General features: G+C 67.1%; 57 protein-coding genes (1 of these 57 cut by a window edge). 33 read left to right on the forward strand and 24 right to left on the reverse strand.

Annotated features, from left to right (window positions below):
- Positions 1-148 precede the first annotated feature (148 nt).
- A complete protein-coding gene (locus G3T36_RS15525; protein WP_240148608.1) occupies positions 149-646 on the reverse strand; it encodes a SixA phosphatase family protein in 498 nt (165 codons plus the stop codon).
- A 429-nt stretch (positions 647-1075) separates the two neighbouring features.
- On the opposite strand from G3T36_RS15525, the gene G3T36_RS15530 reads away from it, so the two are divergent.
- The 12 genes from G3T36_RS15530 (at position 1076) to G3T36_RS15585 (ending at position 14684) form a co-directional block, all read left to right on the forward strand.
- On the forward strand, positions 1076-1879 hold the full coding sequence (locus tag G3T36_RS15530; protein ID WP_163290750.1) for a BtpA/SgcQ family protein: 804 nt from the start codon (positions 1076-1078) through the stop codon (positions 1877-1879).
- An 86-nt stretch (positions 1880-1965) separates the two neighbouring features.
- The gene (locus G3T36_RS15535) at positions 1966-3153 is read left to right on the forward strand and encodes an SIS domain-containing protein (protein ID WP_163290751.1); all 1188 of its coding nucleotides are present in this window, start codon (positions 1966-1968) and stop codon (positions 3151-3153) included.
- Positions 3146-4051 (forward strand): carbohydrate kinase family protein, encoded by a 906-nt coding sequence (locus G3T36_RS15540; protein WP_163290752.1) that lies wholly within the window; start codon positions 3146-3148, stop codon positions 4049-4051. The genes G3T36_RS15535 and G3T36_RS15540 overlap by 8 nt, the downstream gene beginning before the upstream one ends.
- Positions 4048-4782, forward strand: a complete 735-nt coding sequence (locus tag G3T36_RS15545) for an aspartate/glutamate racemase family protein (protein WP_205245075.1) — start codon at positions 4048-4050, stop codon at positions 4780-4782. The genes G3T36_RS15540 and G3T36_RS15545 overlap by 4 nt, the downstream gene beginning before the upstream one ends.
- Positions 4779-6320, forward strand: a complete 1542-nt coding sequence (locus tag G3T36_RS15550; protein WP_205245076.1) for an amidohydrolase family protein — start codon at positions 4779-4781, stop codon at positions 6318-6320. The genes G3T36_RS15545 and G3T36_RS15550 overlap by 4 nt, the downstream gene beginning before the upstream one ends.
- Positions 6317-7282 carry a polysaccharide deacetylase family protein gene (locus G3T36_RS15555; protein WP_163290753.1) on the forward strand — a complete coding sequence of 322 codons (966 nt, stop codon included), beginning with the start codon at positions 6317-6319 and terminating at the stop codon, positions 7280-7282. Before G3T36_RS15550 ends, G3T36_RS15555 begins: the two co-directional genes overlap by 4 nt.
- On the forward strand, positions 7266-9119 hold the full coding sequence (locus G3T36_RS15560) for an oligopeptide/dipeptide ABC transporter ATP-binding protein (protein WP_163290754.1): 1854 nt from the start codon (positions 7266-7268) through the stop codon (positions 9117-9119). The genes G3T36_RS15555 and G3T36_RS15560 overlap by 17 nt, the downstream gene beginning before the upstream one ends.
- Positions 9116-9982, forward strand: a complete 867-nt coding sequence (locus tag G3T36_RS15565) for an ABC transporter permease (RefSeq protein WP_163290755.1) — start codon at positions 9116-9118, stop codon at positions 9980-9982. The genes G3T36_RS15560 and G3T36_RS15565 overlap by 4 nt, the downstream gene beginning before the upstream one ends.
- Positions 9983-9993: 11 nt before the next feature.
- The gene (locus G3T36_RS15570; protein WP_163290756.1) at positions 9994-10980 is read left to right on the forward strand and encodes an ABC transporter permease; all 987 of its coding nucleotides are present in this window, start codon (positions 9994-9996) and stop codon (positions 10978-10980) included.
- Positions 10981-11026: 46 nt separating this feature from the next.
- Positions 11027-12619 carry an ABC transporter substrate-binding protein gene (locus G3T36_RS15575; RefSeq protein ID WP_163290757.1) on the forward strand — a complete coding sequence of 531 codons (1593 nt, stop codon included), beginning with the start codon at positions 11027-11029 and terminating at the stop codon, positions 12617-12619.
- A gap of 122 nt (positions 12620-12741) precedes the next feature.
- Complete coding sequence (locus G3T36_RS15580) at positions 12742-13437, forward strand: GntR family transcriptional regulator (RefSeq protein ID WP_163290758.1); 696 nt, start codon at positions 12742-12744, stop codon at positions 13435-13437.
- Positions 13434-14684 carry an MFS transporter gene (locus G3T36_RS15585; RefSeq protein ID WP_163290759.1) on the forward strand — a complete coding sequence of 417 codons (1251 nt, stop codon included), beginning with the start codon at positions 13434-13436 and terminating at the stop codon, positions 14682-14684. Before G3T36_RS15580 ends, G3T36_RS15585 begins: the two co-directional genes overlap by 4 nt.
- Before the next feature lie 19 nt (positions 14685-14703).
- Here G3T36_RS15585 and dinB read toward each other — a convergent pair whose 3' ends face one another.
- Positions 14704-15900: a DNA polymerase IV gene (gene dinB / locus G3T36_RS15590; protein WP_163291097.1), complete on the reverse strand. Its 1197-nt coding sequence runs from the start codon at positions 15898-15900 to the stop codon at positions 14704-14706.
- A gap of 155 nt (positions 15901-16055) precedes the next feature.
- On the opposite strand from dinB, the gene G3T36_RS15595 reads away from it, so the two are divergent.
- Together G3T36_RS15595 and G3T36_RS15600 are read left to right on the forward strand one after the other, a co-directional pair.
- Entirely contained in the window at positions 16056-16409 is a 354-nt protein-coding gene (locus tag G3T36_RS15595) for an SPW repeat protein (protein WP_163290760.1), read from the forward strand.
- Positions 16410-16473: 64 nt separating this feature from the next.
- Positions 16474-17067, forward strand: coding sequence for a TetR family transcriptional regulator (locus tag G3T36_RS15600; protein WP_163290761.1), 594 nt, complete (start codon positions 16474-16476; stop codon positions 17065-17067).
- Between the two features lie 21 nt (positions 17068-17088).
- Here the strand turns inward: G3T36_RS15600 and G3T36_RS15605 are convergent, their stop codons facing one another.
- The 3 genes from G3T36_RS15605 to G3T36_RS15615 are packed head-to-tail and all read right to left on the reverse strand — an operon-like array spanning position 17089 to position 19355.
- Positions 17089-17847 carry a methyltransferase domain-containing protein gene (locus G3T36_RS15605; RefSeq protein ID WP_163290762.1) on the reverse strand — a complete coding sequence of 253 codons (759 nt, stop codon included), beginning with the start codon at positions 17845-17847 and terminating at the stop codon, positions 17089-17091.
- A gap of 41 nt (positions 17848-17888) precedes the next feature.
- Positions 17889-18443 (reverse strand): putative immunity protein, encoded by a 555-nt coding sequence (locus G3T36_RS15610; RefSeq protein ID WP_163290763.1) that lies wholly within the window; start codon positions 18441-18443, stop codon positions 17889-17891.
- Between the two features lie 42 nt (positions 18444-18485).
- Complete coding sequence (locus G3T36_RS15615) at positions 18486-19355, reverse strand: alpha/beta fold hydrolase (RefSeq protein ID WP_163290764.1); 870 nt, start codon at positions 19353-19355, stop codon at positions 18486-18488.
- A 92-nt stretch (positions 19356-19447) separates the two neighbouring features.
- Here G3T36_RS15615 and G3T36_RS15620 point away from each other — a divergent pair, with 92 nt between their 5' ends.
- Entirely contained in the window at positions 19448-19873 is a 426-nt protein-coding gene (locus tag G3T36_RS15620) for a nitroreductase/quinone reductase family protein (RefSeq protein WP_163290765.1), read from the forward strand.
- 21 nt (positions 19874-19894) lie between these two features.
- Here G3T36_RS15620 and G3T36_RS15625 read toward each other — a convergent pair whose 3' ends face one another.
- Positions 19895-20149 carry a Smr/MutS family protein gene (locus G3T36_RS15625; RefSeq protein ID WP_163290766.1) on the reverse strand — a complete coding sequence of 85 codons (255 nt, stop codon included), beginning with the start codon at positions 20147-20149 and terminating at the stop codon, positions 19895-19897.
- A gap of 153 nt (positions 20150-20302) precedes the next feature.
- Between G3T36_RS15625 and G3T36_RS15630 the strand changes: the two genes are divergently transcribed.
- Positions 20303-20698: a hypothetical protein gene (locus tag G3T36_RS15630; protein ID WP_193571293.1), complete on the forward strand. Its 396-nt coding sequence runs from the start codon at positions 20303-20305 to the stop codon at positions 20696-20698.
- A gap of 67 nt (positions 20699-20765) precedes the next feature.
- On the opposite strand, the gene G3T36_RS15635 is transcribed toward G3T36_RS15630, so the two are convergent.
- Positions 20766-22874 carry a hypothetical protein gene (locus tag G3T36_RS15635; protein ID WP_163290767.1) on the reverse strand — a complete coding sequence of 703 codons (2109 nt, stop codon included), beginning with the start codon at positions 22872-22874 and terminating at the stop codon, positions 20766-20768.
- Positions 22875-23001: 127 nt separating this feature from the next.
- Between G3T36_RS15635 and G3T36_RS15640 the strand changes: the two genes are divergently transcribed.
- Positions 23002-23457 (forward strand): group II truncated hemoglobin, encoded by a 456-nt coding sequence (locus tag G3T36_RS15640; RefSeq protein WP_163290768.1) that lies wholly within the window; start codon positions 23002-23004, stop codon positions 23455-23457.
- Here G3T36_RS15640 and G3T36_RS15645 read toward each other — a convergent pair.
- Both G3T36_RS15645 and G3T36_RS15650 read right to left on the reverse strand, forming a co-directional pair.
- A complete protein-coding gene (locus G3T36_RS15645) occupies positions 23454-23882 on the reverse strand; it encodes a hypothetical protein (protein WP_163290769.1) in 429 nt (142 codons plus the stop codon). The genes G3T36_RS15640 and G3T36_RS15645 overlap by 4 nt on opposite strands.
- Before the next feature lie 22 nt (positions 23883-23904).
- Positions 23905-24492, reverse strand: a complete 588-nt coding sequence (locus G3T36_RS15650) for a TetR/AcrR family transcriptional regulator (RefSeq protein WP_205245077.1) — start codon at positions 24490-24492, stop codon at positions 23905-23907.
- 97 nt (positions 24493-24589) lie between these two features.
- Here G3T36_RS15650 and G3T36_RS15655 point away from each other — a divergent pair, with 97 nt between their 5' ends.
- The gene (locus tag G3T36_RS15655; protein ID WP_163290771.1) at positions 24590-25288 is read left to right on the forward strand and encodes a hypothetical protein; all 699 of its coding nucleotides are present in this window, start codon (positions 24590-24592) and stop codon (positions 25286-25288) included.
- Between the two features lie 34 nt (positions 25289-25322).
- Here G3T36_RS15655 and G3T36_RS15660 read toward each other — a convergent pair whose 3' ends face one another.
- On the reverse strand, positions 25323-26435 hold the full coding sequence (locus tag G3T36_RS15660; protein ID WP_163290772.1) for an acyltransferase: 1113 nt from the start codon (positions 26433-26435) through the stop codon (positions 25323-25325).
- Positions 26436-26478: 43 nt separating this feature from the next.
- On the opposite strand from G3T36_RS15660, the gene G3T36_RS15665 reads away from it, so the two are divergent.
- Positions 26479-26919: a helix-turn-helix transcriptional regulator gene (locus G3T36_RS15665; protein ID WP_163290773.1), complete on the forward strand. Its 441-nt coding sequence runs from the start codon at positions 26479-26481 to the stop codon at positions 26917-26919.
- Positions 26920-26929: 10 nt separating this feature from the next.
- Positions 26930-27337 (forward strand): VOC family protein, encoded by a 408-nt coding sequence (locus G3T36_RS15670; protein WP_163290774.1) that lies wholly within the window; start codon positions 26930-26932, stop codon positions 27335-27337.
- A 32-nt stretch (positions 27338-27369) separates the two neighbouring features.
- Here the strand turns inward: G3T36_RS15670 and G3T36_RS15675 are convergent, their stop codons facing one another.
- From G3T36_RS15675 to G3T36_RS15695, 5 genes are all read right to left on the reverse strand, one after another.
- Positions 27370-27666, reverse strand: coding sequence for a hypothetical protein (locus tag G3T36_RS15675; protein WP_193571294.1), 297 nt, complete (start codon positions 27664-27666; stop codon positions 27370-27372).
- 62 nt (positions 27667-27728) lie between these two features.
- The gene (locus G3T36_RS15680) at positions 27729-28637 is read right to left on the reverse strand and encodes a DsbA family protein (RefSeq protein WP_240148597.1); all 909 of its coding nucleotides are present in this window, start codon (positions 28635-28637) and stop codon (positions 27729-27731) included.
- Positions 28638-28741: 104 nt separating this feature from the next.
- The gene (locus G3T36_RS15685; RefSeq protein ID WP_163290775.1) at positions 28742-29974 is read right to left on the reverse strand and encodes a DUF6596 domain-containing protein; all 1233 of its coding nucleotides are present in this window, start codon (positions 29972-29974) and stop codon (positions 28742-28744) included.
- A gap of 22 nt (positions 29975-29996) precedes the next feature.
- A complete protein-coding gene (locus G3T36_RS15690) occupies positions 29997-30356 on the reverse strand; it encodes a YciI family protein (RefSeq protein ID WP_163290776.1) in 360 nt (119 codons plus the stop codon).
- Positions 30357-30446: 90 nt separating this feature from the next.
- Entirely contained in the window at positions 30447-31385 is a 939-nt protein-coding gene (locus G3T36_RS15695; RefSeq protein WP_163290777.1) for an alpha/beta fold hydrolase, read from the reverse strand.
- Positions 31386-31485: 100 nt separating this feature from the next.
- Here G3T36_RS15695 and G3T36_RS15700 point away from each other — a divergent pair, with 100 nt between their 5' ends.
- Entirely contained in the window at positions 31486-33294 is a 1809-nt protein-coding gene (locus tag G3T36_RS15700; protein WP_163290778.1) for a gamma-glutamyltransferase family protein, read from the forward strand.
- Positions 33295-33382: 88 nt separating this feature from the next.
- The gene (locus G3T36_RS15705) at positions 33383-34354 is read left to right on the forward strand and encodes a Dyp-type peroxidase (RefSeq protein ID WP_163290779.1); all 972 of its coding nucleotides are present in this window, start codon (positions 33383-33385) and stop codon (positions 34352-34354) included.
- Between the two features lie 334 nt (positions 34355-34688).
- Here G3T36_RS15705 and G3T36_RS15710 read toward each other — a convergent pair whose 3' ends face one another.
- Positions 34689-36368: an HNH endonuclease signature motif containing protein gene (locus G3T36_RS15710; protein ID WP_163290780.1), complete on the reverse strand. Its 1680-nt coding sequence runs from the start codon at positions 36366-36368 to the stop codon at positions 34689-34691.
- 349 nt (positions 36369-36717) lie between these two features.
- Here G3T36_RS15710 and G3T36_RS15715 point away from each other — a divergent pair, with 349 nt between their 5' ends.
- Positions 36718-38043, forward strand: coding sequence for a hemolysin family protein (locus G3T36_RS15715; RefSeq protein WP_240148611.1), 1326 nt, complete (start codon positions 36718-36720; stop codon positions 38041-38043).
- Complete coding sequence (locus G3T36_RS15720) at positions 38036-39073, forward strand: hemolysin family protein (RefSeq protein ID WP_163290782.1); 1038 nt, start codon at positions 38036-38038, stop codon at positions 39071-39073. The genes G3T36_RS15715 and G3T36_RS15720 overlap by 8 nt, the downstream gene beginning before the upstream one ends.
- A 121-nt stretch (positions 39074-39194) precedes the next feature.
- Here the strand turns inward: G3T36_RS15720 and G3T36_RS15725 are convergent, their stop codons facing one another.
- Together G3T36_RS15725 and G3T36_RS15730 are read right to left on the reverse strand one after the other, a co-directional pair.
- Complete coding sequence (locus tag G3T36_RS15725) at positions 39195-40283, reverse strand: NADH:flavin oxidoreductase/NADH oxidase (RefSeq protein ID WP_163290783.1); 1089 nt, start codon at positions 40281-40283, stop codon at positions 39195-39197.
- Between the two features lie 37 nt (positions 40284-40320).
- Positions 40321-40968 (reverse strand): HAD family hydrolase, encoded by a 648-nt coding sequence (locus tag G3T36_RS15730; RefSeq protein ID WP_163290784.1) that lies wholly within the window; start codon positions 40966-40968, stop codon positions 40321-40323.
- Between the two features lie 93 nt (positions 40969-41061).
- Here G3T36_RS15730 and G3T36_RS15735 point away from each other — a divergent pair, with 93 nt between their 5' ends.
- From G3T36_RS15735 to G3T36_RS15750, 4 genes are all read left to right on the forward strand, one after another.
- On the forward strand, positions 41062-41907 hold the full coding sequence (locus tag G3T36_RS15735; protein ID WP_163291099.1) for an ADP-dependent NAD(P)H-hydrate dehydratase: 846 nt from the start codon (positions 41062-41064) through the stop codon (positions 41905-41907).
- A 58-nt stretch (positions 41908-41965) separates the two neighbouring features.
- Complete coding sequence (locus G3T36_RS15740) at positions 41966-43387, forward strand: glycosyltransferase 87 family protein (RefSeq protein ID WP_193571295.1); 1422 nt, start codon at positions 41966-41968, stop codon at positions 43385-43387.
- Between the two features lie 5 nt (positions 43388-43392).
- Positions 43393-43707, forward strand: coding sequence for a thiamine-binding protein (locus G3T36_RS15745; protein ID WP_163290785.1), 315 nt, complete (start codon positions 43393-43395; stop codon positions 43705-43707).
- A gap of 75 nt (positions 43708-43782) precedes the next feature.
- On the forward strand, positions 43783-45069 hold the full coding sequence (locus tag G3T36_RS15750; protein ID WP_163290786.1) for an MFS transporter: 1287 nt from the start codon (positions 43783-43785) through the stop codon (positions 45067-45069).
- A gap of 8 nt (positions 45070-45077) precedes the next feature.
- On the opposite strand, the gene G3T36_RS15755 is transcribed toward G3T36_RS15750, so the two are convergent.
- The 5 genes from G3T36_RS15755 to G3T36_RS15775 form a co-directional block, all read right to left on the reverse strand.
- Positions 45078-45728 (reverse strand): response regulator, encoded by a 651-nt coding sequence (locus G3T36_RS15755; protein ID WP_163290787.1) that lies wholly within the window; start codon positions 45726-45728, stop codon positions 45078-45080.
- A gap of 38 nt (positions 45729-45766) precedes the next feature.
- Positions 45767-46957 (reverse strand): hypothetical protein, encoded by a 1191-nt coding sequence (locus tag G3T36_RS15760; RefSeq protein ID WP_163290788.1) that lies wholly within the window; start codon positions 46955-46957, stop codon positions 45767-45769.
- Positions 46954-48117, reverse strand: coding sequence for a sensor histidine kinase (locus G3T36_RS15765; protein ID WP_163290789.1), 1164 nt, complete (start codon positions 48115-48117; stop codon positions 46954-46956). Before G3T36_RS15765 ends, G3T36_RS15760 begins: the two co-directional genes overlap by 4 nt.
- Positions 48118-48186: 69 nt before the next feature.
- Complete coding sequence (gene metX, locus G3T36_RS15770) at positions 48187-49392, reverse strand: homoserine O-acetyltransferase MetX (RefSeq protein WP_163290790.1); 1206 nt, start codon at positions 49390-49392, stop codon at positions 48187-48189.
- A 283-nt stretch (positions 49393-49675) separates the two neighbouring features.
- Complete coding sequence (locus G3T36_RS15775; RefSeq protein ID WP_163290791.1) at positions 49676-50998, reverse strand: bifunctional o-acetylhomoserine/o-acetylserine sulfhydrylase; 1323 nt, start codon at positions 50996-50998, stop codon at positions 49676-49678.
- Positions 50999-51130: 132 nt separating this feature from the next.
- Here G3T36_RS15775 and G3T36_RS15780 point away from each other — a divergent pair, with 132 nt between their 5' ends.
- Complete coding sequence (locus G3T36_RS15780; protein WP_193571296.1) at positions 51131-51913, forward strand: SDR family NAD(P)-dependent oxidoreductase; 783 nt, start codon at positions 51131-51133, stop codon at positions 51911-51913.
- Positions 51913-52638: a potassium channel family protein gene (locus tag G3T36_RS15785; protein ID WP_163290792.1), complete on the forward strand. Its 726-nt coding sequence runs from the start codon at positions 51913-51915 to the stop codon at positions 52636-52638. The genes G3T36_RS15780 and G3T36_RS15785 overlap by 1 nt, the downstream gene beginning before the upstream one ends.
- Before the next feature lie 29 nt (positions 52639-52667).
- Here the strand turns inward: G3T36_RS15785 and G3T36_RS15790 are convergent, their stop codons facing one another.
- A complete protein-coding gene (locus G3T36_RS15790; protein ID WP_163290793.1) occupies positions 52668-54158 on the reverse strand; it encodes an MFS transporter in 1491 nt (496 codons plus the stop codon).
- 47 nt (positions 54159-54205) lie between these two features.
- Here G3T36_RS15790 and G3T36_RS15795 point away from each other — a divergent pair, with 47 nt between their 5' ends.
- The 3 genes in view from G3T36_RS15795 to G3T36_RS15805 are tightly spaced (at most 47 nt apart) and all read left to right on the forward strand, a layout consistent with a single transcriptional unit that may run on beyond the window.
- Positions 54206-54730 (forward strand): phosphoribosyltransferase, encoded by a 525-nt coding sequence (locus G3T36_RS15795; protein ID WP_163290794.1) that lies wholly within the window; start codon positions 54206-54208, stop codon positions 54728-54730.
- Positions 54731-54739: 9 nt separating this feature from the next.
- The gene (locus G3T36_RS15800; RefSeq protein ID WP_338031606.1) at positions 54740-55432 is read left to right on the forward strand and encodes a uracil-DNA glycosylase; all 693 of its coding nucleotides are present in this window, start codon (positions 54740-54742) and stop codon (positions 55430-55432) included.
- A 47-nt stretch (positions 55433-55479) separates the two neighbouring features.
- Positions 55480-55822 carry the 5' portion of a GNAT family N-acetyltransferase gene (locus G3T36_RS15805; RefSeq protein WP_338031607.1) on the forward strand. It continues 236 nt past the right edge of the window, so 343 of the gene's 579 nt are visible here — the first part of the coding sequence; its start codon is at positions 55480-55482; the stop codon falls past the right edge of the window.

Genomic DNA, 55822 nt, shown 5'->3' on the forward strand with positions numbered 1-55822 from the left:
ACGGTCAGCTGCTTGGACACGATCTTCAACACGGCGACACGAGCACGAGACATAAACCCGACTGTGACGGATGTCCCGACTCATCAGGGACCTATCAACTGTGACCTATCTCCTGAACCCAGACACCTCCAGGGGCACTTTGTGCGAGTCAGGTCAACTCCTGGCCGGACGAGCGTCCTGTAACCCGGAGCACCGCCGACGCGGCGTCGAGCTCGTGCCACGGTCCTGTGACGCCGATTTCGGCGATGCCCGAGGTGGGCAGGGTCACATCCTCGTCAGCGAGAAGCGACGCCAGCTGTTCTATGCCGGGATTGTGGCCGACCAGCAGGATGGTGTGGACATCGTCTGGCACGTCACGCACGATGTCGAGGAGTTGCTGTGCGGATGCGGCATACATGCGGTCGTCGAATCGCGTGGGAGGCGCAGAGGCGAACTGGGCGGACGCGAGGTGCCAGGTCTCGCGGGCGCGACGGGCGGGCGACACGATAGCCACGTCGATCCGGCCCGCACGGCTTGCGAGCCATAGTCCCGCAAGTGGCGCCTGAGCCAAGCCGCGCTCGGCCAGCGGCCGGTCAAAGTCCGGGCCGGACTCCGACCAGTCCGACTTGGCGTGGCGCAGCAAGATCAGCGTGCGCTCGATCTTCATCACGCCTCTATTCTGAGCGCATTCATTCGAAGTCGGTGATGCGATGCTGCGCCTGCTCGGCGACGGCTCCGCAATTCTGTATACCCTTTCGTGGGTTGTATACCGTCTGAGTGCTCTTTTGTGAGATCGGAATGCAAGTATTCTGTCAAGAAGCCGAGAATAACGAACTGATCGCTACGTCATCCCGTTGGCCTGATTCCGCGCATCCATAACGTTCTTTTGTTTCATAAATGCGCTCTTATCAGGGAATCAATGACAAATCAATGTACCATTTTGTTGAGCCGACGCCCTCGGGCGAGCCGGATCGGCTCGGACCGGAACGGTTGGCTGTCAGTATTCCTGATAGTCCGGTCGTTCAAGCTGGTTTGACAGTCGGATTCGTTTTGTATACCGTATCCGTAATTCCCGATTGAATGGACTGACTCGACGATGAGCACATTTCGGCTTGTAGGTGTAATTCACCTTCCACCGCTCCCTTGCGCGGTCAACTACCGCGGTGACTCCGTGGGTGCGATGGCCGATGCCGCTGCCGAGGATGCGCGGATCCTTGCCGCTGCGGGCTTCACGGACGTGATGATCCAGGACGCGAGCGACGAGCCGCAGCCGGTCACAGTCGATTCGCCCGCTGTCGCCGCTCTGAGTGCAATCGGCGCTGTCGTCCGCCGGGCGACCGACGTTTCCCTCGGAGTCGTCATCGGCCACAATGACGGCGCAGCCTCTGTGGCTGTCGCCCACGCCATCGAGGCGCAGTTCGTCCGCGTCAAGGTGCTGACTGGCGTCTCGACCGGACCCACCGGGTGGATCGAGGGCTGCTCGATGCAGGTGGGCATGATGAAGCGGCTTCTCGGTTCGAGTGTCGAGGTCTGGGCAGACGCCCATGAAGCCACCAGCCGGGCGATCACGGGTGACGTGCGCTGGGCTGCCGCCGAGGCGACGTCGTTCGGCGGCGCAGACAAGGTGATCGTCACCCGCGACAGCGGTGTCGCCGACGCCATCGACGACATCGCGTCTATCAGGAGCGCGCTCGGCCGTGATATCGACATCCTGATCGGCGGACGCGTGAACGCGCTGACCCTCGAAGCCGCGATGCGCGGATCCGACGGAGCGATCCTCGGCAGTGCCCTCAAAGATGGCGACAGCTACGACGCGCGGATCGATCCCGTCGCAGCACGCCTTTTCGGTGACGGACTCCGCAATTTCGCGACCGTCGGCGATCCGCGCCTTTTCGCGTAAGACCCACCTCCCAACCCGCCGGGCACGCGCTCGGTGTCGTGAGCCCTGCCCTGAAACCAGCTGAAGAACAACAAGGAAGATCCAGAATGAGCGTCAGCACCCTCCTCGACAGCCCCCTTCTCGCCGTGGACAGCCCTCTCGACGATCGACAGAAGGAGGTCGTCGAACGCGTCTCGAAGGCTGAGCGCGCGGGCATCCTGGCTCTGCCGACCGATGATGCGCTCGACCCGAAGCGCCGTGCGCGGGTCGAAGCGACGCGTGGTGAGATGTTCGGCCAGCCGCACGCGATCCGGGCCACCTGGCAGCGCAACGAGGAAGAGCTCACCAGGATCGCCGACCGCATCGCCGGAGCGACCTTCGACCGGGTCTTCCTGGTGGGCGCAGGCGACTCGCTCGCCGTCATGATCGCTACCCGGCGAGCACTCGAACTGATGCTCGGTGTACCGTGCGAGCCCGTTCAGAGTCTCGAGTTCGCGTACTACCAGCAGCACCTGGTGACAGAGCGGTCCCTCGTCATCGCGCTGTCCAGTTCCGGCGAGACCACCCGCACCGTGGAGGCGGTGCTCGTCGCCCAGCACGCCAAGGCACTCACCATCGCACTGACCAACACCGTCGGTTCGTCGCTCGACCAGGAGAGCGAGAACACGCTGCTGATCCAGGCAACCCGCGTCGGATGGCCGACTCAGTCGTCGACCGCGGCGATGGCGCTCCTCCTCCGTCTCGCGACGGACGTCGGCGTGATCCGCGATGTCGCGGGCGCGACGGAACTTTCGCGCGAAGTGTCCACCCTGCCAGCGCTGCTCGAGCAGGTGCTCGCCGACAACGATGCCCCAATCGCCGAGATCGCTCGTACCGAAGCACACCGGACGATGTTCCTGTTCTCGGCGGGCGGCCCGAACTGGGCTGCCGCGATCGTCGGTGCTGCGAAGGTCAAGGAGACGACTCCCGACCACGCTGTCGAGATCCAGGTCGAGGAGTTCCACCACTACAACTCCCAGAAGCCGGGCGAACCGATGTTCATCTTCGCTCCCAGCGGCCCTTCGGTGCCGCGCGCTGTCGACACCGGTCGTGATTCGCGCCGGTTCGGCGGACAGCTCTACGTCTTCACAACCGTCGGCGAGACCGCGTTCGACGAGCACGCCAACCGTGTGCTCGAGCTGCCCGTCGTCAGTGAGACCCTGAGCCCGATCCTGTACGTCGTGCCGGCCCAGATGGTCGGCTACCACCTCGGAATGGCCAAATTCCACGCTGCGGAGGCTGCCCTCGATGCCTGAGCAGGTCATGACGGGCGTCTCGCTCGTCTGCGTCGGAAACCTCACGATCGATGAGGCCGTCCACGGTGGAACTCGAAGCGAGCCGGCGATCGGCGGCGATGCGGCATACGCGGCGCTGGCCGCTCGTCTCGTCATCGACGATGTCCGGATGCTGGCACCGGTGGGCAACGACTTTCCGGCGCCTATCCTCGACTCGCTCCGTGCCCGCGGTGTGCACGCGGACGAGCTGCCCGCCCGCGACATCGCCACCGTCCGCAACATCGTCACCTACCACGCTGACGGCTCCCGTACGTGGAAGATGCTGACCAGCGAGGAGGAATTCGACGCCCTGTCGGTCTACCCATCCGACGTTCCCGCCGGTCTTCTTTCGTGCGACGGCATGATGCTGTCGGCGATGAGCCTGGACTCCCAGCTCGCCCTCACCCCGTGGCTTCGCGCCAACACCACTGCGACGCTCTACCTCGACCTCCAGGAGGACTACCTGGAGGGCAACAGGGAGGCGCTGTTCGGGATCATCGCCGCGTGCGACGTCTTCCTGCCCAGCGAGATCGAGGCGGTCACCCTTGCGGGCACAACCGACCTGGCGGCTGCCGCGCGACTGTTCCAGGCGCTCGGCCCCAGCATCGTGGTGATCAAGCGGGCCGAGAACGGCAGCATCGTCCTCGACGGCGAGACGCTCACCGAGGTCCCCGCCGAGACCGTCGTCCCGGTCGACAGCACGGGAGCCGGCGACGCGTATTGCGGCGCCTTCGCCGCGACCCACCTGCTGACGGATGACGCCGTCGAGGCGGCACGCGCAGCTTCCCGGGCGGCCAGGGTCGCCATCGGGGCGTTCGGAATCACCGGCCTGCTGGATGCTGCGGCTCGCGAACCGCAGGTCTCGGAGAGCCGCGCATGACCCGCCGCGCGATGCGCATCGCCATCGTCAACCCCAACACGACACAGTCGATGACCCAGGCGGCGGCGGCCTCGGCCGGCTCGGCTGCGCGGAGCGACACCGTGCTCATCGAGGTCACCGCGTCGACCGGCGTGGCCAGCGTCGAAAGTCATGTCGATGAGGCGTGGGGGGCGTTGAGCGTCGTGACGGAGATCGAACGGTGCGAGGCCTCGGCCGAGCGCCCGGACGCCTACGTCGTCGCGTGTTTCGGCGACACCGGTGTCTCCGCGGCGCGCGAGGCAGCTGCCGGCCCCGTCGTGGGGATGACCGAGGCCGCACTGATGACCGCCTCGCTCGTCGCGCACCGGTTCGCCGTGATCACGATGCCGAAGCGCACGCTGAGGCAGTCCGAGCAGGTTGTGCGTAACCTCGGGCTCGAGCACCGGTGCACGGTGCTTGCCGTCGACGAAACCGTGGCCGAGCTCGCGGAGGGTTCCCTCCACCTCCTCGACCTCTTCACCGCCGAGGGCCGGCTCGCACTCGACGCATACGACGCGGAGGCGATCGTGCTCGGATGCGCGGGCCTCGCCGACCTCGTCGGCCCGCTTCAGGCGGCGCTCGGCGTTCCCGTGATCGAGGGTGTCGCCGCGGCCGTGACGATCGCAGAAGGCCTGGTCGCGCAGTCGCTCACGACCTCCCGTGCGCTCACCTGGGCGCGCTCGAGCAGCCCGTCCGAGGCGGTCAGCGCGTGAACGGCACCGAGAACACGACCCTCTTCGCCGACGTCTTCGTCTACGACGCCGAGAGCGCAGCGGGCATGATCGGACCGGTCGATGTGCTGGTTCGCGGAAACCGAATCGCGTCCATCGGAGCCGAGGCGCGCGCAGGCGCGGGAGCACCGACTCGCGTCATCGAAGGCCACGGCCGGCACCTGCTCGTCCCGGGTCTGATCAACGCGCATTTCCATTCGCCGGCGAATCACCTCAAGGGGTCACTGCCGAGCCTGCCGCTGGAACTCTTCATGCTCTTCGAGTCGCCCGCCGACGCAGCGCTCACACCGTCTCCGCGCGAGGCGTACCTGCGAACCATGCTGGCCGCCCTCGAGATGCTGCGCACCGGCACGACGACCGTGCAGGACGACGCGTTCATCATGCCCCACCCCACCCCCGAGATCATCGACGCCGTGATGCAGGCGTATGCCGACTGCGGCATCCGGGCGAGCGTCGCCCTCGACCAGCCGGAACTGGCCGACGTCGAGAAGCTTCCGTTTCTCGACGAGCTCGCTGCAGCCGGCGGCGAAGACCTGGCTCCGCTTCGCGCCCCGGCGCCCCTCGACCGTGAGGGCTTGCTCGAGATGTACGACTACCTCCTCGCCACCTGGCACCAGGCGGAGGGCGGCCGGCTGACGGCAGCCGTCTCGATCTCGGCTCCCCAGCGTGCGAGCGTCGAATACTTCGAAGCGCTGGATGCGCTCAGTCGCGCGCACCGCATCCCCCTCTTCGCGCACATGCTGGAAACGAAGGTGCAGCGCGCGCTCAGCCGCGAAGGCGAGCGTTTCGGCGGCAGATCCCTCGTGCAGTACACGTCCGACCTCGGCCTGCTCAGCGACAGGCTGAACGTCATCCACGCCGTGTGGGTGGACGACCACGACCTGGAGCTCATCGCGCAGGCCGGCTCGGTGATCGCACACAACCCGGTCAGCAACCTTCGGCTGGGCAGCGGGGTGGCCCCATTCCGTCGGATGAAAGATTTCGGCATCACGGTGGCACTGGGGATCGACGAGGCGATCTGCGACGACTCGGCCAATCTCTGGGGCGTCGTCAAGACGGCGGGGCTGATCCACAACGTCTCGGGTCTCGACAGCGACGACTGGCCGACGGCGGCCGAAGTGCTCGACAGCCTGTGGCACGGTGGAGCATCCGCATTGCTGCAGGATCACCAGCTCGGCGCCATCCGCGAGGGATATCTCGCTGACCTTGCCCTCCTCGACCTGCACACTCTGCCCTTCACACCGCTCAACGATGTGCGAGGCCAGCTCGTCTACTGCGAATCGGGCTCGAGCATCCGCCTGACCATGGTCGACGGCCGGGTCGTCTTCGAGCATGGCCGCATCACCATGGTGGACGAGACCGCGCTGCTCGATGAAGCGCGCGAGCTCTTCGCGCGCAAGCAGCCCGTGATCGCGGCCGCCCGGGTCGCGGCCGGGGGAGTCCGGCCGCTCTATCAGTCGATCGTGCGCCGGGCCGCGAACGCTGACCTCGGAATGAACAGATGGATCGGAATCGCATGACCACGCACGAGCGCAGCGCCGCGCACCTTGGCCCCATCGGGGCACACGAACGCTACGACTACCTGCCGATCCACGACCGCATCCATGCGCCTTGGCCAGGCGGAAAGAAGCTTGCCGTCTATGTTGCGATCGGCCTCGAAGAGTACGACTTCGGCGCAGGTCACACGGAGAACCTTCTCGCCGGGGTGCCCGCACCCGACCTGGTGAACGCCAGCTGGCGCGACTACGGGAACCGTGTCGGCGCCTTCCGCCTTCTCAAGCGGCTCGAGAGCTTCGGCATGCCGCCGACCATCCTGCTGAACACCGCAGTGTACGACTCCGCGCCGGAACTCATCGATGAGGCGCGGCGTCTGGGAGCCGAGTTCGTCGGTCACGGCATCACCAACTCGGATTCACTGGCCGGACTCACCTCGGATGAAGAGCGCCGCTACCTCGCTGCCGTATCGGACCGCATCCTCAGCGAAGACGGAACCGCTCCTCTCGGGTGGTCGAGCCCGTGGCTCACCCACACCGCCAATACGCTCGACCTGCTTGCCGAGACGGGTTACCGCTACGTGCTCGACCTGCGGCTGGACGACCAGCCGGTCTGGCTGAACACGACCGGGAGCCCGCTCCTCGCGATGCCGTACGGCCTCGAACTGAACGACAGCACCTCGATGGTCGGCCGGCACGTCAGCTCGGCCGGCTTCGCGGACATGATCATCGACGAGTTCGATGAGCTCCTGCTCGCAGCCCAGGAGCAGCCGCTGGTGATGAGCATCGTCGTGCACTCCTTCATCTCTGGGGCGCCCTTCCGGCTCAAGCAGCTGAGCCGCGCACTCCAGCACATCGCTCAACGCAGCGAGGATGTCTGGTTCACCCAGCCTCGCCATATCTATGACGTCGTGCGTTCGTTCGCCGACATCCAGCCCGACACCGTCGTCGACCAGCAGGAGGTATTCACCCATGGACTCACCCGTTAAGTCCGCCAGCAGGGCGGGCAGCCGGCCCGACGAAGCGGCTGCAATCGAGAACCTCTCGGTCAGCCTCGAGCGGGATGGCGTGCGCTCCGACGTCCTGCGCGGCGTCAGCCTCACCGTCAAGAAGGGCGAGATCGTCGGTCTCGTCGGCGAATCCGGTTCGGGCAAGAGCGTTCTCGCACTCGCCATGATGGGGCTGCTCCCGGCAGCCTCCCGGCCGGTCATGACGGGAACCATTCGTGTTGCCGGCACCGATGTCGTCAACGGGTCGGCGGACGAGCTCCGGAAGATGCGTCGCGACGACCTGGGCGTCATCTTCCAGGACCCGATGACGTCCCTGAACCCGACGATGCGTGTAGGCAGGCAGATCACCGAGGCCACGCGCGACGAAGACGAGACCCTCCGGCTCATGTCGGCCGTCGGGATCGCGGATGCGGCCCTGCGCATCCGCGTGTTCCCGCATGAGCTCTCCGGGGGACTCCGCCAACGGATCATGGCTGCGATCGCCGTCGCCGGCAGCCCGTCGCTCATCATCGCCGACGAACCCACGACTGCACTCGATGTCACCGTCCAGGCCCAGGTGCTCGACCTGCTGCGAGAGCTCCGCGACGAATTCGGGTGCAGTGTCGTCCTCATCACCCACGACCTGGCCGTCGCCGGAACGATCGCCGACCGCATCGCAGTTCTCTACGCGGGGCGGATCGCAGAAGTCGGGACGGCACCCGACGTGCTTCACCGGCCGACCCACCCCTACACGATCGGCCTGCTGGGCTCTCGACTTTCGCTCGAGACGCCTCGCAACCTTCCCCTGCGCACGCTTCGGCCGGAAACGGCCTCCGCGGATGAGCGGATGCGCGGCTGCGCGTACCACTCGCGCTGCCCGTTCGCCGTCACGTCATGCGCAGTCGAGCAGCCGCCGATCGCGCTGAGCACGGAATCCGGTGCGGAGCGGGAGCGCGCCTGCTGGCGGTCGCTCGACGAGATCCGCGCGGCGACGAACGACGCCGCGGCCGGACTCGAGGTCGCTGCGGGTGAGCTTCTGGAACGCGGCGGCATCGTTGCGGATGCTCGACCCTCGACCGCTACCCCCGGCGCAGGTCGACCCGCCGTTCAGCTGATCGACGTGCACACCACCTTCGTTCTCAAATCGGGCGGCCGCAAGCGCCGCGAGGTCCACGCATTGCGTGGCGTCGATCTGACCGTCATGCCCGGCGAAGCGGTGTCGATCGTCGGTGAGAGCGGATCAGGAAAGTCGACCCTCCTCCGGGCGATCGCCGGTCTCAACCCGGTGACCTCGGGGCGCGTCGTGCTCGCCGAGGGCGGCGCGCAGATGGTCTTCCAGGATGCGGGCTCGTCGCTGACGCCGTGGCTGACCGTCGGCGAACTGCTGAATGAACGCCTCCTGCCCCTCCACCTCACCAAGGCCGAACGGGACAAGCGCATCGAGCGGGCACTGACGTCGATCGGCTTGCCGACCGCCGTCGCACGGGTTCGACCTTCGGAGCTCTCCGGCGGCCAGCGCCAGCGCGTCGCCCTGGCACGGTCCACCATGATCCCCCCGGCCGTACTGCTGTGCGACGAGCCGACCAGCGCGCTCGACGCGTCGCTCGCCGCCAGCGTGCTCAACCTCATCCGCGAAATGCGCTCGGAACTCGAGATGACCGTGCTCTTCGTCACCCACGACCTCTCGGTCGCACGCCTGATGGGCGACCGGATCGTCGTGATGACCCAGGGCGAGATCGTCGAAGTCGGCGACGCCGAAGTCGTCACGCGGCGTCCCGAGCATCCGTACACCAGAAACCTGCTCGCATCCGTTCCCGAGATCGGAGTCCTCGCATGAGTGCGTCCACCGAAATCGCCCCGCGCCGTCTGGGACTGAAGGCGCCGTCCTTCGCATTCCGCGCGGGAAGCCGCCTGAATCTGGTCATCGTGGGTCTGCTCATCCTCGTCACGCTTGTCGCGGTGTTCGCGCAGGTGCTCGCACCCTACGATCCGATCCAGCCGCTGGGGGGCCTGAACCTCGCGCCGGGCAGCCCGGGTCACATCCTGGGCACCGACTCGATCGGCCGCGACATGCTGAGCCGCACACTCTGGGGTATCCAGACGAGTTGGTTCGCCTCCCTCATCATCGTGGCCTCCGGCCTCGTCATCGGGGGAGCGGTCGGCGTCTTCGCCGGTGTCTTCGGTGGTTGGGTGGACAACCTGCTGATGCGCTTCACGGACCTGTTCCTGGCTCTGCCGGGAACCCTCGTGGCGATCGCGATCGTCGCAGCCCTCGGCTACAGCCTCGAGAACACGCTGATCGGGATCGCGATCGTGTGGTGGCCGTACTACGCACGCATCATCCGCGGCGAGACGAAGGCGATCGCATCTCGGCCGCACGTCGAGGCAGCCCGACTCGCCGGGACGTCACGCTCACGGCTCATCTTCCGCCACATCGTCCCTGGCGTCGTTCCGACGGCCATCGTGACCGCGAGCCTCGACATCGGCAATGTGGTCCTGCTGCTTGCGGGGCTCTCCTTCCTCGGCCTGGGCCAGGCGGCGCCGGCACCCGAGCTGGGCGCCGACACGGCACGTACCCTGCAGCAACTCCTGACGCAGTGGTGGGTTCCGGTGATCCCGGGCGTTGCCGTGCTGCTCCTCAGCCTTGTGGTGAACGTCGGCGGCGACGCCATCCGCAACCTCATGAACTCGAAGCGCTGAGGAGAACCCTGATGACTCGATTCATTCTTCGCCGGCTCGGCTCGGCGATCATCCTGATCCTGGTGCTCACCGCGATCATCTTCCTGCTGCAGGCTGTCTCGCCCGGCGACCCCGTCAAGGCGTACCTCGGCAACAACGCCTCACCGTCGGCGGTCGCCGCCGAGCGTCAGAAGCTCGGACTCAACGACCCGATCATCCTGCAATACCTGCACTTCCTCGGGAACCTGGTCCAGGGCAACCTCGGCATCTCGTACCGCACGCACCGGCCCGTGATGAGCGACCTGCAGACCTACCTTCCCGCGACCGTCGAGCTGGTCCTCGTCGCGTTCGTGTTCGCACTCGTGCTCGGCATCCTGTTCGCCGTCTCCGGAGCGCTCCGCTGGAAGGGAAGCGCATACTTCCGCGGGCCGCTCCTCGTGCTCGCCGTGGCACCGCCCTTCCTGCTGGCACTGGGCGGGATCGTCGTCTTCTACTCGCAGCTGGGATGGCTTCCGGCGTCGGGTCGCGGAGGAAACGCGGGCGGACCGACAGGGCTCCTGCTGGTGGACAACCTCCTCAGCGGAAACCTCGCCGAATTCGGGGCCGCGTTCCAGCACCTGCTCATGCCCGCGCTCGTGCTGGCCATCGCGCCGGCGATCGCCATCGGCCGTATTCTCCGCTCAAGTCTGGAGACCACACTCATGGCCGAGTACGTTCGCACGGCAGAGTCCAAAGGACTCCGGTCGATCACTGTCTTCGGCAAGCACGTCCTCCGCAACTCGGTCGGCCCCGGCCTGTCGATGGCCGGCCTGCAACTCGGCTTCATGTTCGCCGGTGTCGTCGTCGTCGAACAGATCTTCAGCTGGCCGGGAATCGGCAACTACCTCGCCAGCAGCATCCCGGTATCCGACTTTCTCGCGATCGCCGGAGTCACCCTCGTGCTCGGAAGCATCTACGTCGTCGCCAACGCGATCGTCGATGTACTCCAGGCCATGGCCGATCCGCGACTCAACGCGTAACCGGCTCGATCCCCGCACAACCCCCGCCAATGCAAAGGAGCAGCTCGTGCACCACCCGTTAGTCAAGAAGTCTGTCGGCGCCCTCGTCGCCGCGCTGGCTGTGACGACCATGATCACGCTCACCGCGTGCTCGGCCGGCACCGCCCAGCAGAAGGCCAATCCCGCGCCGAACGACGGTACGCTCACCGTCGGTCTGCTCAACGACATCGGCCAGCCGCCGGACCCCGATGTCTACTACGCGAACAACGGTCTCGCGATCGTACTCAACGCGTACGAAGGGCTCGTCCAGTACAAGAACGACGCCGAGAGTGGGATCCTCGCTCCTCGGCTCGCGGAATCCTGGACGGTGTCGAAGGACAACACCGTCTACACGTTCAAGCTGCGGCCCGGCGTGAAATTCCACGATGGAACGCCGTTCACGTCTGAGGCGGTCAAGGTCTCGTTCGCTCGTCGCCTGTCGATCAACGGTGGTGCTGCCTACATGGTCCAGGGGATCAAGTCGGTGGCGACACCTGATCCGCTGACAGCCGTCGTCACACTCAAAGCGCCGAACGCGGCATTCCTCGACTACCTTGCTTCGCCGTTCAGCCCGAAGATGGAGTCGCCGACCGGTCTCGCGAAGAACGCCGGCAGCGACAACGCGCAGACCTACCTGCAGACCCACGACCTGGGCACCGGACCCTACGAGCTGACTGCGGCGCAGGTCGGAACGAAGTACACGATGACGCAGTTCCCGGGCTACTGGGGAACGAAGTCGCCGTTCACGACGATCCAGCTTCCCGTGTTCAACGACGTCTCGTCCTTGCAGCTCGCGATCAACCACGGTGATGTCTCCGTGAGCGTCGCGAACCTGCCGTCTTCGAGCCTGTCGACCTACGCGAACTCGAAGGCCTTCAACAGCTACATGCTGCCGACCTTCCAGGCCGCACTCGTGTTCACGAACCCGAGCAAGCCCTTCTTCGCAACGGTCGCCGCGCGCCAGGCGTTCCTCCAGTCGATCGACAAGCAGAAGCTCGTGACCGAGGTCCTTGGCGCCCGCTCGACACCGGCGACCACCCTGTACGCCAAGGGTGTCCTCCCGGTGGACCTGAACAAGCAGAGCATGACATACAAGCCGTCGGTGATGGCGGACTACGCCAAGACGCTCCCGAAGGGGACATCGCTGGTCATCGGCTACGCATCGGACAGCACGAACGCGCAGCAGATGGCGAACATCGTCTCGGCGCAGCTGCTGGCGGCCGGCATCCACGCCACCGCACAGAGCTACCCGACGTCGCAGATCTTCGCGTGGGCGAGCAACCCGAGCAAGGGACCGGATGCGTTCATCGACGGCAACAACGGCCCCGATGGTGGCAACCCGTACATGTGGGGCCACGTGTTCTGGGACAAGACCGGTGGGATCAACTACTTCGGTTGTGACGATCCTTCCACCGACGCCGACCTGAACCAGGCCGTGCAGACCGGAAGCAACGACCTGTTCGCGAAGGCTGCGAAGACCTACGAATCGACCGGTTGCTACATGACGCTCTCGGACAACCGCGACTGGGTCGTGTCCCAGAAGTGGCTGCAGGGCGTGCCGCAGGCGCACAACATCGGCGCGAATGAGCTTGACTACAGCAAGCTCTCCATCAAAAAGTAGGACAGTGAAAATCCTCGGGTGGGGCGAAGCGGGTGAATTTCGCCCCACCCGAGTGCACGACACGACAATGACGCGTTTCTCGAGAGAGAAGCGGAACCAGGGGCACGAACGTGACTGACAATATGAACGCCAGAGTCGACCCGACCAAGAAGGATTCACTGTCGCGGCAGACCTACCTCGAGTTGCGCCGGGGGATCATCCTCGGCCAGTACCCTCAAGGCTCGCGACTGGCCGAGCAACGGTTGGCCGAAGAGCTCGACATCTCCCGGGTACCGCTACGCGAGGCGGTCCCTCAGCTGGAGATGGACGGATTCGTGCAGACGTTTCCGCGCCGAGGAACCGTCGTCACATCGTGGGACACCAAACGCGTGAACGACCTGTTCGACCTGCGCCTGTGTCTCGAAGTCGGCGCCGCACGGTATGCCGCGCGCGAAGTGGCCGGCGGAACGCGCATCCGTCCGCTTCAGGATGCGTTGCGCCACTCTCAGAACGTGGTGCACGAAGGCGACCCGTACGAGATCGCGCAGGCCAGCGTCCAGTATCACGAAACCGTGGTCGAGCTGACCGACAACGCCCTCATGAAATCGCTCATGAGGTCGGTCTCAGGGCAGATGCTCTGGCTCTTCTACCTGACGTCGCAGCTCGACGCCGCGGACGCGTTCGACGACCACGTCAACCTGTGCGACGCAATCGCTTCGGGAAACGAGCGGGTCGCCGAGGCGGTGGCCTACGCGCACATCGAGCGCGACCGCATCCCCTCCTTGTCTGCACTCACGGCGCCGTACGGCTTGAACGCGTCGCTCATGTCCGACCGATGACCGGTTCGTGGCGTCAGTCACGGCCCGCGCTGATCGTCGCACTGATCAGTTGCGTGCTCGCCTTCCAGCTCGGCGTGACCATGGTGACCCCCGTTCTCGACCGCATCGGAAACGAACTCGGGATCCCGGCATCTGCGGTCGGTGCGTCGCAGACACTGTTCTTTCTCGCCGGCGGCGTGTCCTGTCTCGTCTGTGTCAGGTTGAGCGACCGTTTCGGCCGGAAGCCGCTGCTGTTCAGCATCATGATCGCATCGACTGTCGGAGCCTTCCTCATCGCGTTCGCGCCCTCGGTGTTGACCCTGATGGTGGGTCGGACGCTGCAGGGATGGGCTAGTGCGGTCTTTCCTCTGGTCTACCTGCTGCTGCGTGAAACCCTCCCTGGAAGGAGATTCGGACCCGCAGTCGGAATGGTGAGTGCGTTCGGTGGTGGCCTTTTCGGTGTGGACGGTCTGATCGGCGGGGCGCTGGGCGATCGCGTCGGCTCTCGTGCCGTGTTCATGGCACTCGCTGCCTTCGGGGCACTCGCGGTCGTCGCGAGCGCGCTAATCGTGCCGATGGTGCGACCGGCGCCGGCCATCGTCGCGCGATCGGGCTGGCGGAGCGCCATCGCAGACCTTCGGCTTCTGCACGGCCGCTCAGCCTGGCCGTTTCTTCTGTCGACGATGTGCGGCATCGCCGGCGCGTTCGCGGTGATGACGTATCTCATCTCCCTGCTCTCGCAGGATGCCATGAGAGGATTCGGTCTCGACTCGACGGGAACGGCCATCGTGTTCCTGGTGCCGGCGGGACTCATCGCACTCATCAGTGCGCCGATCGCCGGACGGCTCGCGCCTCGATTCGGGTGGTCGCGCATCCTCAGACTCGGCCTCGCCGGGTCGGCTGCAGCCCTCGCGATCGTGGCGCTGTTCACCTCGCAACTGTGGATCGTCTTTGCCGCGACGTGTCTGCTGGGGTTGTCGTTCAACGGCACGGTGCTCCCGATGATCAACGGACTGTCGGTTCTGCTGACGCCCGCCGAGAGTCCCGGCCTCCTCCCTGCACTCAACGGCGTGTGCGTCGGAGTGGGGGCTTCTCTCGGAGTCGCGCTTGTCGCGCCTCTCGTCGCCTCGGGATCACCTGGGGGATACGCCGGAGCATTCTGGTTGTGCTGCGGGCTCGTCGTTGTGGCTCTGTGTGCTGCGTTCGCCGTGAGGTTACCTGATCCCCTGAGTGCGGAGGTCGTGCCGGCGATGGCCGTCGAGGCGTAACGGTTTCACGGTCCGCCCGTCATTCGTGTTCCGGCAGGAGCGGCGTCGACCAGCCTGGATCGCGACCGAGTTGCGCAGCACGGGCGACCGATGTTGCGCCGAAGCGGTCGCGAAGTGCGTCAAGCACGGTGTCGAGGCGAGCTCCGTCCTCCCAGTCGATCGGCAGTTCGGGCTGGAAACTGTCGGCTCGTCCCAACTGCGACAGCGATACGCCGATGAGAGTGATGCCGCGTTCCGTGATCTCCGGATGAGCGGCTGCGAGGAGGCCGCGCGCGATGGTGAGCAGAACGGACGTCCGGTCTGTCGGAAAGGGGAGGGTGCGGGACCGAGTCGCTTTGGCAAAGTCGCCGTAGCGCAACCGCAGTACGATCGTGCGGCAGGTGCGGTCGCCGTCGCGGAGCCGGCGAGCGAGCCGGTCAACGATCTGAGTGAGGATGACGTCGAGCTCCTCTGCCGATCGCGGACGGTTTCCGAGCGCACGCTGAGAGCCGATGGACCCGCGTCGCCGCGTCGTGTCGACCGGGCGCGGATCCCGCAGCCGGGCCAGCGCGTGCAGGTGCGCGCCCGTCGCCTTGCCGAGCAGCTTCTCGGCCGTCGCTTCTTCGAGCTCGGCCAGCTGACCGACGGTGCGGATGCCGAGCCGGTGCAGCTTCTCTGCGGTAACGGCGCCGACCCCCCACAGCCGTTCGACCGGGAGGGGGAGCAGGAATTCCTGTTCCCGCTCGGGTTCGACCAGGAGCAGTCCGTTGGGCTTGCTCACCGCGCTGGCGACCTTGGCGAGGAACTTGGTCCGTGCGATCCCGACCGAGATGGCGAGACCGACCTCTGTGCGAACCCGCTCCCGCAATCGCATCGCGATCTGTTCGGGCGTGCCCGCGATGCGCCGCAGCCCCCCGACCTCCAGGAACGCCTCATCGATCGACAGTCCCTCCACGATCGGGGTCGTGTCGCGGAAGATCGCGAACACGTCTTTGCTTGCCTGGGAGTATGCGTCCATGCGCGGCGGGACGACCACGGCCTCCGGGCACAGGTCTCGAGCCTGCCGCCCGCCCATCGCGGTGCGCACCCCCCGCGCCTTCGCCTCGTAGCTTGCCGCGAGCACGACGCCCCCTCCGACGATGACGGGCCGGCCGCGCAGTGCGGGCGCGTCGCGTTGCTCGACTGAGGCGTAGAACGCGTCGAGATCCGCGTGCAGAACAGTCGCCTCGCCCCGCATCCGCCCTCCGATCGATCGCGCGTCGAGAGAATGGTCGCACGGACCGCGGACACCGGTCACGACAACCCAACACGATTGACCGGTCGGTCAATCAATTCTAGAATCAGGGCTGACCCCCAGATCGGGAGCCAACTGACGAAGGGATGTTGGTGTCGATGAAGAAATGGACTCGCTGGCAGGACTGGGTGGCCGTCGCTACCGGTCTGTATGTGGCCTTGTCGACGATCTGGACGCCCCAGATGGGGTCCTCAGCGCCGATCATGATCGTCCTGGGCGTGTTGCTGATTGCAGCGGGCGTGTGGAGCCTGGCGATGCCGGGGCTCGTCGCGATGGAGTGGATCCATGTCGCTCTCGGCGTCCTGCTCATCATCTCGCCGTGGGTGGGCAACTACGTCACGAGCGCCGGAGCGGCGTGGACCTCGTGGATCGCGGGAGCCATCGCGGTGATCGTCGGCCTCCTGGCCGTGCAACCGGCGACGAAAATGCATCACGCGCAGGCGACTCACTAGAACTATCCGATCGCGAGGGGCCGGTCACCGGCCCCTCGCCCAACCTGTGGGGCGGCAGCACACGGTGCACAACACGGGAGAAGCGCGCACGCGGATACTCGATGCGGCCGAAAGCCTCTTCGCCGCACGCGGCTTCGACGCCACGGCGACGTCGGCCATCGCCCAGGCGGCGGCAGTCCCGAAGGGCCTGCTGTTCTACTACTTCCCCTCGAAGAAGGACATCCTCGCCTCGCTGGTCGGCGAAAGACTGGAGGGCGGCACGATCGATCCTGTCCCGCTGATCGAACCGGGCAACCCTGTCAGATCCTTGCTCAATCTGAGCCAGAAGCTCTTCCGGGTACAGGCGGACTCCGCGGTGATCCGTGTGATCGTCTGGCGCGAACAGCACTCGCATCCGGAGGTCAAGGCGAACCTGGCCGCACACCGGCGTGCCCTCTACGCCACGATCGAGAAGGTTCTGGCCGGCAGCCTGCGCAAGCCGATCGAGAGCAGGCGGCTTCGAGCTGCCGCGCTCGCGTGGGGCGCCATCGTCACGACTCCTCCGCTCGAGGACGAGTCGATCGAGGGCGGGCCGCGAGGACGACTGGATGACCCGCTCGAAGACCTCACAGCCCTCGCCGAACTCCTCTGCGCGGGTCTGCAGCACGGTTCTGAGTGACAGCGGTCGTTGCCGCTGCCTTCATGAACCGCGACGAGCAACCAGGACCGTTGTCGTGACTTCTTCCACGATTTCGTCGTGGTCAAGACCCTGCAGGAGGGTCCTCAGTTCTTCGGTCTTCTCCAGTTGATGTGGGCTCAGCGCGCTGGCCAGATGCCCGAGCACCCAATCCACTGTTACCGGGTAGGCGGCCCTCCAGGACAGGACCTCCGTGTCGAGTCCCAGTCCCGCTGCCATCGCACGACGTTCGTCGAGCGCCGACTGATCGGTTCGGCAGTTGCCCGACACCGGCCCGTAGAGCGACTCGAGCGCCTCCCGCACCCTTGTCTGCCAGGGCGCGGGGCCGAGCCAGAGGGGCGGCCCCTGGGTGACGATCGCGATCGCGCCATCCGGGCGGAGGATGGACGCTGCCGCGCTCAGTGTCGACCGTTCGTCCATCCAGTGCAGAGCATTTCCTATCGTCACGAGTCCGATCGGACCCGTCAACGGCACCGAGAGCCTTGGCAGATCGTGGTCGTCGCCCAGAACACACAGCACTCGCTCGGCACGGCGGGCGCGCAAGCCGGCGAGCATGTCCGGTTCCGGATCGATCGCGATCACGGCGGCACAGTGTGTCGCGAGAGGGACCGCGATCTGTCCGGTGCCGCAACCGAGATCCACAGCGATGTCGTCGGCGCGGAGACCAATGTGCGCGGCAAGAGCCCGCACCTGTTCCATGGGGAGGTCGCGACGGTACTCGGCGTAATACTGGGCGGTGGTTCCCGCGAACTCGCTCTTCACGAATCCAGTATTGGCCTGTCAGCCAGGTGAGCGGCCGGGCATCACGAAGGATCCCCCTGCGAGCTGCTGCCGACAGCATCCTGGATCGTCCGGATGATCGACCCGAGCGTTCCCGACGCGAGAAGCCCCGGACCGAGGGGTCCGGCGGGGTCTTCACCGACAGGCGGCAACTGCTGAAGCGCTGCCCTCGCTGGTCCGTTGAGGTGCTCGAGTTGCCACGCGACCTCGTCCGAGACAGCTGTGGGACGGTCGGGACCGGCCAGCCCGGCGGCCTTCGCTGCGTACGCAGCTGCGCCGAGAGCGTGCGCGCCCATGTGAGCGACACCGGCGGCTTGCGCCGCAGCCCGGGCGGCCGCCACTGCCGCGGGCGAGCTCACGGCGTGCGCGGCCCGACCGGCGACGAAGCGCCGGCGGATCTCGCCGGCAGCATCGAGCTCGCCCCGAGCAAACGCGCGAGCGCGAGCGATGGCGTCACGCGGTCGATCGTCTGTCGGCGCCTCTGCTTCGAACAGGCCCAGGACCCTCTCGGCGCAGTCCGCCGCCCACGCCGCCACGGCTCGGCGATCGGCTTCGCTCAGCGACTGGGAGGACGGCACGCCAGCATCCTCCCACGCCGTCGCGTGCGCCCCGACGCCGGCCTACTCGCCTCTGTCGAGTACCTCGCGGAGCCGGCGTGCGAAAGCCTCGGGCTGTCCCGGATAGACGGAGTCTGCGGCGGCGAATCCGCCATGGTGGCTCGGGAACACGACCGCCTCCTGTCCGAGCAGCCCGGCGAGTGCGGCGGAGGTGCGTCCGGTGAAGACCCCCTCGGACTCTTCGCCGACCCCGACGACGATCCGCGTCGGCGCGGCCTTGAGGGCATCGACGTCTGGACGATAACCCGTGATCGCGACCGAGCGTTCCGAAAGCAGGGGGTCGTCGCGCGAGCCGTTGTCGGTGGCGGGCATCCCGAACATCGCGGGATCCGGTGCGGGCTGCGCGAAGTAGTCGTCGGTGAACTCTCCCCGCCACGACGTCATCATGATGAATGCGGCCATGCCCGACCCGAAACCGCGGGACGCGTATGCCTCGTGGACCGCCGCCAAACCGCGCTCGGCCGCTTCCGCATCGGGGAGGACGGCCGGCAGCGGCGGTTCATGGGCGACGAGGGTTCGCAGGTCGTCCGGGTGCGCGGCCACCAGGGCGAGCGCCGTCACTGCTCCGCCGCTGCTCGCGAACATATCGACCGGCCCGACGCCCAGCTTGGTGATGAGTGCGTGCAGATCCTCGGCCTGCTGGGTCGGCGTATTGGTGACCTGACCGTCGCTGCGGGTGCTGCGCCCCAGACCGCGCGGGTCGTACGTGACCACCATGCGGTCGGGCAGGTACGACGCCAGGGCCCGGAAGCCGCTCGCATCCATCGGCTGGCCGATCATGACGAGCGGGGGATGCGCATCCTCTCCCTGCTGTGCGTCCGTGATGTCGTAGACGATCTCGGCGCCGGTCGTTTCGATGCTGTAGGTTTCCATGTCTGACTCGTCTCCGTCGGCGATCGGTTCCCGCAATGGATGCTACGCGCATCCTCCATGCCACCGCTCTGGCGATGGGCGAGGATGTTGGAATGACTGAACGCCGCTACGACAGCTACAACGATCCGATCATCGCGGAGTTCCGGGCGAACGACGGAACGGTGACCACACGCGGGTTCGGCCGCAGTCTGGTCCTCCTGCATCACATCGGTGCGAAGACCGGCATCGAACGCGTCTCACCGGTCATGCAGATCGCGACGGAGGACGGAGGCTGGCTGATCGCGGCATCCAAAGCGGGAGCGGATGATCACCCGGCCTGGTACCACAACCTGCTTGCGCACCCGGATATCGCCGTCGAACTGCCCGGCGAGGGGGAGGTGCTGGTCCACGTCGAGGAGCTCAAGGGAGCCGAGCGCGACGCGGCCTGGGCGAAGTTCACCGCCCGCAGCCCGGGGTTCAGGAGCTACGAAGCACGCACGACGCGAACGATCCCTGTATTGAAGCTGACCCGCCGGTAGGACCGACAGATCGGCCGCCCGCTACTTCCACCGGAAGTGCACGAACACCCGTCCGAAGTTCTTCGAATCCTTCTCGACCCGGTGGTACTGCGATTTGATCTCCGGCTGGTCCAGAAATCGCAGGACTCGCTTCTTGAGCGCGCCCGACCCTTTGCCCGGAATGATCTCGACCAGTGGCGCTTTCTTGTCCACCGCCTCAGCGATGATGCCCCGAAGCGCGCGGTCGATGTCACCGCCCCGGTTGTAGATGTCGTGAAGGTCGAGCGTCAGCTTCATGCGCTCATCCTGCCTCATGAAGCGTTCTGAACCTCCCCGATTGAACTCTTTGCGCGGTACCCTCGTGTCCCAGATGGAGGTCTCCGCCCGTGGAGGCTCGAATCGGAATCGGGTAAGCACATGAATTCAAGCGGCCAGGGCCCACTCAGGGTCATGAAAATCCTCAGCGCGATCGATCTTCTGGCGATCGCCGCGATTCACCTTTTCCTTGTCTTCGACGGTGTCGGGGGCCTGCTGGGCGTGCTGTTCATCCTCAACGTCATCGCGGCCGTCGTCCTCGCGATCGGGATGCTCGTGCTGCGCGGCAGGCTCCTGGGCGTCGCTTCTGTTCTGAGTCTGCTGTTCGTCATCGCAAGCCTCGCCGCGCTGCTGCTCGCGCTGACGGTCGGACTCCCGGGCGGCATCCGCGAGGTGTGGAGCTTCACCCTCGTGCCGGAGACGGTCATCGTCGAGGCGATCGGAATCGTGATTCTCGCAATCACGTCCGCGTTCGCAGTACGCGCGCCGCGAGCGGCTGGGGGCGCATCCACTCAGGTCAACCCGACCTGAGCGAAAGGCCCATCATGCCGGCGCGGTGAAACGCGAACATGATGGGCCCCTCGCCCGATGAGTCAGATCAGCGTGAGCTCACCACCGTGAAGCCGCCGGCCTCGACCGTGATGGCTGCGTGCGATCCCAGCATTTCGGGACCGCCGACGCTCTGGCCGAACCGGTCGAACCGCTGCACGGTCACCGGGCCGGCGGCACTCAGGTGCTGCCGGACGCGCTGGTCCGTGCCATTGACGTAGACGTCGCGGGTCGTGTTCGTGCCCGCGAGGCCGAGGTGCGACACCACGGGCTGCACCATCACGGCGTCCAGGTTTACTGCGCCGCCCACGTGTGCGGTCAGCGTCGTGGTGCCATCCGGTGCTGTGCCCGGCAGTGTCTGCGGCTGCAGGTACACCGTCGTCGGGGCGATGCCCTGAGGCGCATCCGTCGTGTTCGCGCTCGAGCCGAGGTTCGTCGTTCGCGCTCCCGCCGACGCCGTCCACTGCGTCGTACCGGAACCGCTGGTGTTGCCCAGATCGGCTATCGGCAGGATGCGGTGCGCACCCTGCAGCGGCGGCAGGGTGAGGGTGATCGTGTCGCCCGCGCCCGCCTGGACGTACTTGCCGCCCGACCAGTTGGCCGAACCGGTCCACGCCGACGGCGGAGTGACGATCGTCGCCGAGCCTTTCAGCGTTCCACTCTCGGCTTCGACGACGGTCAGGCCGTCTGTCGCGGTGGTGCGGTTGAGCGACGTCGCGATACGGGAGACGTCGGGATGCGCATCCAGAGCCAGCATCGACAGTTCGGTGTGGATGCTCGACTCGGCGCCGCAGTTGTGGTTGATCGTCTTGTCGGAGTTGATTCCGTCGACGCACACTCCGGTCGCCGGGTCATAGACCGGCACGCCCGCCGGGTTCGCTCCGAAGTACCACGCAGCCTGTACGCCCGCCAGCTGGGCGAGGCCGCTCGCGTTGGTGGCGTCAGCGACAGCGATCAGCCCTTCCACCCGCGAGTCGACCCCGTACGCGATCTGCGTCTGGTCGGCGGGGGTCGGTGTCCATCCGTTGACGGGGCCGCCGGTGGCGAGCAGCTGGGCCGTGAACTGCGCCGTGTCGATGGCTGCTGTCTTCTGGTAGTCACTGCGATTCAGGACGGATGCGGCTTTCGAGAGCGCGGCGGGTTCCATCCCGGCCCACGCATGCCAGAATGTGGGCGAATTCTCTTCGGGCAGGATCGCGCCGAACGGCCACTTCCCGATGCCCCCGCTCGTCATCAGGTCGATGCCTTCTGCGTAGCGTGCGAGAGCGGTCGCTGCCGCCTGGTCGCCCGGCGCGGCTTTCACGTATGCGCTCAGGCCGAGGACGGCTTCGGAGGTCGCACCCGCACTGTTGACGATCATCCAGCCGGGGACCTTCACACCGTTCGCGATCTCGGTCGTTCCGTACTTCGCCAGCGACTGGTGGTCGAGCGAACCGAGGGCGAGGTCCATGCGCTGCTGCAGGAACTGCGCGAACGCGGGGTCAGCGGACTTGAAGCCTGCGTAGCCTTCGCCGAGCGCCCAGACGGTGCGCGCAAGCCAGAACGATTCGGCCGAATCGCTCGGGTTGGGCTGCTCGATGGGGATCGCGCTCGGGTTGAGTGTGCCGTCGTGCTGCTGCCAGAGCACGACGTTTCCGGCGTTCGGGCCGGACGAGGTCTGCAGGTAGGTCAGCTCGCGCAGGAGTTCGTACGCGTGCTGCTTGCTGGACGCGGTGTGGTTCTGCGCCCAGTCGCGCAGGTAGACCACGGCCGAGCGCGAGATGTCGTCGGCGTCGAACGAGCCTTGCGAGTAATAGCCTTTCGCGGCATCGGTGATCGAGCCGCCGCCGACGTGGGTGAACGTTCCGTCGGCGTTGCGGTTCGCATACACCCAGGGGGCTGTCGCGGTGGGCTCGGATGCCTGGTTGTAGGTCGTGTGGCCGGGCACGCCCGAGAGCAGCGGCACCGAGTCGAGCAGCCAGTTCAGGTGTGCGAGGTTGGTCAGTTTGGGTGCAGCGGCGGGTTGGCCGGTCGAAGCCCCTGCGGATGCGTTGCGCGCGGTGGACGCATCTGTGGCGGATGCGGGCAGCTGGCCCGCGATCGCGATCGCTGTCGCCGTGGCCGCGACGGCGATGGTCGCCAGTCCGCGCCGGAAGGCCGTTTTGTGAGGTGGTCGCATCGTTGCGTTTCCTTTTCGTCAGACCGGTACTCAAGATCTAAACCGGTTTAGGCGGACGGTAGGCGCGTTCAGCCGCAAAGTCAACGGGCGCTTTCATGCCGCGCGCCGGTGTGGCACCCTTGGGTGCATGCAGACGGTGTTCGACGCGGCCGGTGGAGCGGACGGGATGCTGCGGCTGGCTGCAGCGTGGCATGACCGGGTGATGGCGGATGAGGTCGTCGCCCACGCCTTCAGTCATGGCTTCCGAACGGACCACACCGAACGACTCGCGGCCTATTGGGGCGAGGCGCTCGGTGGCCCAGCAACCTATTCGGAGCAGTACGGCACCGAGTCGAGCGTTGTTCGCCTCCACAGTGGGCACGGGCAGCACGAAGATATGGACCGTCGCGCGATCGCATGCTTCGACGAGGCGCTCGCCGACGCCGGTCTGTCCGGCGATGAGCGACTCCGTCGGGCCTTGCACGACTACTTCGCCTGGGCGACGACGACGCCGATGGCCGAGTATCACCGCAGCGCCGACGACGTGCCGGACGGGCTGTCGATCCCGCACTGGTCGTGGAACGGGCTCGAGCCCGAAGGCTAGTTCTTCCGAGTCGCTCCCGAAGGTGGCCGGCGGAAGATGATCAGCGCAGTCGCCAGCAGGAGCACGCCGCACACGGCCTGCTCGATCACCATCCACAGCGGGAGCGGGAGGAAGAACAGGACCGCGACCACGGCGACGAGCAGGATGCCGACGACGATGCGGAGTCGCAGGAGCGCTCGTGGCGAGCCCTTCGCAGCGCGACGGGCGAAGGCGAAGGTGAGGATGGAGGTGGCGGCGATGATGATGCCGCGCACCCAGGCCTGCGGGCTGACCAGGTGCGGCGCGAGGTCCGTGAGCACGACGATCGCAACCATCGTGAGGAGGCTCAGCGCCGCGTAGGCGCCGACGAGCCAGGTCACGGCACGGAAGCCGGGCGGAGTCGACTCCGCGGTCGCGCTGTTAGAAGGTGTTGTCCGGGTACTCATTGTTGTGTCCTTTCCTGGTTCGTCAGGGTGCGGTCGCCCTGTCGAAGAGCTGGATGGCCTCGTCGACGTAATGTGGGACGTCGAGGCCCGGATGCGCCGTGAAGTGGAATGACGCGCCGTCGACGATGGCGCGGATCGCGAGCGCCATGACCTCCGGATCGAAGTGCGAACCGAACTCGCCGGTCTCCTGTCCGGAGGCGAGAAGGTGGGCGAGCGGCGTGACGGCGTCAGAGCCGTCGCCGCTGGGCCCGGCGTTCTCCTGGATGCGGTGAACGGCGTTGACGTGGGCGGCGTGTTCGGCGATGAAGCTCAGGTTCGACGACAGGTAGGCGTGGAGTTTGTCGGGTCGCGAATCCGCCGCCATGATCCGTTCCGTCATGTAGGCGGCGCCGGCCTGGAAGAGGGTGACGACGACCGCCTCGTAGATCGCCTCCTTCGTCTTGAAGTGATACAGCACGGTGCTCTTCGTCGTTCCTGCCTCCGCTGCGATCCGTTCGACGGATGCGGCGGCGAACCCTTCGCGATCCAGGATCGCGATGGCCGCATCCACGATGTCCGCCTGTCGGGCCCGCTGCGTTCTGGTGAGCCCTGGTTCGGAATCTGACCGCATGGTCATAGATTAGACCGTCTGGTCAAAAAAGAGAAGATCGGGGTCACGCGTGCGTGCTACTGTTTCGGCACAGACGGTGCCGACGAGGGGATCGACGATGGGAACGCTGACGGGGTTCGCCCCGAACACCAACGGTCTGCACTATCCCAACTCGTGGCCCTCCGAACCCGACATCACGATCGCGACCCCGTTCGGCTCGATACCGATCGGCGACGCCTCGAACGGTCTGTGCGGGGGTATGGCCTTCGCTGCCGCCGACCTGTTCGTCGCGAAACGGCTGCCGCCCGGGACCAGCGACAACCCGCCGGCCGGTTCGCCCGCCTTCGACTACATCGTCAGGCGACTGATCGACAGTTTCAACATCCCGGCAGGGGTCGCGCAGTACTACGAGTGGATGGTTCTCGGTCGCGCGGATGTGGGGTTCGGCCTGGTCATCCACGGAACGTCGTACCGCACCGTCGAGGAAGAGCTGCCGAAGCTCCGCCGGACGATCGACCAGGGAAGTCCGTGCCCGCTCGGGCTCATCCTGGTCAACTCGACGAATCCGGCGGATCTCGGCAAGAACCACCAGGTGCTGGCGTACGCCTACGACGACAGCGGCAGCACGACGACAGTATCGGTCTACGACAGCAACGTGCCCGACACCGAGGTGACTATCACGTTCAGCACTGCGCATCCGGAGCGGGGAACGACCTTCGCCTATTCCGGGAACGAAGCCGAGTTGTTCGGCTTCTTCACGGTGCCGTACCGGCCGTCAGACCCGAACCCGCTGTTCGATATGAACGTCCGCCGCTGACACCGGCCCGCAAAGGGGCCAGGCCGACCTGGATTCAGAAGAACCGGCGCAGCACCGGAACCCGTCGCGCTCCGAGGCTCAACGCGAACGAGGCGACCACCACGCACAACCAGAAGGCCGCAGCGGCGAAGAAGTTCGTGTCCCTCAGGTCGGCCGCCCACGGAAAGAGCGTCGCCAGCAGGACGATGAAGAAGAAGTGGACGAGGAACACGCCGAACGACGCGTCCGACAGCTCGGCGATCACACGCCCGAAACGCCCTGACGCCCTTACCGATGCGAAGACGCTCTGGCCGACGACGAAGACGCCGATCGAGGCCGCCGCGACGATGAAGCCCAGGTAGCCGACGGGCGAGACAGCGTTCAGCAGAACGTGGCGACCCGAGTTCGCAAATTGCCAGACCGTCTCTGCGAGCAACGCGAGCGTGACGATGGTCGCGAGTGTCGCCCATCGCCACGAGAGACGCACATCGCGCAAGGCCCAGCCGACCAGGAAATAGCCTACATACGGAACCCACTGCGTCAGGGCGTTGAGCACGATCGGTCGCGGGGCGCCGTTGAGGGACGAGAGGTTTGCGATCACGTAGACGAGGAGCGTTGACGCGAGAACGGCACCCGCGAAGATGTACGCCCTGCCCGCGCCTCCTCCGGCGAGGAACGCGGCGAGAACGGGTGCGACGAGGTAGAGACCGACGATCAGGTAGAGGAAGTACAGGTGGGTGTACGTCTTTCCGTCTGCGATCTGCTGCAGAACATCGGTGAGGCTGAGGTTCCGGTGGCTGAGCCATTGCTGAACGACGACGATGTAGAAGACCTGCCACGCGACGAACGCCGGGCCGAGCCGTAGCAGTCTCTTGCGGTAGAAAGCGCGTGGTCCCGCCGCGTGTGCCCTCGGACCCAGCAGCAACGCCCCGCTGACCATCACGAAGACCGGAATGACCCAGATGTTTCCGATGTCGGCCGCGGCCGCAGCCCACCAGCTTCCTGATCCGCGGACGGCCGGGTTGCTGACGATCCCTCCGAAAACGTGGATGGCGACAACGCCGAGGATTGCTGTCACACGCAGCACATCGAGGCCGACCGACCGTGTGGTGGGTGCGGCAGGTGGGGCAAACGGTCGAGCGGTCTGCCCGGAAGCGTTCGCGATCATCCGAACAGAGTACCAAGAGGTGCGCTGGTGTTATCGTCGTCACATGACGCCCCAGGAGCTCGCCAACCTCGCGCATCTGCGCCGGGCACGTGACTTCATCGACCGGGAATACGCGCGACCGCTCGATGTGCCGACGCTCGCGTCGCAGGCGCTGATGTCGCCCGCGCACTTCTCGCGCCAGTTCCGCGCCGCCTACGGCGAGACGCCATACGCCTACCTGATGACCCGTCGCATCGAGCGCGCCATGGCACTGCTGCGCGAGGGGATGAGCGTGACCGACGCGTGCATGACCGTCGGCTGTACGTCGCTCGGCTCGTTCAGCTCCCGGTTCACCGAGATCATGGGCGAGACGCCCACCGCATACCGTCAGCGCGAGCACGACGCGGTGACCGCCATGCCGCCGTGCGAGGCGAAGGTGCGCACGCGTCCCACGCGCAACAAGTCGAGCAGGATTCGAGAAGCAGCAGACGACAGCGCTGCCTAGCGTTGTCCGTATGACAATCTCACTTCAATACACGAACATCACGGTCAACGACGTGGATGAGTCGGTCTCCTTCTATCGCGACGCCCTCGGACTCGAAGTGCGCAACGATGTGGCGAGCGGCGGGCACCGCTGGGTGACGCTGGGCAGTGAGGAGCAGCCCGAACTGGGCATCGTGCTCTCCGAACCGCACGCGGGCCGCTCGCAGGCCGACGGTGACACCCTTCAGGAGCTGGTCACCAAGGGCGTGCTCGGTCCGATCGTCTTCTGGACGGACGATCTCGACGCGACGTTCGAGACGCTGCGTGCTGCCGGGGCGGAAGTGCTCCAGGAGCCCATCGACCAGCCGTGGGGTCCCCGCGACGCCGCATTCCGCGACCCGTCGGGCAACATGATTCGGATCACGCAGGCCTCGGTCTGACCTGCTCGACGCGGGACCTGCTCGACGCCGACCTACTCGACGAAGTCGTCGTCGTCCGGTAGCGCATCGAACGGATCGTCCTGACGGTTGTGCTCGTCGTAGGTGGGAGACGCCTCACCGGGCGAGCCGCCCGTCGGCCCATCGTTGCCGTCGCCCGCGCCCGGCAACACGGTCTCGCCCGCGACGGCATCGTTCGTGACGACGTGATCGGCGAAGTCGTCGTCGGCGATAACGTCGTCGAGCGCGTAATCCTTCTCGCCGTCCTTGTCGTAACCGAGCGCGTCGCGCCCGTCCGCACCGAACTGCGGAGTGATGTTCTCGTTGCTCATGGTGTGAACGCTACTCCGGCAGGCCGAAGCGTCAATGCGCTGCGACCCGCCGGATGCGATCACTACTTCGAGGGCGTCGGCGTCGGCGTCGGCGTGGACGTCGATGCGGCCTGCACGGCCGACCCGACGAACTGCAGGAAAGCCTTCGCGTCGCTCAGCGAGCCGGTGTACTGCTTGCCGTTGACGATCACGGTCGGCGTCCCGGTCAGTTTGGCCATCGTCGAATTCGGCAACGGCTTGGTGAGCACCCGGTTCGTCGCCGACGTCACCCACTCCTTGAAAGTCTGGTCGTTCACGCACTTCGTTATCGCGGCCGAACTCGCTCCGGCGCCCTTCAGCACCGACAGGATCTTCGCATCCGTGAGACCGGTCCCCCCCTCGGCGGGCTGGTTCGCGAACAGCGCGCTGTTCACGGCGTAGAACGTGTTGGGATCGTAGTTCGCTACGCAGGCGGCAGCGTTCGCCGCCCGGGTCGAATACTTCGTTCCACTCGACGAGTTGTCGAGGATGGCGATCGGGTGGATCTCCACCGTCGCGATGCCCGCGTCCAGCCACTGGCCGATCTGGGTCGCGTTCGCGGTCTCGAACTGGTTGCAGTACGGGCACTGGTAGTCGACGTACATCGTGATGTTCGCCTTGCCGGCCCCGTTGCTCTGGGTCGTCGGGGTCGGGTTCGCGCCCTTGGCGATCGCCGGGGTGGTGACGGCTTTGGTGGTGCTCGTCAGCACGATGCCGTTGCTCACCATGTTCTTCGGGTTGGCGACATTGGCGGATGCGGAGACACCGTTGTAGACGATGAGGCCGATGACCGCGAGGATGGCGATCGCAGCGACGCCGATGGACCCCTGGATCCACCACTTGCGACGCTGGGCGCGCTTGCGGGCCTCTTCGCGCATCAGACGCGCGTGCTCGCGGGCCTCCTCGCGACGGTCGCGCTTCGACGGACCGTTCCCGCCCCTGCCTGTTGCCATCCGGTTTCATCCCATCGATGCTCTTCGACACGTACGAAGTCGATGCTAGAGGTCCGCACCTTTGAGTCGGCTGTGGCGGGGCCGCCGATGTCCTCCCATGTCTCTCAGACCTGGCGCAGCGCTGCGGCGACCCGTGCTGCCTGCGCCAGAAGGTAAGCCTGCTCCTGCTGGTTGAGCGCGGCACGCGCCGCCCGGCTGTATGCCTCGCCGGCCTCAGCGAACTCACCCGCGCCTTCGAGGAGGTGCGCGCGGACCGCGTCGAGTCGGTGACTGGTGGCGATGCGGTCATCCCCATCGAGTGTTCCGAGCAGTGCGAGGCCGGCACGTGGTCCGTCCACGCGGGCGAGGGCCACGGCGCGATTGAGGGTGACGACGGGCGACGGCGCGACCCGCTCGAGGACGTCGTAGAGGGCGAGGATCTGGCGCCAGTCCGTGTCATCGTCGCTCGGAGCCTCGTCGTGCACGGCCGCGATGGCCGCCTGAAGCTGGTAGGCCCCGACCGGGCCGCGACCCAGAGTGCGGTCCAGCAGGGCCACGCCTTCACCGATGCGCTCGCCATCCCACAACTCTCGTCGTTGCTCGGCCAGCGGGACGAGTCGTCCGTCGGGGGTCTCGCGGGCCGCGCTGCGCGCATCCGTCAGCAGTTGCAGCGCCAGCAGTCCCGTGACCTCGCCCTCGTCGGGTTGCAGGCGGTGCAGCATCCGCGTCATCCGGATGGCCTCGGTCGTCAGGTCGGAACGCTGCAGAGAATCGCCCGAGCGCGCCGCATAGCCTTCGTTGAAGATCAGGTAGAGCACCTGGAGCACGACACGGAGACGGCCGGAGCGGTCGGGCTCGTCGGGCAGTTCGAACCGCGCCCCCGCCGCACGGATGCTCTGCTTGGCTCGGCTGATCCGTTGCGCCATCGTCGCTTCGGGCACGAGGAACGCGCTCGCGATCTCGGCGGTCGTGAGCCCGCCGACCGCCCGCAGCGTCAACGCGAGCTGCGATGTCGCGGAAAGCGCCGGATGGCAGCAGAGGAAGATCAGCCGCAGCGTGTCGTCGTCGTCGCTGACCTCGGGGGAGCCCGGCGGTTCTGCCTCCACGACCGCACGCTCACGCCGGCGCCGTGCGCTCTCGCTGCGCCACGCATCCGTGAGCCTTCGGTCGGCGACGGTGGTCAGCCAGGCGCGCGGGCTGTCCGGGACCCCGTCCACGGGCCAGCTCGACGCAGCCGCGATCAGGGCCTCCTGCACCGCGTCCTCGCACGCGTCGAACTGCCCGAAGCGGCGGACGAGGGTGCCGAGTGCATACGGAGCGGCGTCACGCAGCACGCTCTCCAGCGGGCGTTCGTCCACAGTGCCTTCCCTCGTCGGTGCTTCAGACCTCCGGAGGTCCGCCCGGTACAGGGCGCACCTCGACGACGTCGGAGTACTTCACGATCCTTTCCGCGATCTCCAGCAGTCGCGCCTCGCTTTCGACGTCGACGATCCAGAACCCGATCACCGACTCCTTGGCTTCGGCGAACGGGCCGTCCGTCGCCGTGACCGCGCCGTCGACCAGCCGGATCGTCTTGGCCGTGCCCGGGTCGGCGAGCCCCTCGTTGTACACGAGTTCACCCGCTTCGGCCAGGTCCTTGTCGATCTGGATCATGTCGGCGATCATCTCGCGCACCCATTCGGGTGTCCGCGTCTCCATCATCCCCTCGGCGCTGCCGAACATCATGATCATGTATTTCATGGTTCCTCCTGCTGGTCTCGCGAAATCGGACATCGTACGAAAGTGAGTCGGAGCCGGTGTGCACTTCTCGACATCGGTGCAGCCTCGATATCAGAGCAGTGCTGACGACAGAAACGGTCGGATGACGGGGAGCACCGCATCCGGTTGCATCGCGCCCGTATGGTCGAGGCCTTCGAGCACGGCGACCTGCCAGCCGAGCCGCGTGAGTGTGCTCCCTTCACGGACGAGCGGTCCGGCGAGGTCGACTCGCACGTCTCCCCAGTTCTCGCCGTAGTCGATCGTGTCTTCGGATCCGGCGAAGCACAGTCGCGGCATCGTGAGCCGTTCCTGGATCGCACGGTCGTCGAAACCCTGCAACTCCCGGTACAGGGTGAGGTACTGGCGTGTCTGCTCTTCGGTGAGCGTGATCTCGACCGAGGACCAGTCGAAGTCGGCTGGATCCCAGTCGGCCCAATCCCCGTCGGCGCTGTCGCCCCACGGAGTCGCTGTCTCGCCCGGAGTCTCGCCCGGAGTCTCGCCCGGAGTCTCGCCGGCACCCTCGCCCGCCGCTCGGCGTGCCTCCGCCGCGATCGCCTGGTCGTGCCCGGCCGTGGTGACCGCGAGCATCTCCTCGTACGGCCCGTCCAGTGGCGGATACCCGCCCATCACGAGAGCCGAGACCCGATCGGTGCGCAGGGCGAGCTGGAGCCCGGCGAGAGCCAGCCATGAATAGCCGTAGTAGGCGAAACGGTCAGCCCCCGCCGCATCCGCGATCGCCAGGAAATCGTCGGTGATCGTCATCGGCGTCAGCGTGTCCGGTCTCGGATGCGCTGCCAGGTGCCCTTCGTAGTCGAACGCCACGACCCGGAAGCGGTCGCGCAGCCCGTCGATGAGTCGTCGTCCGAGGGCCGGATCGACACCCCACCTGCGCAACTCGTCGGCGCGGTCGCCCTCGACGGGTATAGGGTCGACCGGGATCAGGATGGCGGGTCCCGCTCCCTCGACCGTCGCGTCGAGCAGTGTCCCGTCGGCCAATCGGATGCCTGCCATGCGAACCACCCTTCGCAGCACGGATTCGTGCGTCACTCTATACGGTGGAAGGAGGCGAGCCCAGAGCCTGCAGAGTGCTCGCATCGGAGAGGACCACCAGATGACCCCGTTCACCGCGCCCGACGCGTTCACCACCCGACCCACCCTCGCAGGTACGTTCGGAATGGCAGCGTCGACGCACTGGCTCGCGAGCCAGAGCGCACAGGCCGTGCTCGAACGAGGTGGCAACGCGTTCGACGCCGTCGTCGCGGGTGCGTTCGTCCTGCACGTCGTGGAGCCTCATCTCAACGGCCCGGGCGGCGACCTGGTCGCGATCGTCGCGCCCAGCGGTGAGGAGCCGAGGGTGCTGATGGGTCAGGGGCCCGCCCCGGCCGCGGCGTCAGCGGCCGCGTACCGTGCGCTCGACCTGGACCTCGTTCCCGGCTCCGGGTTCCTGGCGGCTGCGGTGCCGGGATCGTTCGACGCCTGGCTGCTGCTGCTGAAGGAGCGCGGCACGTGGGAACTCGCCGACGTCTGGGAGTTCGCGATCGGGTACGCCCGAGACGGGCATCCGGTCGCACCTGCTGTCGTGAAGACGATCGGTGCCGTTGCGGAACTCTTCCGGACCGAGTGGCCGACCTCGGCGGACCAGTGGCTCGTGGACGGTTCCGCGCCCGCAGCCGGATCGATCGTGCGGAACGAAGCCTGGGCCCACACCCTCGAGCGCCTCATCGACGCGGGCGCCGGGGCTGCAACGCGTGAGGAGCGCATCGACGCAGCGCGCGATGCGTGGGCCGGCGCGGTCGTTGCGGACGCCGTCGAGGAGTTCGTCGGCGCGCCTGCGCTGGACTCGTCAGGGATGCGCCACGCCGGCGTCATCGCCGCGACCGACTTCGCTGCCTTTCGCGCGAGCTGGGAGGAGCCCGTCGGAGGGACCTTCCGGGGGCGGACCGTCCTGAAGGCGGGAGCCTGGTCGCAGGGGCCCGCCTTCCTGCAGGCGCTCGCGATCCTCGACGGATTCGGCGACGCCGAACTCGACCCGTCGACTGCTGCGGGCATCCATCGCATCGTCGAGGCGCAGAAACTCGCTTTCGCGGACCGGGATGCGTATTACGGCGATGGCGTCGACGTCCCGCTCGAGCACCTGCTTTCGCCGGAATACGCCGCAGAACGACGTGCGCTCATCGACGCATCCGCCTCGGCCGAGCTGCGACCCGGATCCGTTCCGGGCTACGGCGATCGCTCGCTCGGCGCCCACCCTGTCGTCGGGGCCGAGCCATCGGCTGAGACGGCGCTCCCGACGCACGCTGCCGCAGGTGAACCCACGCTGGGTGTGCGTGGGGAGGCGCGTGGCGACACCTGTCATATCGATGTCGTCGATCGCTGGGGAAACATGGTCGCCGCAACACCGTCGGGTGGTTGGCTGCAATCCTCTCCGTACATCCCGTCGGTCGGTTTCGCGCTCGGCACCCGGCTTCAGATGACCCGACTCGAGCCGGGCCTGCCGACGACGCTCACTCCCGGGCTGCGGCCGCGCACGACGCTGACTCCGACCGTGCTCGTCGAGGACGGGCGCGCACATGCGGCGTTCGGCTCACCCGGAGGGGACCAGCAGGAACAGTGGCAGCTGCCGTTCCTCATCCGCCACGTCGTCGGTGGCTACAGCCTGCAGGCCGCCATCGATGCGCCCAGCTTCCACACCACCTCGCTTGTGAGCTCGTTCTGGCCGCGGGATTGGGAGCCCGCCGGCCTTGTCGTGGAGGATCGTCTGGCCGATGAGGTCATCGAGGAGTTGCGTCGACTCGGGCATCGGGTCGACGTCGTCGGTGGTTGGACGCTCGGTCGTCTCTCTGCCGTCTCGTGGTCGGACGGTATCGTTCGTGCAGCGGCCAATCCGCGTGGCATGCAGGGCTACGCTGTCGGGCGCTGAAGCTTTGTCGAACGCGGCTCTGTCCATCCCCGCGGACGAACGCTAACCTGCTCGAAGGAGTGACTGGTTCGCACAACGGGAGGACCCGATGTCTGACGGAAGCTGGAACCGTGTACCGATCGAGCCGCAGAGCGTCAACGCGCCGCTCTCGGCGTCGGCGATCTTTCTCGTGGTCACGATCGGCGAGTCGGATGAGGCACTCGCCACCGCGCGTTCGGTGGTCGCCGACATGGGCGCCCTCGTTCGCACCGTAGGGTTCCGCGACCTGAACGGTCACCTCTCCTGCAACGTCGGTGTCGGCAGTCAAGCCTGGGACAGGCTCGGGCAGTCCTCGCGGCCCGCACAGTTGCGCGTGTTTCCGCAGATCCCGGGCGCGGCACGCGAAGACGGCACGCATCCTGTCGCCGTCTCGACCCCCGGTGACCTGCTCTTCCATATCCGGAGCGAGCGCAGCGACATGTGTTTCGAGCTCGAACGGCTGCTTCTCGACGCTTTGGGCGACTCGGTCACCGTCGTGGATGAGGTCAGCGGTTTTCGGTATTTCGATTCGCGCGACCTGCTCGGTTTCGTCGACGGTACCGAGAACCCGACCGGCGCCTCGATGTGGGAGTCCTCGCTGATCGGTGATGAGGACCCCGAATTCGCGGGTGGAAGCTATGTCGTCGTGCAGAAGTACCTGCACGACCTGCGTGCATGGGAGTTGCTGTCCACCGACGAACAGGAACGCATCATCGGACGAACGAAGCCCGACAATGTCGAACTCGACGGGGATGCAGAGTTGCGGCCGTCGCACAAGACGCTGAATACGATTACGGATGCGAACGGCGTCGAGCACGACATCTTGCGCGACAACATGCCTTTTGGCAGCCCCGCGAGCGGAGAGTTCGGCACGTATTTCATCGGATATTCTCGCGACCTGTGGGTGATCGAGCAGATGCTGCGGCGGATGTTCATGGGCGACCCCCTGGGGTCGTACGACCGCATCCTCGATTTCTCGACCGCGACGACGGGAACGACGTTCTTCGTCCCGTCCAATGTCGTGCTGGAGTCGCTGGGCTGAGTTCGATTCGTCGGGCGTACGCCCCGCCGGCGCTCGGTGCTGGTCCTGGTGGTGTTGGTCGTGGTGGTGTTGGTCGTGGTGGTGCCTGAAGCGTCTGGGCTGGCAACGGGCAGGGTGGTGCCTGAAGCGTCTGGGGTGGCAACGGGCAGGGTGGTGCCTGAAGCGCCCGGGGTGGCAACGGGCATGGTGGTGCCTGAAGCGCCCGCGGTGGCAACGGGCATGGTGGTGCCCAGATATGGGGCCGCTCGTAGTGCGCCGGTAGTGGTGGCGCAGTAATGGTGGCGCAGTAATGGTGGCGCCAGTCACGGTGGTGTGCTGGTCATCGCGGTGCCGGTCATGGTGGTGCCTTGTCGGGCAGGCGGATGCGTCCGCCTTCGCGGGGTGTGCGGGTCGGGTCGAGGTGCGCCGGTGGCGTGAACCAGGGGATGTGTTCGCGGACCTGGATGTCCCAGCCGTCGTCATGCACCCGATGATGGTGGTGCGAGCAGAGCAGGATCCCGTTCTTCAGATCGGTCGGTCCGGTGTCTCTGTCCCACCAGCGGATGTGGTGCGCCTGCGTGTAGGAGGGTGGGTGTGGGCAGCCGGTCCAGGCGCAGCCGCCGTCCCGTTCGGCCAGGGCGTGCTTCTGCGCCGTGGAGAACAGTCGTTGCTTGCGACCCAGGTCGAGGACTTCGCTGTCACGCCCCAAGACCATGGGGATCAGGTTCGCGTCGGCGGCGAGCCGCCGGGCGGTTGCGGCGCTGACCGGGGTGGGTACTTCGTCGATCTCCGCGGCACCTTTCCCGGAGCGCAGGTCGGCCAGGCTGACTCTTACGATCATGGTCACCGGCGGACTGGTCGCCCCGGAGGTGCAGCCGGCCCGGTGCCGGAACACTTCGACCGCCCCATCCGACCGGAGTTGGGCCATACTCCGGGTCTCCGGCATCGCGGGCGTGTCCGGTGTGTCGGGTTCTGTGTCTGCGAACCGCACCCCCGTCGGCCGAGCCGACGCATTGCGGGCGTCACCAGTGTCGCGGGAATCGCCGGCGTTGCCGGTGTCGCCGAGGTCGTGACCGTTGCCGGTGTCACCGAGGTCGTGACCGTTGCCGGTGTCGCTGGTGCCGCGGGTTTCGCGGGAGTCACGGATGTCGCCTACGTCGTGACCGTCACCGGTGTTGCGGCCGTTGCGTTTGTCGTGGAAGTCGCGGGAGACGTAGGCGGTGATCTGTGGCACCACATGCCCGGCGGATTCGGCGTCGAGGCGCCAGTCGATCCGGGTCATCCCATCCCGGGTGGTCGTGATCGTCAACGACCGGCGCCGGCGCTGGATCTGCTCACGTGGTTCGGTGCCATCCTCGTCCAGCCGGTCCCGCAGCTGGATCGCCGACCGGCGCATCTGCTCCACGGTCAGGGCCGGCGCATGCTCGACCAACAACCGCTCACCCCTATGGCGTTGTTCCAGGCTGCAGCCGTCGCCGGTCTTACCCAGTTCCCGGATGATGACTGCCGCCTGCTCCACCGAGACATCACAGGTGGACGCCCGGTCGCCGGGTTCTCCCGGGTCACCGGCATCGGCGGGGTCACCGAGCAGCGCGGCAGCCAGTTCGGGGAACTCGGGCGGCAGTTCTTCACCGGTGAGCGTGTGTTTCGGTGCGGTTGCCCTGGCCACCGCACAGAGTTGGCGGGCGTGCGGCAGGCTGGTGCGCCACAGTTCCTCCAGGAACGACCCGATATCACCGTGCCCGCCGGCCCGCACCGGATCCGTGGCTGGGTCCAGGCTGCCGGCCCGGTTCAGGGCGGCGATCCGCCGCAACGCCACCCGCTCCAGCACCGCCCGCACCGCACCGATCGCCGCCAGCGAGCGGGCGTGCAACTGCGCTTCGCTCAGACTGGATGCATCCGCATCCGCCACTGCACCTGCATCCGCCCCTGCCACCACTGCACTTGCATCCGCCACCGGATCCGTTTCGAGCGCGCGCAACGCGTCGAGCGCAGCAGCGACCGCGGCGAGATCGTCGGCGGGTGGGAAGGTCATGGTTCAACCCAACCAGCAACCACCGACATTCGGGGCCGCGAATAAACAACCTCTGATCAGCAATTTCCCTGTGGATAGATTCCGAGATCACCCAATTGTGGAGGAGAGGTCGACGGCGCCGCGTCGGGCCGGGGCGAGGGAACCCCTCCCGGTATACTTGGCCTGACAATGGACGACCCTCCTTCTGCCGATAGCCCATTCGCCTCGGCGCGGCCAGCGGTCGCACCGCGCCCTCGACTGAGCCCGACAGCCGGTCCAAGCCCGACAGCTCCACCAAGCCCGACAGCCGGTCCAAGCCCGACAGCTCGACCAAGCCCGACAGCGCGACCAAGCCTCCGCGGTGGCCACCATGGCCTATGAGTGGATCATGCTCGGCATCGGAGTGGTGCTGACGATCGGTACGGGCTTCTTCGTCGCGAGCGAGTTCTCTCTCGTCAACCTGGATCGCAGCGACCTGGAGGCACGCCGTGCACGGGGCGAGACACGTCTGGGCATGACGATCGCGGCTCTGAAGATCACGTCCACCCACCTGTCGAGCGCACAACTCGGCATCACCCTCACCACGCTCCTCACCGGTTACACGATGGAGCCGGCCATCAGCTCCCTTCTGTCGGGTCCGCTGACGGCGATGGGCATCCCACGAGGTGCCGTCCCCGTAATCGCTACGACCGTGGCCATCGTCGTCGCAACGCTGGTGTCGATGATCCTCGGCGAACTGGTTCCCAAGAATTTCGCACTCGCGCTCCCTCTCCCGACGGCCAAGCTGGTCATCCCGTTCCAGACCGTCTTCACGGCGGTGTTCAAGCCGTTCGTGGCACTCCTCAACAACACGGCGAACGGGGTGATCCGCCTGTTCGGCTTCGAGGTGAAGGAGGAACTGTCGGGGGCGCGGACCGCGGAGGAGCTGTCCTCCCTCGTCCGTCGTTCGGCGAGCGCCGGAGTTCTGGAAGCCGACACGGCCACCCTCCTGAGCCGTACCCTCGCGTTCTCGAGTCATACGGCATCGGATGTGATGACCCCGCGACTGAGGATCGCCAGCGTACGCCGCACCGATCCGGCACAGGCCGTGCTCGAGCTCGCACGAAACACCGGGTTCTCGCGTTTCCCCGTCGTCGACGAAGACGTGGATGATGTGGTCGGATTCGTCCATGTCAAGCAGGCGGTCGCGGTCCCGCGTGGCCGACGAGCACGTGTGCCGGTCTCCGCCCTGCAGACGGATGCGCTCCGCGTGCCCGAGACGATGAGCCTGGATACTCTGCTCGGTGAGCTCCGAGGCAGCGGTTACCAGATGGCGGTCGTGGTCGATGAGTACGGCGGAACGTCAGGGATCGCGACCCTGGAGGACCTCGTCGAGGAACTCATCGGTGAGGTCGCCGACGAACACGACCGCACACGAGCCGATGTGGTGCGCGGACGGGATTCGCTCACGTTCCCCGGCATCCTTCGACCTGATGAGCTTCTCGAACGTGCGGGCGTCCAGGTACCGGAGGAAGGCCCGTACGAGACGGTCGCCGGATTCGTGATGAACGAGCTCGGACGACTTCCGGTGGTCGGCGACGAGGTGCTGATCGATGGCGGGACCTTGCGGGTCGTTCGGCTCGACGGCCGCCGTATCGACCGCATCCGGTACACACCCGATCCCGATGAGGAACCGGGGGAGGCCGACCATGAGTGACTGGGCCGGACTCGCCTGGCTGGTCGTGCTCCTGCTGATCAACGCGTTCTTCGTCGGAGCGGAATTCGCGGTGATCTCGGCACGACGGTCGCAGATCGAACCGCAGGCCGAGCGGGGCAGACGCAGCGCGAGGACGGCGCTGTATGCGATGGAGCACGCGACACAGATGCTGGCGACGACCCAGCTGGGCATCACCGTGTGTTCGCTGCTGATCCTGAATGTGTCGGAACCCGCGATCCACCATCTGCTTCAGGGCCCGCTGCAGCTCACGGGATGGCCGGATCAGGTCATAGGGACGATCGCGTTCATCATCACGCTGGTCCTGGTCTCGTTCCTGCACGTGGTCTTCGGCGAGATGGTCCCGAAGAACCTGTCGTTCTCGATGCCGGACCGGGCGGCACTGCTCCTTGCGCCCCCGCTAGTGGCGATCGCACGGGTGTTCCGGCCGATCATCGTCGCGCTGAATGCGTCGGCCAACGCGGTGCTCCGCCTGTTCCGGGTAGAACCCAAAGCGGAGGCGGCCAGCACATTCACTCTCGACGAGGTGGCGACGATCGTGACCCAGTCGACCCGCGAGGGTGTGCTCACCGACCGGACGGGCGCGCTGACGGCGGCGTTCGAGTTCACCGAGAAGAAGGTGCGTGATGTCGCGCTCGGTGTCGGAAAGCTGGTGTCGCTTCCGCACAACGCGACACCGCGCGATGTGGAGCGCGCCGTCGCGAAGAACGGTTTCTCGCGATACGTGGTTCTGGACGAGTCAGGGGAGCCCGTGGGTTACCTGCACTTGAAGGATGTGCTCGACCTGGAGGACACCGCGTTCGAGGTTCCGGTGCCGACGAAACGCATCCGCCGCCTGGTGACGGTTTTCGCCGATAGCGACCTGGAGGATGCGCTAGCGAGCATGAGGCGCTCCGGAGTCCATCTGGCGCGCGTGTTCGATGCCGACGGCGAGACCACGGGCGTGCTCTTCCTCGAGGACATCATCGAGGAGCTCGTCGGCGAGGTTCAGGACGCGACCCGTCGCGGTTGACCGCGCCCTGGTGACCGGGTCCGGCCGACCGGGTCCGGCCGACCGGGTCCGGCCGACCGGGTCCGGCCGACCGGGTCCGGCCGACCGGGTCCGGCCGACTGCGCCTGGCCGACCGCGGCCGTCAGGCCTCGGGCCAGCGCGCCCGAAGGTACTGCCCGGGCCAGTAGTCGATCTCGACCCCCAGCTCGTGGGCTGCGCGCAACGGAAAATGCGGATCGCGCAGCAGTTCACGGGCGAGCAGCACGGCGTCGGCACGGCCCTCCTCGACGACCGCGGCAGCCTGCTGGGGCGTCGTGATGAGGCCGACCGCACCGACGGAGACCTCCGATTCGTGCTTCACGAAATCGGCGAACGGCACCTGGTACCCGGGACCCAGGGTGATGCGCACACCCGCCACCAGCCCGCCACTGGAGATGTCGAAGAAGTCGGCTCCGGCTTCGGCGGCCCAGCCGGCTACGACGGCAGTCTGTTCCTGGTCCCAGCCGCCTTCGGCGTAGTCGGATGCCGAAAGGCGCACGATCACGGCGATGTCGTCGTCGACGGCGTCGCGAACGGATCGCACGATGCGGAGCAGGAGACGCGCCCGGTTCTCGAGGGAACCGCCGTACTCGTCCTCGCGTAGGTTCGACAACGGCGAGAGGAACTGGTGCACGAGGTAGCCGTGCGCTCCATGGATCTCCAGCACCGCGAAGCCCGCGTCGACGGCACGTCGCGCAGCCGCAGCGAAATCGTCGACGACCTTGTCGATTCCAGCCGCGTCGAGCGCGAGGGGCTCGTCGTAGCCGTCGAACGCCACCGCAGACGGGCCCACCGTGCGCCAGCCGTCCGCCGATTCCGGCACCGTTCCGTGCCTGTCACCCTGCCCCCAGGGCGCCCAGGTGGAAGCCTTGCGACCCGCGTGCGCGAGCTGGATGCCCGGCACGGCGCCCCGCTCACGGATGAAGCCGACGATACGAGCCCAGGCGTCGCGTTGCTCGTCGTTCCAGATGCCGGTGTCTTCAGGGGAGATCCGGCCCTCCGGGCTGACGGCCGTCGCCTCGGTGAGAACGAGCCCGGCGCCGCCAGTCGCGAGCGACCCCAGGTGCACGAGGTGCCAGTCATGCGGGACGCCGTCGTGCAGCGCGACGGAGTACTGGCACATCGGCGAGACCCAGATCCGGTTGCGCATGGTCGCGCCACGGATGCTGAGCGGGTCGAAGAGTGTTGGCATGGGTGTCAGGATTCCGTTCCGTGCGTGGCCGGTCGACTCAGGCGGTGAGCGACATCAGGAACCGTCGAAGGTCGGCGGCCCCGGTGAAGACGTGTGCGGTGATCCCGAGAGCTTCGGCTCCGCGCACATTGTCTTCCCTGTTATCGATGAAGACCATGTCTGCCGCGCTTATTCCGAGTTCGCCCATCACGATCTCGAAGATGTCGGCGCTCGGCTTGATCGTGCCGAGCTCGCCGCTCACGAACACCGCCTCGAAAAGGTCGCCCAGCGTGCCGTGGCGGAAGTACGAGCCGAAGTCACGGCCGGCGTTCGACAGCAGTGCCAGGCGCGTGCCACCCTCCTGCAGGTCGATGAGGACGTCGAGGGTGTCGTGGTCGATCGACAGCCAGCTGCGGAAATCGGCCAGCCACAGGCGATGGATCTTCGAGTCGCTCCACTGCTCGCCGAGCTCCGCCCCGATGCCCCGCCAGTAGTCCCGGATGCTGATCGTGCCCTGGTCGAGCGCGTCTCGATGCCTCCAGTAGGCCGGCCAGAACTCTGCGGATTCACCGCCGGCGATTCCCACGAGATCGGCGCGATCGGCTTCGCTCGGACTCACCGAGATGACCTCGCCGTAGTCGAAGACGACGACTTTGCCTGGGATGCTGATACTGGCGTTCGCAGTCACAGTGCTGACCTCTTTCATCGTTTTCAACCTATCGTGAAGGGATGAGCTTGAATGCCCGGTACCGGAAGCTGTGGATGGCGGACACCCTGTGAACGCGGTGACCCCGTGATGATGGCGAGCTGGCGCACCTGGACCGCTGAGGATGCCGGCATCTGGATTGCGGCGCCCATCGACTCCGACGACAAGTACACCAGGGGAGTGCTCGGTGTGGTCACCGGTTCCGACCTCTATCCGGGCGCGGCAGTGCTCGGTGTCGAGGCCGCCGCACGAACCGGAGTCGGGATGGTGCGCTATGTCGGGGCCGCGCATCCGAGCGAGCTCGTGCTTCAGCGCCGGCCCGAGGTGGTCTGCGCACCAGGCCGGGTCCAGGCGTGGCTCATCGGATCGGGCATGGATGCGGACAACCGGCCCGAAGACGACGCGACGCGGCTCCGAGCGGCGCTCGCCGACGGCGTGCCCGTCGTGATCGACGCCGGCGCGCTCGACCTGATCGGCACGGCGACAGGACCTGTCGTGATCACTCCGCATTTCCGGGAGCTCGCGAGCGCCCTGGCGGCGGCCGGCGGCAGTGCCGAACCTGTGCCGACCGCGGACGCCATCGCCGCCGACCCGAGTGGCTGGGCCGTCCGGGCGGCCGAGACCCTCCAGGTCACCGTGCTGCTCAAAGGCCACATGACCTATGTCGCCGATCCGTGGGGGACCCGGCTGTGCGTTTCGGCAGGCCCCGCGTGGCTCGCCACGGCGGGCAGCGGCGACGTGCTCGGCGGCGTACTGGGCGCCCTCGTGGCGACGCATGCGCGTGCCGTGTCCGCAGACCGCTCGGCCCTGTCGATGCTGGCGGCGACCGCGGCGTTCGTTCACGGCCGGGCCGGAGAGCGTGCATCCGCCGGAGGTCCGATCGCGGCCCTCGACATCGCCGAGGCGCTCCCGGCGACCATCGCCGAACTCCTCGCCTGATCGGGCGTGGCCCCCGTCGGCGGCATCGCGTCATATGTCACCGCTACGATTGGCGTCTATGGCGTTCGAACCGGCACTGCGCGCGGGGTCGGCGACGCCGGAAGCGGATGCATCCGGCCTTCGCAGGCTCTTCGCATCCCCTCTCGCTCTGTGGATCGCCTTTCTGCTCGTGCACCTGATCCTCGGGTTCCTCGCGTTCCATTCCGTCGGAGAACCGCTCGGCGACGTCTACCTGGTCTACAAACCGTGGGCACAGCTGGCGCAGGCCGGCTCCGTCGTGGGGATCCAGTCCGACTGGGTCTACCCGATCGGTGCTCTGGTGCCGATCATGCTCCCGTTGCTCCTCGGCGCGAGCAACTACATCGGATCGTGGCTGACCATGGTCCTGCTGCTCGACGCGGGCGCGTTCGCGGTGCTCACCATCGGGCGGCGTCCGCGCCAGCTGGTCGCTGCCTGGTGGTGGCTCGCCTTCCTGCTGCTCCTCGGCCCGATCGCCGTCGGGAGGCTCGACTCGGTGTCCGTCCCGCTGGTGATCGTGGGACTCCTCTGGCTGACATTGCGGGAGCGCGTGGCGGTCGTCATGCTTACGGCGGCGACCTGGATCAAGGTCTGGCCCGCCGCAGTCCTCGCAGCCGTGGTCGTAGCGGCGCGCACCCGCTGGCAGATCCTGGTCGTGGCGGGGACGACGAGCCTCATCCTCGTCATCCTGGCCTTGACCTTCGGCAGCGGCTGGCATGTGCTCAGCTTCATCACCATGCAGACCGGTCGCAGCCTTCAGATCGAAGCGCCGATCAGCACACCGTGGATGTGGGAGGCCGCGTTCAACCGCCCCCACGCGTTCGTCTATTACGACCCGCAGCTGCTGACGTTCCAGGTCACAGGCGACGGCAGCGCGGTGGCGAGCTCGCTCATGAACCCGCTGCTCGGGATCGCGAGCGTCGTCGTGCTGCTCATCGGCATCCGCGCGGTCCGCGCCGGCGCGCCCATGACCCGCTTACTGCCGACACTGAGTCTCGCGCTTGTCGCCACGCTCATCGTCTTCAACAAGGTCGGGTCGCCGCAGTACATCACCTGGCTGGCCGCGCCGGTCGTGAGCGGCCTCGTCTACCGCGGCCGCGCTTTCCGCACTCCGGCGATCCTCGTGACGTGCACCGCAGCGCTCACGCAGGTGATGTACCCCAACCTGTATGACTTCGTCCTCAACGCGCAGCCCGCCGGACTCGCAGTGCTCACGGCGCGGAACATCATGCTGCTCGTTGTGCTCGGATGGTCAGTGTGGTCCCTCTGGCGTGCCGCCCACCCGATGGCGGACAATACGGATGAGCTCCCGATACGCGTCTGGCCGTTCCGTGCGCTCCCCACCGAGGGAGAGGGCGCGGGCATGGGCACGGTCGATGACGATGACGCCGTCGGTGACGGATTCCCCGACCCGAGGCATCCGGTCGCCGGTGCGCCGGGCCCGCTCGAGACGAAGGAGTAGGAATCATGCTTGTCGCTTTCTCGGTCGCCCCCAGCGGCGGCGAGGCGCCCGACGCATCCCTTCATGACGCGGTGGCCGCAGCCGTGAAGATCGTGCGCGAGTCCGGGCTGCCGAATCACACCGACTCGATGTTCACCACGATCGAGGGGGACTGGGATGAGGTCTTCGACGTGGTCAAGCGTGCGACGGATGCGGTCGGCGCGTTCGGCACGCGCGTCTCCCTGGTGCTGAAGGCGGATATCCGGCCGGGCCACACCGGCGAGCTCGCGGGCAAGGTGGAGCGTCTCGAGGCTGCATTGAGGTCCGCGGCGGAGAACTGACGGCTCCGCCCGTGACGTTGTAACGGTTTTATCGAATCGATTCGATTTTCGGCGATTTCCCTGTAGTCTCGAAGGGTGAACCCCGCCACCAACGGGCCGACGCAGTTGTCGTCGGCCCGTATTCGTTTTGCGCTCCTGGCCCTCGCCATGGGCGGTTTCGGCATCGGCTCCTCCGAGTTCGTCTCCATCGGACTGCTGCCGAACCTCGCGCACGACCTTCTTCCGGCGCTCTATGCGGCGTCGCCGTCGAACGCGAACGCCCAGGCCGGATGGGTGATCTCGGCTTACGCGCTCGGCGTGGTCGTCGGGGCACCCACCATTGCAGCACTCGCGGCGCGATTGCCCCGGAAGAAGCTGCTCCTCTGGCTCCTGGTCGCCTTCGCGGTCGGAACGGTGGCCTCGGCCCTCGCCCCGACCTTCGGGCTGGTGCTCCTCGCCCGCTTCCTGACGGCGCTGCCCCACGGCGCGTACTTCGGGATCGCCTCTCTCGTGGCAGCGTCGCTCATGGGGCCGGGCAACCGGGGCAAGGGGGTCGCCTTCGTGTTGTCGGGCCTGACCATCGCGAACGTCATCGGCGTGCCGCTGATCACCTGGCTCGGGCAGGCGCACGGGTGGCGAGTGGCATACCTGGTCGTGGCCGCGATCTTCGTCGCGACCTTCGTCGCCGTGGCCTTCCTCGTACCCTGGCAGGCGGGCAATCCGGCCGCCACCATGCGACGGGAGCTGCGCGCGTTCACGCGCTTGCAGGTGTGGCTGACCCTGGCGATCGGAGCGATCGGGTTCGGCGGGTTCTTCGCGGTGTACACGTATGTCGCCCCGATCGTCACCGAGATCACCGGCCTCAGCTCGGCGGCGGTGCCACTCGTGCTCGTGCTCGTCGGAATAGGAATGACGATCGGCAACTTCGTCGGTGGCTGGGGAGCCGACCGCAACCTCAAGCGGTTCATGCTCATCGCGTTCGGCGTGGTGCTCGTCGGGTTGGCGGTGCTCTACTTCACGGCGGCGTCGGTCGTCGGACTGCTGGTCTCGCTCCTCGTCATCTCAGCGGCATGCTCGGCGCTGTCGCCCGCCATCCAGACCCGGCTGATGGACGTCGCCCACGACAGCCAGTCGATCGCGGCGGCACTGAACCATTCGGCGCTGAACATGGCCAACGCATCCGGAGCCTTCCTTGGAGGCCTGACGATCGCCGCCGGCTTCGGTTACTTGTCGCCGATCGCCGTCGGCGTCGCGCTCTGCATCGCGGGCATCGCGCTCTCCGTGCTGAGTTTCGGGATCGACCGGTCCCGTTCCCGCCGCCGAGCTGCAACGCGCGCCGCTGCCCCTCGCGAGCCGATCGACACGGCCCCCGTCGCGCTCTGAGCTTCGGCTCAGTCCCCCTGAAGCAGGATCCCGTCCTGGATCGCGCGCTTGCGCAGCGCGACCTTCGTCCCCACGTCGTAACCGGCGACGCGGTACTTCTCGCGGATGCGCTTGAGGTAGCTCTTCGCGGTCTCGTCGGAGATGCCGAGCTGGAATGCCACGGCTTTCACGGGTTCGCCGGCCCCGTACAGCGCCATCACGCGGCGTTCCTGCGCGCTGAGCTTGGGTGCTCCACCGACCTCGCCGGCGTTGAGCGCCAGGTCGAGCTCCGCGGAGATGAACGACTCGCCTTTGCTGGCCGCGCGAATCGCTTCGACGATCATTTCGGCGTCCTCGCTCTTGACGAGGTAGCCGAGGGCGCCTGCTGCGAGGGCTTCGCGGACGACCGCGGGCTCCGAGTAGGTGCTCATGAGCACTGTGCGCACGCCTGTGGTCTTCAACGTCGACAGTTTCAGCGACACGGGAATGTTGTCTTTGAGGTCGAGGTCGAGGAGGACGACATCGACAGGGAATTCAGGATGCGTCAGCAGTTCCGGCCAGCTGGCGACGGCCGCGACCATGCGGATGTCGTCTGCTGCGCTCCGGATCCACTCGGTCAGTGCACCGAGGAGCATCTTGTGGTCGTCAACGATCGCAATTCTGATGGGTTGCTCGCTCACGGTGTGGCCTTTCGTCGTGCCGTCGCCGGGGCTTCCGGCTAGAGGTCGGCCGGGTTGTCGACAACGCTTTCGATATCAATCCGCAGCGTAGTACCCGAGAAGGTTTCGACATATCGACCTACCTTCCTGATAGCTTGCCATGCCGCGGGGTCCACGCTGTTTCGCGGCACACCGGTGGCTGAAATCGTGATCGGGATGTGAATTCCGGCCGAAGGGTCCATCGCCGCCTCCCGGACACGCCTTTCGAGCGTGACCAGGAGTTCGCGCGGGTGGTTCTGCCCGAGCCGCACGGGGTCGCTGATGAGCAGCCAGATGGCGGTGAGCAGCCCGTCGCGCTGGTCGCGGGTGAGGAGACCTGCGAGCCCGTCGGGGTCGCTCACGGTGACGGAGGGCCCGAGGAGCGCAGATTCGGTGACCGCGTGGTAGAGCCACGTTTCGCGGCGTCCCTGGATGAGGTGGAGTCGCAGCTCGGTGGCGATGGATGCGGCCTCCGATGCGGTGTGCTCGTCGAGGGGCAGGGGCGTGCGGCCGGTGGCGACACCGTCCAGCAGCCGTTCCGCGGCGAGGTCGAGGCGGGCGAGTTCTTCGCTGGCCATCATGCCGACGGCGAACCGGGGCGAGCTGACGGTGCTCTGCACCTGGACGAGGTCGAGTTCGAGCTGGACGACGGTCCGCAGCGATCGCACGATCTGCACTCCGAGCAGCGGTGGGGCGACGGACAGCGCGATCGTGATGAACGCGGGCCCGAGCGCGAACGGGTGGTGCTGCCCGTGGAGGGCGAAGGCGCCGGCGAGGACGATGCCGAGCGCGATCGAGGTGACCACGATGTCTCGCGGCGGACGAAGGGTGACGCAGAGGAGCAGGGCAGCCCCCACGGCGACCGCCGCGGTCGGCGGCGCGCCCTGGTCACCGGAGTTCCAGGTGCCGGCGATGTCGAGTGCGACGACGACCGTCCACGCGGCGAGGGCCGCGATGAAGAGCCCGGTCGGGAGCAGTTCGCGGTAGCGGCGATGGATGACCAGCCCGATGATGAGCGTCGCGATGAGGATCACCCACGCCGCGATGGTGAACGGCAGGGCCGGGTAGCTGCCCAGGTTGAGCAGCATGATGGCCGCCTGGTAGGCGATGAGCACGCAGCCGGTGAGGTTGAAGCCGATTTCGAGGCGCGAGCGGTTCAGCGCGTCGCGTTCGGTCGCGCTGTTCACCGTGGAGGCGAGGGATGCGGTCACTTGGGCACCTCCAGCACGACGGTCGTCCCCGAACCGGGCGACGAGAACAGGCGGGCGTTTCCTCCGACGTCGCGCAGGCGCGCGACGATCGACTCGGTGAACCCCAGGCGGCCTTCTTCGATGCTGGCGACGTCGAATCCTTTTCCGGAGTCGGTGACCATCGCGCGCACCGTCGTCTCGTCGTCGGTGATGGTGACATGCGCCTCGCTGACACCGCTGTGGCGCCGGACGTTCTCGAGGCACTCGGCGAGCGCGAGAAGGAACGAGTCCAGCACTTCGCTGGGCAGCAGCACCTGGCCTGTCCCGTGCCAGTTCACTTCGAGCCCCATGCGCTTGAACCGCTGCTTCACCGATTCGAGCGTGTTGCCGAGGGTGGACTCTTCGACGGGTTTCAGTTTGTATTCGCCGGATGCCGTGGGGTCGGGGTCGAAGCCGAGTCGCAGCTGCCGCAGCAGGGCCGCATCCTCTGCCGCCTGCTCGGTGAGGGCGGACACGCTGACGCCGACGCCGGAGTGGGCGAGCAGGGTCAGCGTGGCGAGCACGGTGTCGTGCAGGAGGCGCGCGCCCTGGCGGCGCCGGGCCTCCGTTTCGCTGGCGTGACGCTCGACCCGGTAGGCGCGGCTCATCGTCGTGATGCGTTTGAGGGTCCGGGGGACCGTCCGCGACAGCCAGACGCCGGTGATGGTGAGAGCACACCAGCCGGCGAGGGTGAGCGCGAGCGGTTCGACGGTGCGCGAGGAGGTCATGACGAGGGCGGCCGCAACGGCGGAGAACGTGATGACGAACGACACGACGAGCCCGGCGACACGCCTGGGTGTGGTGACGAGCACGATCGACGTCGACGCCACCGCGCCGCCTGCGAGCATCCCGACGGCGCTCAACGCTGCGGGGTTCAGCGGGACGGCGGGGAGCATCTGGATGAGGACCAGCGCTACGCCTGCGGCGACGATCGTCACCACCCAGATCCCCGGGTGGAGCGAGGCAAGCCGCAGCTGCCCGTACGCGAGACCGGCGAGCAGCACCACGGACGCGAGATAGAGCGGCAGCGGCATGGCCCCCGGGATGCTCAGGCAGAGCAACGTCGTCGCGGTCGCGGTCAGGCCGACGTATCTCGCCGTGGTGCTGAGAAGGCGATCACGCTCCTTCTGGATGCGCGACATTCGACCTTCTCTCGTCAGCGGTCGGAACCCCGGCGCCCCCGCATCGCCGGAACATCCCCCGCATCCTGTCTACACCGCGAACAGCCGGCGCAACTGCTCGCCGACCAGTTCGTCCTCGATCAGGAAGCCGTCATGTCCGAAATCAGACTCTAATACCACCGTGGAGTCTCCGTCGATGTTCCCGGGCAGGTGTCGCGCGATCTCCACCTGTCCCTCGAGGGGAAAGAGCCTGTCGCTGTCGATTCCGACCACGAGCGCGCGTGAGGTCGCCCGGGCGAGGGCCGCCTCGATCCCGCCCCGGTCGCGCCCGATGTCGTGCGAGTTCATCGCCTCGACCAGGGTGATGTAGCTGTTGGCGTCGAACCGGCGGGTGAACTTGTTGCCGTGGAAGTCGAGGTAGGACTCGACCGCGAAACGTCCGCCTTCGCCGAGCGGACTGATGCCGCTCTGCCAGGCGCGCTCGAAGCGGTCATTGAGCTCGGAGGGGCTGCGGTAGTTGAGCAGTGCCATCCGCCGGGCCAGCGCGAGGCCGCGGTGCGGGCCGTCGCCGTCCTCGACGTCGTAGTAGTGCCCGGAACGGAACAGCGGGTCGGTGCGCACGGCCTCGATCTGGACGGAGTTGAGCGCGATCTGGTCCGCCGTGGAATGGGGCGGCGCCGCGATGACGGCGACCCTCTCGACACGTTCGGGGTAGCCGACCGCCCACTCGAGCGACTGCATGCCGCCCATCGATCCGCCGACGACGCCCGCCCAGCGGTCGATGCCGATGGCGTCGGAGAACGCGGCCTGGGCGTTCACCTGGTCGCGGATGGTCGTGAACGGGAAACGCGGACCCCACTCGTAGCCGTCGGGTGCCAGCGAGGCGGGGCCGGTGGTGCCCTGGCAGCCGCCGATCATGTTCGGCGCGACCACGAACCAGCGGTCGGTGTCGATCGCTTTGCCGGGACCGACGATGCCCTCCCACCAGCCGCCGGTGGGATGACCGGGGCCGCCTGGCCCGATGAGATGGCTGTCGCCGGTCAGGGCGTGCAGGACGAGGACGGCGTTGTCGCGCGCGGGGGAGAGCTCGCCCCAGGTCTCGTAGGCGATGCGCACGTAGGGGAGGCTCTCACCGCTCTCGAAGGTGAAGGCGCCGATACCCGCGAACTGGCGGTTGCCGACCGGGTCGCTCTCACGCCAGGCGCCGCTCGCTGGCGGCTTGCCGAGGAGCGACCGGGCCTGCGCCTCGGTGATGAAACTCGACGGCGCGGTGTCTGCCGATGTCTGCCACTCCATAGTGTCAATTCTGGCGGACCGCGCCGGTGCCCGCCGCCGTGTTACGTCGCGCTCCCACACCCGCATCCGGGTGTGCCCGCCACCTCGCGACGTCCCCGCCCGTTCGACCTGGCGGGCACGTCCCAAACTGGCGGGCACACGCCAGTGGACCTCAAAAGAAGCGGGCCCGCGATCCGAAGACCGCGGGCCCGGAGTGAAACCTCTCGCGCTTCGCGAAGGGCCGTCGCGCCGGGCCGCAGCGAAGCCATGCGGCGCCGGGCGAGGACCGGCGCCGCCGATAAGCTCAGGCGCGAGCGGCCTCCGCGACCGAGCGGGCGGCGGCCAGGCCGGCGTCGAGGTCGGCCTTCAGGTCCTCGATGTTCTCGAGGCCGACCGACAGGCGCACCAGGCCCGGTGTGACACCGGCGGTGAGCTGCTGCTCGGGCGTGAGCTGCGAATGCGTGGTCGACGCCGGGTGGATCACGAGGCTGCGCACGTCGCCGATGTTGGCGAGGTGGCTGAACAGCGTGAGGTTGTCGACGAGAGCTGCGCCCGCATCCACTCCGCCCTTGAGCTCGAACGAGAGCACCGCACCGACCCCCTTCGGGGCGTACCGGTTCGCTGCCGCGTACCACGGGCTCGTGGGGAGGCCGGAGTAGTTGACGGATGCGACATCCGGGTGGTTCTCGAGGTATTCGGCGATCTCCTGTGCGTTCTGCACGTGGCGCTCGACGCGCAGCGAGAGCGTCTCGATGCCCTGGATGAGCTGCCATGCGCTGGCGGGCGCGATCGCCGAGCCGAGGTCGCGGAGCAGCTGCACGCGCGCCTTGATGATGTAGGCGAGGCCGTCGCCGACCGCAGCGGTGTAGCTGGCGCCGTGGTACGACGGGTCCGGCTCGGTGAGACCCGGGAACTTCTCGACGTTCTTCGACCATTCGAACGTGCCGCCGTCGACGATGATGCCGCCGATGACGGTTCCGTGCCCGCCGAGGAACTTCGTCGCCGAGTGGATGACGATGTCGGCGCCGAACTCGAACGGGCGGATCAGGTACGGCGTCGCGATCGTGTTGTCGACGATGAGCGGCACTCCCGCCTCGTGTGCGACGTCGGCGACGAGCGAGATGTCGAGGATGTTGATCTTCGGGTTGCCGATGGTCTCGGCGAAGAACAGCTTGGTGTTCGGGCGGACGGCACGGCGCCACTCGTCGGCGTCGTCCTGGTTCTCGACGAACGTGGTCTCGATGCCGAGCTTCGCGAGGGTGTACTTGAAGAGGTTGTAGGTTCCGCCGTAGATCGAGCTCGACGACACGATGTGGTCGCCGGCCTGCGCGATGTTCAGCACGGCGAAGGTCTCAGCGGCCTGACCGGACGCGACGAGGAGGGCTCCGGTGCCCCCTTCGAGTGCGGCCACGCGCTCCTCGACGACCGCCTGGGTCGGGTTCTGGATGCGCGTGTAGATGTTGCCGAACTCGGCGAGGGCGAACAGGTTCTTCGCGTGCGCCGAGTTGTTGAACACGTACGAGGTGGTCTGGTAGATCGGCGTCGCCCGTGCGTTGGTCACGGGGTCGGGGGATGCTCCGGTGTGGATCTGCTTGGTCTCGAACTGCCATTCGGCGGCGTTGGTCATTGTGCTCTCCTGGGAGTCGGGTGGTCGGTGAGCGTGATCCTGTCACCGCGTCATCAGGCTAGGCGCGCATCCGGCACGCGGCAACGACGCCGAAATACTGCGTAATCCGGGCTGACGAGGAAAATAGGGGTCATGACGAAAAGGCGTGTGGTCGTGACAGGTGCGAGCTCGGGCATCGGAGCGGCGACGGCCCGGCTCTTCCGGTCCCAGGGCTGGGATGTGGTGGGGGTCGCCCGGCGCACCGACCGGTTGAAGGTGCTCGCCGACGAGACGGGCAGCTCCGTGTTCACCGCCGACCTGACGAACCAGGACGACGTGGATGCGCTCAGGCGCCACCTCGAAGAGACCGGCCCCATCCACGCGCTGGTCAACAACGCGGGTGGCGCACTCGGCCTCGACTCGGTCGAGAAGTCGCTCGTCGAGGACTGGGTGCGGATGTTCGACATCAACGTCATCGCGACGAAACGGGTGATCGAAGCGCTGCTTCCCCTCTTGCGGGAGGGGGCCGCCGAGAGCGGGCACGCCGACATCCTGAACGTCACCTCGATCGCCGGGCACACGGCGTATGTGGGCGGCGGCGGTTACAACGCGGCCAAGTTCGCCGAGCACGCCTTGACCGAGGTGCTTCGGCTCGAGCTGAACGGTGAGCCCATTCGCGTCATCGAGGTCGCGCCCGGCATGGTCGCCACGGAGGAGTTCTCCCTCGTGCGCTTCGGCGGTGACCAGGCGCGGGCGGAAGCGGTGTACGCAGACGTCCCCGACCCGCTGACGGCCGAAGACATCGCCGAGACCATCGTCGCGGCCCTCGAGCGACCGAGGCACGTCGACCTCGACCTGATCGTGATCAAGCCGGTCGCACAGGCCGCGCCGTACCGTTTCCACAAGGGCGCACTCGTGGTCAGAGACGACAGCTGATGGCTGCGAAGCCGGAGCCGGACGGAGACACGGCCGCACGCGATCGCTGGGAGGCCGCGACGACGTGGCCGCTCCTGATCGCCTCCGTCCTCTTCCTCATCGCCTACTCGTGGCGCATCCTCGAGCGCAACCCCTCGACGACCCTCGTCGTGGTGCTGACGGTGATCCTGGTCCTCGTGTGGGTCGCCTTCGTCATCGACTACGTCGTGCGCATCATCCTGAGCCCCGACAAATGGTGGTTCATCGGCCACAGCAAAGTGGACCTCCTGTCGGTCTTCATCCCTATCGCGCGTCCGTTCCGCCTGCTCAAATACCTCGGCAGGATTCCGCTTCTGGGCGGTAACTCGGGTGCTGCCCTGCGGCGCCGGGTCATCATCATCGCCGCGACGTTCGTCGTGATGTTCATCTACGTGATGTCCCTCGCGGAATACGCAGCAGAGCGTGATGCGAAAGGTGCGAACATCACGAGCTTCGGCGATTCGATCTGGTGGGCGTGCGTCACCATGGCCACAGTCGGGTACGGCGACTACTACCCGATCACGATCATGGGCCGTGTGCTCGCTGTCGTCCTCATGATCGGCGGAGTCGCCATCGTCGGCACCGCAACCGGAACGCTGGTCTCCTACCTCAACGACCGCATGGTCACCGTGCGCGCACGCGAACAACGCGCACGCCAGATCGGACTCGCGGAGGAGGACGACACGGGCGGATCCGAGCCGAGCTGAGTCGTGATGAGCCCGGCTGATCCGGGTCCTCAGGCGCCCGGGGCCGCGACCTCCACGACGCCTTCCTCCGGTAGCGCATCCGCGAACGCGAGCTTCGGCACGAAGAACAGCAGCACGGCGGCGACGAGCGCGCCGAGGCCGCAGATCGTCCAGACCAGCATGTAGCCGAAGAGGCTGGCCGCGGTCGCCGTGACCGCCGTCGCTCCGGTGAGCAGCACGACCCCGAACACGGCCGAGGCGAAGGATCCGCCGATGGTCTTGGTGGTGTTGGTGAGGGCGGCGGCGATCCCCGTCTGTCCGCGTGGGGCTGCGGCAGCAGCAGCCGCCGGGAGCGCACCGACGAGAGCTCCCGAGCCGATGCCCGCGATGGCCATGTTCATGATCACCTGCCAGGTCTCCTGGTGGAACGGCAGGAACAGCAGGTACCCGATCGCGACGAGGAAGGATGCGCCGATCAGCGCCACACGCGGCTTCGCCCACTTCGACACCAGGGGGAAGAGCAGCGCACCGACGATCATCGAGACGAGATAGACGCCGATCAGGGTCGACCGGTCGCTCGCGTCGAGGCCGAGCCCGTAGCCGTTCTTCGGGTCGGTGCCGGCGAAGGTGCTGAGGGGCGCCTGCGCACCGAGCAGGCTGATCCCGATGAGACCGGCAGTCAGTTGCACCGGCCACATGTTCGGCTGCCGGAACACGCGGATGTCGATCGCGGGGTCGTCCTGACGGAGCTCGTACCGCACGAACGGCACGATGGCCGCGACCCCGATGACGATGAGCGCCCAGACCCAGACGGCACCGGGGCCGTTGATGCGCAGGAAGGTGAGGCCGGAGGTGATCAGCAGGAGCGAGAGAGTCAGCATGGTGAAGCCGACGATGTCGAGGCGGCGCTTGCCCGGCATCGGCTCCGATTCGGGCACACCGAACCAGATCGCGAAGAAGACGAGGGAAACCGCGATGGCCGGCACGATGAGGGTCAGCTGCACGTTCTGGCCGAAGGCGCTGAACAGCCTGCCCGCCGCCAGCGCGCCCACGATAGCGCCCACCTCGAGTGCCACGACGAGGAGGCCCGCGGCACGGCGGGTGCGCGAGGCGGCCGTACCGGTGCGCCGTCCGCGATCGAAGATGAGCGCGATCTCGAGCGGCAGCCAGACCGTGTAGAAGCCCTGGAGAGCGAATGCGATGAGGTAGGTCGAGAAGCTGCCCGCGAACGCGATGCCCCACGAGGCCAGCGCCGTGACCACCGTCGAGACGAGCAGGATGCGCTTGTGGCCGAACATGTCGCCCAGCTTCGCGAGCACGGGAACGACCAGCGCGGAGAGCAGCAGCTGGGCCGCCTCGAACCAGTTGTAGTCGGCGTCGTGGATGCCGAGATGCTTGACGATGTCTGAGATGAGCGGGACGTAGTAGCCCTGCAGGATCCCGCTCGTGATCTCCACCAGGAACAGCCACCCGATCAGGCCGGCGGTGATGCCGATCGTGCGGCTCGTGCGGGCTCGGGCGCCCGTCGTCGTTGACGTCATTGCAGGATGCTAACAGCACGGCGGAGCGCTCCCGGTACGGTAGATGGATGGCCACCGGAATCGACGAATCAGGAACCACCGTCCTCGGCGAAACGGAGCGGGAGGTGCTGGGCTGGCTCGAGTTCGGCGAGGCCGCCAGGCACCTCGCTTCCGAGGTCGTGGAGAGCGGATTCGCACCCGATCTGGTCATCGCGATCGCCCGTGGCGGGCTGCTCCTCGCCGGCGCCATGTCGTACGCCCTCGGCATCAAGTCGTGCGGGGCGCTCAATGTCGAGTTCTATACCGGAGTCGATTCTCGCCTGCCCGAGCCGGTCGTCCTGCCGCCCATGATCGACAAGACCGCACTCGACGCGAAGCGTGTCCTTCTCGTCGACGACGTCTCCGATTCGGGGCGCACCCTGGCGATGGTCGTGGCGCTGATCGAGGCGAGCGGCGCGGAGGTCCGAACCGCCTGTCTCTACACCAAACCGCGGACTGTGCTCGAGCCGGATTTCTTCTGGCGGCGCACCGCACGCTGGATCACCTTTCCGTGGTCGGCGCTGCCACCCGTGACGGCCACGACCGGGGCGTAGGCCGCAGTGGTGCCCAAGACCCTCGACGAGCTGGCCGCCGACGGCTCGATGGACCCCGGTTGGGCACGCGCACTGCACCCGGTCGCGGACCGGATCGCAGCCATGGGGGATTTCCTGCGCGCCGAGACGGCCGCGGGCCGCGGCTACCTGCCGTCCGGGCAGAACGTGCTGCGTGCGTTCGCGGCTCCGCTCGACGACGTGCGGGTGCTCATCGTCGGCCAGGATCCGTACCCGACGCCCGGTCACCCGATCGGCCTCTCGTTCGCGGTGGAGCGCCATGTCCGTCCGCTGCCGCGCAGCCTGCAGAACATCTTCACGGAGCTGCGCTCCGACCTGGGGCTCACGCCGCCCGCTCACGGCGACCTCACCGCCTGGAGCCGCCACGGCGTCATGCTGCTGAACAGGGTGCTCACGGTTCGCCCGGGCGAGCCTGCGTCGCACCGGGGGAAGGGTTGGGAGCAGGTCACCGACCACGCCATCCGGATGCTCGTCGAGCGGGACAAGCCCCTCGTCGCGATCCTGTGGGGCCGGGACGCCGGCACTCTGAAGCCGATGCTCGGTGCGACGCCGGTGATCGAGTCCGCGCATCCGAGCCCCTTGTCCGCGTCGCGCGGATTCTTCGGCTCCCGGCCGTTCTCCCGCGCGAACGACCTGCTCGTGAGTCTGGGTGCCGAACCGGTCGACTGGACCCTGGATCCCTGAAAGCCGCTCGTTACGCGACCGAAACAGGGCAGGCGTAAACTCGCATGGTGCTTGAGGAGGAATACGAGACGCGCCGCGAGCTGCCGCGACACCTGCGCAAGCCTGCGCCCGCCGAGACGCCGTTCGAATTCACCATCCGGGATGCGGTGCCGGCCGACCTCCCGTGGGTTCGCGAGATCTACAACCACTACGTCGCGAACAGTACGGTCACGTTCGACGAAGACGCGATGACGTTGCGGGAGTGGAAGTCGAAGTTCGCCTACCTGCAGAAGCTGAACATGCCGTTCATCGTCGCGGTGTCGCCGAGCGGGCAGATCCTCGGGTACGCGCTCGTCTCGCCGTGGAAGCAGAAGCGTGCCTACCGGTTCACGGTCGAGAACTCGATCTACC

The organism is Leifsonia tongyongensis (genome assembly GCF_010686705.1).
Lineage (GTDB): Bacteria > Actinomycetota > Actinomycetes > Actinomycetales > Microbacteriaceae > Diaminobutyricibacter > Diaminobutyricibacter tongyongensis.

Coding starts and splice junctions, on each gene's coding strand:
- G3T36_RS15525 (WP_240148608.1), bottom strand. CDS start 646: ATGAAGATCGAGCGCACGCTGATCTTGCTGCGCCACGCCAAGTCGGAC.
- G3T36_RS15530 (WP_163290750.1), top strand. CDS start 1,076: ATGAGCACATTTCGGCTTGTAGGTGTAATTCACCTTCCACCGCTCCCT.
- G3T36_RS15535 (WP_163290751.1), top strand. CDS start 1,966: ATGAGCGTCAGCACCCTCCTCGACAGCCCCCTTCTCGCCGTGGACAGC.
- G3T36_RS15540 (WP_163290752.1), top strand. CDS start 3,146: ATGCCTGAGCAGGTCATGACGGGCGTCTCGCTCGTCTGCGTCGGAAAC.
- G3T36_RS15545 (WP_205245075.1), top strand. CDS start 4,048: ATGACCCGCCGCGCGATGCGCATCGCCATCGTCAACCCCAACACGACA.
- G3T36_RS15555 (WP_163290753.1), top strand. CDS start 6,317: ATGACCACGCACGAGCGCAGCGCCGCGCACCTTGGCCCCATCGGGGCA.
- G3T36_RS15560 (WP_163290754.1), top strand. CDS start 7,266: ATGGACTCACCCGTTAAGTCCGCCAGCAGGGCGGGCAGCCGGCCCGAC.
- G3T36_RS15565 (WP_163290755.1), top strand. CDS start 9,116: ATGAGTGCGTCCACCGAAATCGCCCCGCGCCGTCTGGGACTGAAGGCG.
- G3T36_RS15570 (WP_163290756.1), top strand. CDS start 9,994: ATGACTCGATTCATTCTTCGCCGGCTCGGCTCGGCGATCATCCTGATC.
- G3T36_RS15580 (WP_163290758.1), top strand. CDS start 12,742: ATGAACGCCAGAGTCGACCCGACCAAGAAGGATTCACTGTCGCGGCAG.
- G3T36_RS15585 (WP_163290759.1), top strand. CDS start 13,434: ATGACCGGTTCGTGGCGTCAGTCACGGCCCGCGCTGATCGTCGCACTG.
- dinB (WP_163291097.1), bottom strand. CDS start 15,900: ATGCGGGGCGAGGCGACTGTTCTGCACGCGGATCTCGACGCGTTCTAC.
- G3T36_RS15595 (WP_163290760.1), top strand. CDS start 16,056: ATGAAGAAATGGACTCGCTGGCAGGACTGGGTGGCCGTCGCTACCGGT.
- G3T36_RS15615 (WP_163290764.1), bottom strand. CDS start 19,355: ATGGAAACCTACAGCATCGAAACGACCGGCGCCGAGATCGTCTACGAC.
- G3T36_RS15620 (WP_163290765.1), top strand. CDS start 19,448: ATGACTGAACGCCGCTACGACAGCTACAACGATCCGATCATCGCGGAG.
- G3T36_RS15625 (WP_163290766.1), bottom strand. CDS start 20,149: ATGAAGCTGACGCTCGACCTTCACGACATCTACAACCGGGGCGGTGAC.
- G3T36_RS15630 (WP_193571293.1), top strand. CDS start 20,303: ATGAAAATCCTCAGCGCGATCGATCTTCTGGCGATCGCCGCGATTCAC.
- G3T36_RS15635 (WP_163290767.1), bottom strand. CDS start 22,874: ATGCGACCACCTCACAAAACGGCCTTCCGGCGCGGACTGGCGACCATC.
- G3T36_RS15640 (WP_163290768.1), top strand. CDS start 23,002: ATGCAGACGGTGTTCGACGCGGCCGGTGGAGCGGACGGGATGCTGCGG.
- G3T36_RS15645 (WP_163290769.1), bottom strand. CDS start 23,882: ATGAGTACCCGGACAACACCTTCTAACAGCGCGACCGCGGAGTCGACT.
- G3T36_RS15650 (WP_205245077.1), bottom strand. CDS start 24,492: ATGCGGTCAGATTCCGAACCAGGGCTCACCAGAACGCAGCGGGCCCGA.
- G3T36_RS15655 (WP_163290771.1), top strand. CDS start 24,590: ATGGGAACGCTGACGGGGTTCGCCCCGAACACCAACGGTCTGCACTAT.
- G3T36_RS15660 (WP_163290772.1), bottom strand. CDS start 26,435: ATGATCGCGAACGCTTCCGGGCAGACCGCTCGACCGTTTGCCCCACCT.
- G3T36_RS15665 (WP_163290773.1), top strand. CDS start 26,479: ATGACGCCCCAGGAGCTCGCCAACCTCGCGCATCTGCGCCGGGCACGT.
- G3T36_RS15670 (WP_163290774.1), top strand. CDS start 26,930: ATGACAATCTCACTTCAATACACGAACATCACGGTCAACGACGTGGAT.
- G3T36_RS15675 (WP_193571294.1), bottom strand. CDS start 27,666: ATGAGCAACGAGAACATCACTCCGCAGTTCGGTGCGGACGGGCGCGAC.
- G3T36_RS15680 (WP_240148597.1), bottom strand. CDS start 28,637: ATGGCAACAGGCAGGGGCGGGAACGGTCCGTCGAAGCGCGACCGTCGC.
- G3T36_RS15690 (WP_163290776.1), bottom strand. CDS start 30,356: ATGAAATACATGATCATGATGTTCGGCAGCGCCGAGGGGATGATGGAG.
- G3T36_RS15695 (WP_163290777.1), bottom strand. CDS start 31,385: ATGGCAGGCATCCGATTGGCCGACGGGACACTGCTCGACGCGACGGTC.
- G3T36_RS15700 (WP_163290778.1), top strand. CDS start 31,486: ATGACCCCGTTCACCGCGCCCGACGCGTTCACCACCCGACCCACCCTC.
- G3T36_RS15705 (WP_163290779.1), top strand. CDS start 33,383: ATGTCTGACGGAAGCTGGAACCGTGTACCGATCGAGCCGCAGAGCGTC.
- G3T36_RS15710 (WP_163290780.1), bottom strand. CDS start 36,368: ATGACCTTCCCACCCGCCGACGATCTCGCCGCGGTCGCTGCTGCGCTC.
- G3T36_RS15715 (WP_240148611.1), top strand. CDS start 36,718: ATGGCCTATGAGTGGATCATGCTCGGCATCGGAGTGGTGCTGACGATC.
- G3T36_RS15720 (WP_163290782.1), top strand. CDS start 38,036: ATGAGTGACTGGGCCGGACTCGCCTGGCTGGTCGTGCTCCTGCTGATC.
- G3T36_RS15725 (WP_163290783.1), bottom strand. CDS start 40,283: ATGCCAACACTCTTCGACCCGCTCAGCATCCGTGGCGCGACCATGCGC.
- G3T36_RS15730 (WP_163290784.1), bottom strand. CDS start 40,968: ATGAAAGAGGTCAGCACTGTGACTGCGAACGCCAGTATCAGCATCCCA.
- G3T36_RS15735 (WP_163291099.1), top strand. CDS start 41,062: ATGGCGAGCTGGCGCACCTGGACCGCTGAGGATGCCGGCATCTGGATT.
- G3T36_RS15740 (WP_193571295.1), top strand. CDS start 41,966: ATGGCGTTCGAACCGGCACTGCGCGCGGGGTCGGCGACGCCGGAAGCG.
- G3T36_RS15745 (WP_163290785.1), top strand. CDS start 43,393: ATGCTTGTCGCTTTCTCGGTCGCCCCCAGCGGCGGCGAGGCGCCCGAC.
- G3T36_RS15765 (WP_163290789.1), bottom strand. CDS start 48,117: ATGTCGCGCATCCAGAAGGAGCGTGATCGCCTTCTCAGCACCACGGCG.
- metX (WP_163290790.1), bottom strand. CDS start 49,392: ATGGAGTGGCAGACATCGGCAGACACCGCGCCGTCGAGTTTCATCACC.
- G3T36_RS15775 (WP_163290791.1), bottom strand. CDS start 50,998: ATGACCAACGCCGCCGAATGGCAGTTCGAGACCAAGCAGATCCACACC.
- G3T36_RS15780 (WP_193571296.1), top strand. CDS start 51,131: ATGACGAAAAGGCGTGTGGTCGTGACAGGTGCGAGCTCGGGCATCGGA.
- G3T36_RS15785 (WP_163290792.1), top strand. CDS start 51,913: ATGGCTGCGAAGCCGGAGCCGGACGGAGACACGGCCGCACGCGATCGC.
- G3T36_RS15790 (WP_163290793.1), bottom strand. CDS start 54,158: ATGACGTCAACGACGACGGGCGCCCGAGCCCGCACGAGCCGCACGATC.
- G3T36_RS15795 (WP_163290794.1), top strand. CDS start 54,206: ATGGCCACCGGAATCGACGAATCAGGAACCACCGTCCTCGGCGAAACG.